24 protein-coding genes and 1 pseudogene are annotated in these 54702 nt (G+C 47.1%); 7 read left to right on the forward strand and 18 right to left on the reverse strand.

What is annotated here, in order from left to right; translation table 11 throughout:
* From Q0K92_RS06415 to Q0K92_RS06425, 3 genes and pseudogenes are all read left to right on the forward strand, one after another.
* Nucleotides 1–567 (forward strand): annotated as a pseudogene (locus Q0K92_RS06415) (hypothetical protein); the annotation flags it as partial.
* 580 nt (nt 568–1147) lie between these two features.
* The gene (locus Q0K92_RS06420) at nt 1148–6901 is read left to right on the forward strand and encodes a hypothetical protein (RefSeq protein ID WP_297324982.1); all 5754 of its coding nucleotides are present in this window, start codon (nt 1148–1150) and stop codon (nt 6899–6901) included.
* A gap of 110 nt (nt 6902–7011) precedes the next feature.
* Nucleotides 7012–8064 carry a TIGR03032 family protein gene (locus Q0K92_RS06425; RefSeq protein WP_297324983.1) on the forward strand — a complete coding sequence of 351 codons (1053 nt, stop codon included), beginning with the start codon at nt 7012–7014 and terminating at the stop codon, nt 8062–8064.
* A 72-nt stretch (nt 8065–8136) separates the two neighbouring features.
* Here Q0K92_RS06425 and Q0K92_RS06430 read toward each other — a convergent pair whose 3' ends face one another.
* From Q0K92_RS06430 to Q0K92_RS06445, 4 genes are all read right to left on the reverse strand, one after another.
* Nucleotides 8137–11505 (reverse strand): EAL domain-containing protein, encoded by a 3369-nt coding sequence (locus tag Q0K92_RS06430; protein ID WP_297324984.1) that lies wholly within the window; start codon nt 11503–11505, stop codon nt 8137–8139.
* Between the two features lie 5 nt (nt 11506–11510).
* Nucleotides 11511–11933 carry a response regulator gene (locus Q0K92_RS06435; RefSeq protein WP_297324985.1) on the reverse strand — a complete coding sequence of 141 codons (423 nt, stop codon included), beginning with the start codon at nt 11931–11933 and terminating at the stop codon, nt 11511–11513.
* Nucleotides 11934–11939: 6 nt separating this feature from the next.
* Entirely contained in the window at nt 11940–14258 is a 2319-nt protein-coding gene (locus Q0K92_RS06440; protein WP_297324986.1) for a PAS domain S-box protein, read from the reverse strand.
* Nucleotides 14259–14350: 92 nt separating this feature from the next.
* Entirely contained in the window at nt 14351–15871 is a 1521-nt protein-coding gene (locus Q0K92_RS06445; protein ID WP_297324987.1) for a helicase HerA-like domain-containing protein, read from the reverse strand.
* Nucleotides 15872–16053: 182 nt separating this feature from the next.
* Between Q0K92_RS06445 and glk the strand changes: the two genes are divergently transcribed.
* The 3 genes from glk (at nt 16054) to Q0K92_RS06460 (ending at nt 22480) form a co-directional block, all read left to right on the forward strand.
* Nucleotides 16054–17046: a glucokinase gene (gene glk / locus Q0K92_RS06450; protein WP_297324988.1), complete on the forward strand. Its 993-nt coding sequence runs from the start codon at nt 16054–16056 to the stop codon at nt 17044–17046.
* 104 nt (nt 17047–17150) lie between these two features.
* Nucleotides 17151–19712, forward strand: coding sequence for an alpha-glucan family phosphorylase (gene glgP / locus Q0K92_RS06455; protein WP_297324989.1), 2562 nt, complete (start codon nt 17151–17153; stop codon nt 19710–19712).
* Between the two features lie 464 nt (nt 19713–20176).
* Nucleotides 20177–22480 carry a TIR domain-containing protein gene (locus Q0K92_RS06460; protein WP_297324990.1) on the forward strand — a complete coding sequence of 768 codons (2304 nt, stop codon included), beginning with the start codon at nt 20177–20179 and terminating at the stop codon, nt 22478–22480.
* Nucleotides 22481–22544: 64 nt separating this feature from the next.
* Here Q0K92_RS06460 and Q0K92_RS06465 read toward each other — a convergent pair whose 3' ends face one another.
* Together Q0K92_RS06465 and Q0K92_RS06470 are read right to left on the reverse strand one after the other, a co-directional pair.
* Nucleotides 22545–25862 carry a neutral/alkaline non-lysosomal ceramidase N-terminal domain-containing protein gene (locus Q0K92_RS06465; RefSeq protein ID WP_297324991.1) on the reverse strand — a complete coding sequence of 1106 codons (3318 nt, stop codon included), beginning with the start codon at nt 25860–25862 and terminating at the stop codon, nt 22545–22547.
* A gap of 135 nt (nt 25863–25997) precedes the next feature.
* Nucleotides 25998–27359 (reverse strand): TRAFs-binding domain-containing protein, encoded by a 1362-nt coding sequence (locus Q0K92_RS06470; protein ID WP_297324992.1) that lies wholly within the window; start codon nt 27357–27359, stop codon nt 25998–26000.
* A 265-nt stretch (nt 27360–27624) separates the two neighbouring features.
* Here Q0K92_RS06470 and Q0K92_RS06475 point away from each other — a divergent pair, with 265 nt between their 5' ends.
* Nucleotides 27625–30336 (forward strand): tetratricopeptide repeat-containing protein, encoded by a 2712-nt coding sequence (locus tag Q0K92_RS06475; protein ID WP_297324993.1) that lies wholly within the window; start codon nt 27625–27627, stop codon nt 30334–30336.
* A 125-nt stretch (nt 30337–30461) separates the two neighbouring features.
* On the opposite strand, the gene Q0K92_RS06480 is transcribed toward Q0K92_RS06475, so the two are convergent.
* From Q0K92_RS06480 to Q0K92_RS06535, 12 genes are all read right to left on the reverse strand, one after another.
* Nucleotides 30462–32528, reverse strand: coding sequence for a WD40 repeat domain-containing protein (locus Q0K92_RS06480; protein ID WP_297324994.1), 2067 nt, complete (start codon nt 32526–32528; stop codon nt 30462–30464).
* Nucleotides 32489–33994, reverse strand: a complete 1506-nt coding sequence (locus Q0K92_RS06485) for a TIR domain-containing protein (protein WP_297324995.1) — start codon at nt 33992–33994, stop codon at nt 32489–32491. Before Q0K92_RS06485 ends, Q0K92_RS06480 begins: the two co-directional genes overlap by 40 nt.
* A 170-nt stretch (nt 33995–34164) precedes the next feature.
* Nucleotides 34165–35592 carry a TRAFs-binding domain-containing protein gene (locus Q0K92_RS06490; protein ID WP_297324996.1) on the reverse strand — a complete coding sequence of 476 codons (1428 nt, stop codon included), beginning with the start codon at nt 35590–35592 and terminating at the stop codon, nt 34165–34167.
* Nucleotides 35593–35616: 24 nt separating this feature from the next.
* Nucleotides 35617–36612, reverse strand: a complete 996-nt coding sequence (locus tag Q0K92_RS06495; RefSeq protein ID WP_297324997.1) for a hypothetical protein — start codon at nt 36610–36612, stop codon at nt 35617–35619.
* Nucleotides 36613–36730: 118 nt separating this feature from the next.
* On the reverse strand, nt 36731–36949 hold the full coding sequence (locus Q0K92_RS06500) for a hypothetical protein (RefSeq protein ID WP_297324998.1): 219 nt from the start codon (nt 36947–36949) through the stop codon (nt 36731–36733).
* A gap of 68 nt (nt 36950–37017) precedes the next feature.
* Nucleotides 37018–38385: an H-type lectin domain-containing protein gene (locus Q0K92_RS06505; RefSeq protein WP_297324999.1), complete on the reverse strand. Its 1368-nt coding sequence runs from the start codon at nt 38383–38385 to the stop codon at nt 37018–37020.
* A 54-nt stretch (nt 38386–38439) separates the two neighbouring features.
* Nucleotides 38440–40179, reverse strand: a complete 1740-nt coding sequence (locus tag Q0K92_RS06510) for a hypothetical protein (RefSeq protein WP_297325000.1) — start codon at nt 40177–40179, stop codon at nt 38440–38442.
* 55 nt (nt 40180–40234) lie between these two features.
* A complete protein-coding gene (locus Q0K92_RS06515; protein WP_297325001.1) occupies nt 40235–44818 on the reverse strand; it encodes a hypothetical protein in 4584 nt (1527 codons plus the stop codon).
* Nucleotides 44819–44840: 22 nt separating this feature from the next.
* Nucleotides 44841–47165: a hypothetical protein gene (locus Q0K92_RS06520; RefSeq protein ID WP_297325002.1), complete on the reverse strand. Its 2325-nt coding sequence runs from the start codon at nt 47163–47165 to the stop codon at nt 44841–44843.
* Between the two features lie 381 nt (nt 47166–47546).
* Nucleotides 47547–51149 carry a DUF6603 domain-containing protein gene (locus tag Q0K92_RS06525; RefSeq protein ID WP_297325003.1) on the reverse strand — a complete coding sequence of 1201 codons (3603 nt, stop codon included), beginning with the start codon at nt 51147–51149 and terminating at the stop codon, nt 47547–47549.
* Complete coding sequence (locus Q0K92_RS06530; protein ID WP_297325004.1) at nt 51146–53527, reverse strand: HET-C-related protein; 2382 nt, start codon at nt 53525–53527, stop codon at nt 51146–51148. The genes Q0K92_RS06525 and Q0K92_RS06530 overlap by 4 nt, the downstream gene beginning before the upstream one ends.
* Before the next feature lie 125 nt (nt 53528–53652).
* Nucleotides 53653–54702, reverse strand: a 1050-nt coding sequence (locus tag Q0K92_RS06535; RefSeq protein WP_297325005.1) for a TRAFs-binding domain-containing protein, incomplete at its 5' end; no start/stop codon positions are given.

The following is a 54702-nucleotide window of genomic DNA, read 5'->3' on the forward strand; positions in this document are numbered from 1 at the left end:
TATGCCAGTCCAAACGGAAATGATTCTGGCTCCAGCTATGTAATATTCGGTGGTAACTTTACCGCTGCAGTGACTCATCCCGGAACACCCGGAAATGACGGTCTCACGGGCACCTCCGCAGCAGAACGTTTCGTAGCCGGCAACGGTAACGATACCATGACCGGTGGCGGTGGCGCGGATGTGCTCCATGGCGGTGCAGATGATGACATCATTCAGGTATCTGATCTCGATTTTCGGATGGTGGATGGTGGTACTGGTAGTGACACTTTGATGTTGACCGATAGCGGCATTAGCCTGAATCTGCTCAATATTCGCAGCAGAATCAGTGATATCGAAACCATTGATCTGACCGGTACCGGTAACAATGCACTGACGCTGACGCCATTGGATGTACTGAATCTGTCGGATAGCAGCAATACTCTGAAAGTCGATGGCAATGCGGGCGATCATGTCGTTGGACTCAGCAATGGCTGGGCGGATGGCGGCATCCAAGGCGATTTTCATACGTACACGCAGGATGCAGCAGTGCTGCTAATTGGGGTTAATGTGGCGACGGATTTTGTTTAATTGGCCGTTGAAAAACGTTTTCGAGGCAACCGATACAAGGCAAAAACAGGCGAAGAAGCGCAGTTTTTAACACCGTAGCGGCAACGCAGATAGTTTTTCAACAGTTTGCTAGCGGCTCTACCTGCTTCATCCAATCCTTCGGCGACAACTTTCTACACATAGATCAGTTTTCTCAGTCATTACTCGATTTGCTGCACAACTTCGCGATGCGCAGTGATCGGTAGACTGAAAAATAAAAAGTCTGCAAGCGCGGCGCTTATTCCTAAAACAACCAAAAACAGATAGCTGCAGGGGAATTTCTCCAGATATCCAATGCGTGACGTCTTTGCGTAAAAATTCCATTGCCTGCCCCATTTCGCCAACACCCAGCATCAGAACTTTAACGAATGTTGTCATGGATCAAATCAACCTTTTAGGGCGAGTGGATAATAATACATTGATATCTAAAATAATCGTTGCCTATATGCTTTAAGCGCAACAACAATGCAAGGGAAGACAAAATACGTTTTGCTATATCGCAAAGTGGCTTGCCAACCTGACTGCGGCTGAGTGTTAAAAATAATTTGCAGGAGGTTTGTTTATGAAGGTTATCAATTTATCCAGTCTCGATGGCAGTAATGGTTTTCGCCTGGATGGGGTGACAGAAGGTGATTTAACGGGTGCATCAGTGAGTACTGCCGGAGATGTCAATGGTGATGGTTTTGATGATGTGATTGTCGGTGCACCGAGAGCAAATCCAGCCACCATGAGCCCAAATGGCTCCACTTATCTGGTGTTTGGCAAAGCGACTGGCTTCAGTGCTGAAATTGCTTTATCCAGTCTGGATGGCGTCACTGGTTCTCGATTAGATGGCGGAAGAGCGGACGATAATGGTGTAGGATCAGGTGGGGCAATTAGCACGGCAGGAGATGTCAATGGTGATGGGCTCGATGACTTGATCATTGGCGCTCCAGGTTTTGGTACAGATCATCCTACGGGAATCAGCTACGTCGTGTTTGGTAAAACCTCAAGTTTTGGTGCCACGTTTGCTTTATCGACGCTGGATGGTGAAAGTGGTTTTTTTATAGGACCAGGGGGAGCTCACAGTGAATTCAGTTCTACCGTCAGTAATGCGGGGGATTTCAATGGTGATGGTTTTGATGAAATAATAATCGGCTCGCCAGTTTCCGGACGTGACATTTCCCCCGGCTCATTTATCGTAGCATATGGTAAGGCTTCAGGATTTAGCCCTTATGATGGCAAAGAAGGCTTTGCCGTATCCGCGGAAAAATTTAATACATTGGGAGGTACGGTTAGTGGTGCCGGAGATATCAATGGCGATGGTTTTGATGATGTGATTGTGAGTTCTAAAAATTTTTATGATTCCAGTTCCAGCTATGTGATATTTGGTGGTATGGGATTTAATGGGAATCTATTGAGCCTGGATGGTACCAATGGCTTCCGCCTCATTGGGGGAGTATCTCCGATCGATTTTTGGGGAGTTTCCGTGAGTGATGCGGGTGATATTAACGGGGACGGTTACGATGATTTGATTACCGGCAGTTATGTCGTGTTTGGCAAGGCCTCAGGATTTAGTGCACGACTGGATATATCCAATATGGATGGAAGCAGCGGTTTCCGTTTTGATAGTGGTGGATCGGTTACCAATGCTGGAGATGTGAATGGTGACGGGTTTGGAGATTTGATTATCGGTGGAAGGGATGCCAATGGCGATGGCGCTGGTTCCAGTTATGTCGTGTATGGCAAAGCATCCGGTTTTAGCGCCATATGGGATTTATCGAATCTCGATGACAACGCCGGTTTCCGCCTGGATGGGGTAGCCGCCGGCGATGGTTCGGGAGGTTCTGTCAGTAGTGCTGGCGATGTCAATGGTGATGGCTTTGATGATTTGATCATTGGTGCTGCCGGAGCCGATCCGAATGGAGAAGGATCGGGTTCCAGCTACGTGATGTTTGGGGGTGACTTTACCAATGCAGTGACTTTTCTGGGCACTTCTGGGGATGATGGTCTGATTTCCGGAACCCCAGCAGCAGAAAGCTTCGTCGCCGGCAACGGCAATGACACGATGACCGGTGGTGGCGGGGCCGATGTTTTTCATGGTGGTGAAGGTAACGACATCATCCAGGTGTCTGATTTGTCTTTTCAGTTAGTGGATGGTGGTTTGGGTAGCGATACGCTGGATATGGCTAGTAGTAGCTCGAACGTTGATCTGATCAATATACGTGGCAGGCTCAACGGTATTGAAGCGATTAATTTGACTGGCAATGGCAACAATACAGTGACGCTCACTGCAGTTGATTTACTCAATCTGTCGGATAGCAGCAATACCTTGAGGGTTGATGGCGATGATGGAGACCGAATCATTGGATTGGGAATTGGCTGGGTAGATGGCGGCATTGTCGAGAATTATCAAATGTATACACAAGGCGCAGCTATACTCCAGATTGATCCGTCAATTACTACGGATTTTCCAGTATCGGGCCTCATTGACTTATCCAATCTCAATGGTAATAACGGTTTTCGTATTGATGGCATAGCAGCGGGCGATGGATCCGGCGGATCAGTCAGTAATGCAGGGGATGTTAACAATGATGGTTTCGATGATTTGATTATCGGCGCTCGTCATGCTGACCCCAATGGAGAAAAATCTGGCACCAGTTACGTTATGTTTGGTAAAGCCGCTGGTTTTGGTGACGCATTCGATTTATCAGATATCGATGGTAGCAATGGTTTTCGCGTAGTAGGAACTGCAGAAAATGATAAATCCGGTATTAGCGTCAGTACTGCAGGCGATGTCAATGGAGATGGTATAGGTGATTTGATTGTTGGCGCCTATTACTCAGATACCAATGGCAACAATGCGGGTTCAAGCTATGTAGTGTTTGGAAAAACCTCCGGTTTTAATGCTGAAGTAGCTTTATCCAGTCTTGATGGTAATAACGGCTTTTGCATTGATGGCGTAGCTGCTGATGATCACTCGGGTTTTTCGGTTAGCAATGCCGGGGATGTCAACGGTGATGGTTTTGCTGATTTGATCATCGGTGCACGCTATGCTGATCGCACTGGCGGTAAGTCTGGTGCTAGTTATATTATGTTTGGTAAAGCTTCGGGTTTTAGTGCCACGTTTGATTTAGCCGATCTTGATGGCAATAATGGTTTTCGCTTGGATGGCGTAGCAGCGGATGATCGTTCTGGGCGATCGGTCAGCAATGCGGGGGATGTCAATGGTGACGGATTTGACGATGTGATCGTCGGAGCCAGTTTGGCAGATTCGCATGGCAGGTCTTCCGGATCCAGCTATGTGATATTTGGTAAAGCATCGGGATTCAGCGCTACGATGGCTCTATCGAGCCTTGATGGTCATACGGGTTTTCGCCTGGATGGTGTTATGGCGGGTGACCAATCCGGATTTTCCGTGAGTGCCGCGGGGGATATCAACGGCGATGGCTTTGCTGATGTGATTGTCGGTGCTCGTTCGGCAGATCTGCATGGCGACAAATCTGGCGCTAGTTATGTGGTCTTTGGTAAAGCTTCCGGTTTTGATGCCAGCATCGATTTATCCAGTCTCGATGGTGACACGGGTTTTCGTGTGGGTGGTGTGGCGGCAGATGACCAATCGGGTTGGTCAGTCAGTAGTGCGGGAGATTTTAATGGGGATGGTTTTGATGATGTGATTGTGGGTGCTCGCTGGGCCGACTCGAGTAACCAAGATGCTGGTGCCAGTTATGTGTTGTTTGGCAAGGCTTCAGGTTTTAATGCCACATTTGATTTATCCGACATTGATGGTATTAATGGTCTTCGCTTAGAGGGTACGAAAGCGAGTGATGGACTGGGTAAATCAGTCAGCAGCGCAGGAGACGTCAATGGGGATGGTTTTTCTGATTTGATTATCGGTGCCACGGGCGCTGATCCCAATGGCAGAAATTCTGGTTCCAGTTATGTATTATTTGGCGACAACTTTACTACTGCGGTGACTTACTTAGGAACAACAAAGGAAGAACTTCTGGTCGGCAGCGCTGATAGCGAACGTTTTGTGGCCGGTAACGGCAACGATACGATGATCGGTGGTGGTGGAGCGGATACTTTTCATGGCGGTGAAGGCGACGATCACATTGAAGTATTTGATTTAAATTTCCAGTTAGTGGAAGGCGGATCTGGTAGCGATACATTAGCTTTGGCAGGAAGTAATCTGAATCTAAATCTTTCAACTGTTCATAGCAAGGTCAGCAGCATCGAAGCGGTCAATTTAACGGGCAGAGGCAATAATACATTAACACTCACTGCAGTGGATTTACTCAATTTATCAGATAGCAGCAATTCATTAACAGTTGATGGCAATGCAGGGGATCGTGTTTTTGGGCTCGATAATGATTGGGCGGATGGTGGTATCAGCGGCGATTACCACCTTTATACTCAAGGTGCGGCAGAATTATTGGTTGGGATAGCTGTCACTACCGTTTTTCCAGTACCAGGCGTTATTAACTTGATTAACCTTCACAGTGGTGTCGGTTTCCGTTTGGATGGAGAAGGTAATGACTCGGGATTTTCAGTCAGCGGTGCAGGAGATGTCAATGGCGACGGATTTGATGATGTAATTATCGCTAGCCCTACTGCCAGTCCAAATGATATCGGCAATGCCGGTTCCAGCTATGTGGTATTTGGCAAAGCATCAGGTTTTAGTGACACACTGGCTCTTTCGAGCCTCGACGGCAAGACAGGATTTCAATTGAATGGCGGAAAAGTGCTTGATCAAACTGGCTATTCCGTCAGTGGCGCAGGCGATGTTAGCGGCGATGGCTTTGACGATCTGATTGTTGGATGCAAACGCACAAGTGTTAGTTACGTAGTATTTGGCAAAGCTTCAGGATTTGATGCCACACTTAATCTCGCGGATCTTAATGGCAGCGATGGTTTTCGCTTAGAAGGGGTAATAGGTGAATTAACAGGTCTTTCGGTGAGTAATGCTGGGGATGTTAATGGCGATAGTTTTGATGATGTGATTGTTGGTGCTCCCGATGCAAGTCCCAACGGTACCTTCTCTGGCTCTAGTTACGTAATATTTGGTAAAGCTTCAGGATTTGATTCTACGCTTAATCTCTTGGATCTTAATGGCAACAACGGTTTTCGCCTCGATGGAGCAATTGCAAGCGGTTTTTCTGGAAGAACAGTCAGTAGCGCAGGAGATATTAATGATGATGGTTTTGACGATGTGATTATCAGTACGCCTGGATTTGGTCCAAACTGGACTAATTATGTAGTTTTTGGCAAGGCTTCAGGATTTGGCGCTTCGCTGGTTTTGTCCAATCTTGACGGGAGCAATGGTTTCCGTTTGGAAGGTGATACAGGAGGTTCAGTTAGTGACGCGGGTGATATGAATGGTGATGGTTTCGATGACCTCATTACTGGAAATTACGTTGTATTTGGTAAAGCTTCGGGATTTGGTGCTCGACTGGATGTGTCTAGCCTGGATGGAAGTACAGGTTTCCGTTTTGATGGTGGCGGAGTAGGTAGCAGCGCAGGGGATGTTAATGGTGACGGATTTGATGACTTGATAATCGGTGATAGTTCGGCCAATCCAAATGGACAAAGTTCTGCTGGTACTTGCTATGTGCTATTTGGTAAAGCCTCTGGCTTTAGCGCGATAATGGATTTATCCAGTCTTGACGGTAACAACGGTTTTCGCTTGGATGGAGCGGCGGAGTATGATCGATCTGGCTTTTCAATCAGCAGTGCAGGGGATGTCAATGGCGATGGCTTTGACGATTTGATTATCGGTACTCCCGGTGCGGACTCCAGTTACGTTATCTTTGGCCGCAGCGATTTTGGAATTGGGTTGCCTGAAATCATGGGTACATCGGGAGATGGCTTGTTGAAGGATACCTCGGCAGAGGAGGATTTCAAGGCTGGTGCAGGCGATGACCATATCATCGGCCACGGCGGAGCGGATGTCTTTGAAGGTGGAGCGGGCGACGACAAGATTCGCGTGGCTGATCTCGATTTCACATTGATCGATGGCGGCGCTGGCAACGATGTGCTACATCTTGTCGGTAACGGCCTGAATCTAAACCTGGCGGATTCTGGCGACAATATCAGCAGCATCGAAACCATCTGCTTGTACGGCCAGGGCGACAATACGCTGACGCTCACTGCAGCCGATTTACTCAACCTGTCGGATACCACCAATACCTTAACAGTCAACGGCAATGCCGGAGACCGCATCACTGTGCAAAATAGCGGTTGGACTGACGGCGGCAGCCACGATGGTTACCATACGTATATCCACGATAATGCGGTGCTGCTGGTTGGGGTTAATGTGACGATCGATTTTGCTTAGTGAAATAGCAGTGCATTCATGGTTCCAAGTTTACTGTGAGCATAATCAATTTTGGGTTGTTTGTGCTAAGCTTGGCGAAGGTTTGGATTTAACCAGAATCAGGATTTTCAATGGATACCCATGAGACACCCGCCGCACCAGTGCTTGAAATCAGCACCTCCCGCCAGATGCTGTCATGGCTGGCTGAGCAGAAACTTGCTATTGCGCTGACGACCTACCAGATCGGCAAGTTGTATTTTATCGGCCTGAAGCCCGATAACACGCTGTCGGTATTCGAGCGTAGCTTCAACCGCTGCATGGGCTTGTGTTCGACATCGAATGGTTTGTACATGAGCAGCCTGTATCAGGTGTGGCGGTTTGAGAATGTACTCGAACCGGGGCAGCAGCAGGATGGTTTCGACCGGTTGTATGTGCCGCAAGTGGGGTATACCACCGGTGATCTGGATATTCATGACATGGCGGTGGATCGTGATGGCCGCTTGGTATTCGTCAATACGCTGTTTGGTTGTTTGGCGACATTGAGCGAAACGCATAGCTTCAAGCCACTGTGGCGCCCCGCTTTTATCAGCAAACTGGCAGCGGAAGACCGTTGTCATTTGAACGGCCTGGCGATGCAGGATGGCCAGCCAGCTTATGTGACCGCAGTGAGCCAATCCGATGTCGCTGATGGTTGGCGCGAGCATCGTGCCGATGGCGGGATTGTCATTGACGTGAACCGCAATGAAATTGTTTGCACCGGCCTATCCATGCCGCATTCGCCGCGTTGGTACAACGGCAGGCTGTGGCTGCTCAATTCCGGCACGGGAGATTTCGGTTATGTTGATCTTGCGACGGGACGTTTTGAACCGCTGTGTTTTTGTCCTGGATACATGCGCGGCTTGAGCTTTCATGGTGATTTCGCCCTGGTGGGTTTGTCCAGGCCGCGCCACAATAAAACCTTCAGCGGTTTGGCATTGGATGCAAATTTGAAATCGCGCAATGCGGAAGCGCGCTGCGGGGTGCAGGTAATCGATCTGCGCACCGGCGATGTGGTGCATTGGTTGCGCATGGAAGGTGTGGTTGAAGAGCTCTATGATGTGATTGCTTTGCCGAATGTGCGCCGCCCGATGGCGCTGGGATTCAAAACCGATGAGATTCGTCGGGTATTGAGTGTTGAAGCCTAGGAGCCCGACAGGCTCCTAGAGTTTCATAGTCCTCATAATGATATCCACAACCGCTTCGGCTAATAAAGAACGTCATTCGAACATTGATTTTTCACGTAGCCATGCTTCAAATTCCAAAGCCGGCACCGGTCTGTGAAACAGGAATCCTTGATAATAATCGCAGCCATGCTGACGCAAGAAGGCCAATTGCTGTTCAGACTCTACCCCTTCAGCAAGCACAGCCAACTTAAGGCTGCGCGCCATGGCAATAATGGTAGCGGCGATTTCACGATCATTGGGATCATCGGCCAGGCCATGCACGAAACTCTGGTCGATCTTCAGCTTGTCGATGGGAAAGCGCTTCAAATATGTCAGCGAGGAATAGCCCGTACCAAAATCATCGATCGCCAGGCGTACACCCAGGCCTTTCAAGGTTCTCAACGTATCGATGGATTGTTCTGCATGTTCCATGAACATGCTTTCGGTTAATTCCAGTTCCAGGAAAGTTGCCGGAAATTTCGTTTCTGCCAATACGCGCTGCGTCAATTCGATCAGATTGGCAGATTGAAACTGCCGCACCGACAAATTGACTGCCATCACGAGTGGCGGCAGACCAGCATCCATCCAGGCACGGCCCTGAGCGCACGCGGTGCGTAATACCCACTCACCGAGCAGCACGATAAGTCCGGTTTCTTCGGCAATAGGGATAAATTTTCCCGGCGGCACCATGGCTTTATCGGGCGGTTGCCAGCGCACTAAGGCTTCAACCCCCACCACTCGGCCACTACCGGCATGAATCAGGGGCTGGTAGTGGAGAATGAATTCTCCGGCAGTGAGCGCATAGCGCAGGCGGGTTTCCAGTATCAGACGCTCATTGGCGGCAATGCTTAGGGCTTCTGTATGGTAACGATACGTATTGCGGCCTTCTTGTTTCGCCAAATACATGGCCATATCAGCGTGCTGGATCAGCTCGGTAACGCTGTTCGCATCATCCGGAAAAAGGCTGATACCCACACTGGCATTAATAAAGATCTCGTGACCACTCGGCAAAATGAACGGTGTAGTGAGCAGATTAATCAAAGTTTGTGCTACGGTGGCAGGCTCACTGGGATCTCTGATATTTTCAAGTACCAACAGAAATTCATCACCGCCCAATCGCGCCAGTGTATCTTCCTCACGCAGTCGTTTCTTCAAGCGGGAGGCCAGCATAATCAAAAGCTCATCCCCGATGGGATGACCCAGGCTGTCATTGACATTCTTGAAGCGATCCAGATCGAGATAAAGCGTTGCAATCCGGTAGTTATGCCGTTGTGCCCGTTCAATGGCATGATGTAAACGTGATTGCACCAACAAACGGTTTGGCAAGTCGGTCAATGGATCATAGTGGGCAAGATGCATGAGACGCGCTTCAGATTGCTTCGTCTGAGTAATGTCAGTAAATACGCCGACATAATTGCAGGGCTCATTTCTGTCATTACATACTGTGCTTATTGTCAGCCATTGCGGATAAATCTCCCCATTGCTGCGGCGGCTCCAGATTTCTCCGCACCAATAACCTGTCTGGCTGAGACTGCTCCACATTGCCTGGTAAAACGCTTTATCGTGCCGTCCCGACTTGATGATCTTTGGGTTCTTGCCGAGCACCTGTGCTTCGCTGTAACCGGTAATTTCAGTGTAGGCACGATTGATAGCGACGATACGTGGTTCCAGATCGGTAATGACCACACCTTCCCGGGTGGATTCAAATACGGCTGCAGCCTGCTTTAATGTCTCCGCTGCATATACCTTTTGTACCGCCAGTGCAGTGATGGAAACGAATTCATTGATCAATGCCAGGTCGGCAGGTAAAGGTTCCCGAGGGGTATGGTAATAGATGGAAAAGGTGCCTAATACTCTTCCGGCTTCATCCTTGAACGGCACTGACCAGCAGGCATGGAGGTTGGCTTTACGTGTTAATTCCAGATAAGGTTGCCAATAAGGATGCTGATCAATATCAGAAACGATCACCGGTTCACCACGCCACGCTGATGTCCCGCAGGAACCGATGCCATCACCGATTCTCAGCTGATCGACGACTGCGTTGTAATCATCCGGCAGGCTTGGTGCCACACCATGCCTAAGGCGGCCTGTATGCTTATCCAGCAGCAGGATAGAGACCAGCATGTCGGGATTGATGGTCTCCAGGCGCTGAGCAATGTCATTGAGAATCACTGCAAGCGGTTGATTGGTAACGATCAGATCCAATACGGACTGATGCGCGCCGCGTATCAACTCAGCGCGTTTTTGCTCACTGATATCGAGCCAAGCACCGACAATTTCGAGAGGCTCGCCATCCATACTTCGTACCAGCCGAAGTTCATCCAGAATCCAGACGATTCGTCCGCTGCGATGAAAAAACCGGTAGTCATGGGTCAGCTGACCTTCTGTAAATAAAATGGATTGGCGCGCCAATACCGCTTCACGATCATCCGGATGCACATGTGAGTACCACCAGTCCGGAACCAGTGCTTCTTCCGGCGTGTAACCAAGCAGTCGTTCGATGTTCTCGCTGACCCAGATGGATTGAAGCGTTTTCCCTGCAAAATGAAGGTTGTATAGAATGGTCGGGCTGGCAGCCAGCAAATGGGAAAGACGCAGGCTGGTTTTTTTCAAACTGATTCGCTCGCGTGTCAATTCTGCTTGGTGCTGTACTTTTTCCAGTGTGGCGGCGATCTCATAGAGATAGCCTTCATGCTTGGATAGATAATCGTCCACCCCCAAACGCAATGCACGAGCAGTCACCATCTCACTGCCCTGCCCTGTAATTAACACGATGGGGATATCCAGCTTACGATCGTTACGTAGTCGCTTAATGAACTCCAATCCGTCCATACCCGGCATACGGTAATCAATCAGGAGTACATCAAATGCAGCAGTCTGTGCAACCGGGTCAGCAGGTAAAAGTGCCAGAGCATCTTGGCTACTTGTCATCGCGGTCAGGTGAACATGCGGCGCATGCGAGGCCAAATGGCGGCGCATCAGATCGATATCAGAAATATTATGCTCAATATATAGAACACGCAGCAGGGGTTGATTGCGATCAACGCTGCAACGGAAACGATCCAATGCATTACGCAAGGTACGAGGCAGGCGTTCCAGATAATCGTCCCGTTTGATCAGGTAATCATCCGCACTGGCCTTTAGTGCGGCAATGGCTGAATCTTGGTCACCTGAACCGGTGAGAACCACAACTGCCGTTGACAGCCGTTGCTCCCGTACGCTGGCCAATGCCTCTAAACCGGAGCCGTCCGGTAAGGAAAGATCGACCAGCAGTAAATCGTAACAGCCTGGTTCAGCCAGTTGTTTGAGTCCTGCAGTTAGCGTCACCGCCACTTCCAGTTCGATTTCAGGCGCGGTCCGCGCCAGAGTACGCCGGGCCAGATCAGCATCACTGGCGGAATCTTCAATATAGAGAACGCGCATCGTGCTTATTTGGGCAGTTCGTTGAAAACGCACCAATAAAGCTCTATCTGCTGTGCCACATCCATAAAGTTATCGAAGTCTACCGGCTTGATAATGTACGAGTTGACCCCTAGATCGTAGGCAGTGTGGATGTCACGATCTTCTTTGGAGGTGGTCAACACGACGACTGGAATGCGGCGTAGCACTGCATGTGCTTTCAGTGTTCGCAGCACAGTGAGGCCATCAATTCGCGGCAACTTCAGGTCTAGCAAGATGACGGTCGGCTGGGTTTCCCCTGACTCCCAGCGGGGTATCCATGCTAACGCCTCCTCACCATCCCGTGCTACCAGTACCGGATTGGCAAGTTTTCGGCGCCGGAAAGCACGCAAAGTTAAATCGACGTCAAGCGGATTATCTTCGACAAGAAGAATCGGCGGATATGCATTCATTATGATTTACTCCATAGCTCTTTCGGGTTCCTGCACGGCAGGCAGTTCCAAATAGAAGGTTGCGCCTTCACCCGGCACGCCCTGCGCCCAGACACGACCTCCCATGCGTTGCATGGCTTTCTTGACCAGCGCCAAACCGATACCCGTACCAGGATAATCCTCCAGCCGATGGAGGCGCTCGAAAATCTCAAAAATGCGCTGATTATACTTCATGTCAAAACCAATACCATTGTCACGAATCCACAGAGTAATGTGATGATTATCCTGAGAAGCACCGAATTCAATCCGTGGATGCGCGGAATGTTTGCTGAATTTGATCGCATTTTCCAGCAAATTACGTAACACCAGCGCCAAACCTTCACGGTCACCGCGAGCCATGAGTGGAGGCAAATGCGCAGCGATTTCAATCTGATGTGAAGCAATGTCTTCATCGCGCTCCTCTAACACCTGATGAACTACGATGGTCAGATCCAATCCATTGGATTCCAGCTTGCGCCGTTCTATGCGCGAATAAGCCAACAAATCATTGATTAACTCATTCATGCGCGTGACGCCGGTGCGAATGTTGCTGATAAACAAGCGCCCTTCATCATCCAGTCGATCGGCGTAATCTTCTTCCAGAAGCCGGCTGTACCCTTCAACACCGCGTAACGGCGCTTTCAGATCGTGGGAAACGGAATACACAAAGCTTTCCAATGACTGATTGAGCGCTTTTAATTCCGCGGTACGCTCCGTAATCCGTTTTTCCAGATCGACATTGAGCTGAAGCGCCTCCTCAGCCTGTTTCTGCTGCGTGATATCCTCGGAGAAAATAACCATACCGCCGATCGCGCCACTGCCCAGATACCAGGGCCGTACCTCCCAGCGCAACCATTGTACCCGGCCATCGGCCCGCTCGAAACGATCCTCGTCAGCGCGAATGACTTCTCCGGCCAAGCATCTGCGATGGATAGCTTTCCATTCCTCGCCGATCTCCGGAAAAACGTCGTAATGGCATAATCCCAGCAAATTACCATCACCCAGAGAGTAATCGCTGCGCCAGCGTTGACTAAATGCGAGATAGCACATCTGCTGATCAAGCATGGCTAACGAAGCCGGCGCGTATTCAATGAATAATTTGAGCTGCTCTTTGCTTTCTTGCAGTGCCACCTCAGCCAATTTGCGCTCAGTGATATCCTGCATCGTGCCGTGTAATGCTGTGATTCTACCACCAGCATCGTGTGTCGCTTCTCCTCGAGCGATAACCCAGTGATGACTACCATCTGCGCGCACCACTTCCGCATCACATTCATAGGGAAGCCCTTTCGCTACACATTCTTCCACAGCAGCAACAAGACTAACCCAGCTCTGCGCGGTGAAATACTGCGAGGTTTCCTGATAACTGAGCGGCGGCAAATCTAAATCACGACCGTAAATGCGATAGATCTCCTCCGACCAAGTATATTTGTTTGTGCTGACATCCCATTTCCAGTGACCCAGATTAGCGATGCGTTTTGCTTCTTTTAGGTTTGCTTCAATTTCTTTACGGGCTTGAATATCTTCAACAATGGTAATGAAATAATCCGGCGTATTATCCAGTTTCCGGACTAAAGACGCGGTAAGATTGATCCAGATAACGCTGCTGTTTTTGCGGATGTAGCGTTTTTCCATAGAAAAAGTGGTGATTTCACCGGCAAGCACCCTCTGTACATAATTCAGGTCTGTATCCAGATCATCCGGATGGGTGATATCTTGAAAAGCAAGTCCCATCAGTTCATCGCGACGATAGCCGACGATCTGACATAGTTTGTGATTAACCCGTAACCAACGCCCTTCGGGTGAAACAATCGCAATACCGGTTGCTGCCCGTTCAAATATGATCTGAAAGCGCATTTCGCTTGCGCGAAGTTGCTCGTTTATGGCACGTTCATGACCGACAATAAATTCGGTGACATCTTCCACGTGATGGATGATGTAAGTAACATTCCCCCCAGTATCAAATACAGGGGTATTGATCGGGCTCCAGTATTTGAGCTCGAAGTTTCCGCTACCATCGCGTAGCGGGATATCGTACTTTTGCACGCTCATAATATCCTGGCGCTTTGCTTTGAGAACATGGTTTAGTGAGGTGCGCAAATCATTAACACTATCGGAAGCGTAATCATTCGGATTATTAGGAAAGACATCAAACAAACTATCACCAACAATCGCTTCTCGCTGCGTGCCAGTGACTTCTAGGTACTTATTATTCACCGCCACAATGGTAAAGCCGTCATCCGCTCGCAGAATCAAGTATGGGTGAGGACTTGCCTCAAATAGTTGCTGGTAGAACGAAATATCATTCATGCACGAACATCTCCCTGTATCTAAGGGACAATCAGCAATTACTGGAACAAAATAAATCTATGATAGGGATAATTTTTTTTGTGATGAAATGACTAACGCCGTTTTTGACCCAGCAGCGACCCAAGCAAGCCGCGGGTAATTTCACGTGCGATGGATGAACCCACCGAGCGTGCCGCGCTTTTTGCAAATACATCAATAACACCCTCATGTCGGCCACCGCGTTTGCCGGACGTACCCAATAACAAGTCGCCCAGTCCTGCCAAAATTCCCTCTTCCGCCGGTGTCTTCAAATCCCCGGAACCCGCCGATCCGGATGAGCTGCCGGGCAAGCTTCCAGCACCAACCCGTGCTTGCAACAACTCAAAAGCGCTCTCCCGATCGATTGCCTGTTCATACACGCCGGCCACAATGGAAGATTGCATCAGTTGTTTTCGCTCAACCGGCGTAATCGGCCCGATCTGGCTAACTGGCGGCAATATAAAAGCGCGCTCGGTGATCGTGGGAGATCCGTCACGGTCGAGCAAAGAAATCAACGCTTCGCCGACTGAAAGTTCCAGAATGGCCTGTTTGACATTCAATTTTGGATTGGGACGCATGGTTTCAGCGATGGTCGTCACCGCTTTCTGATCGCGCGGCGTAAACGCCCGCAACGCATGTTGAATACGATTACCCAGTTGCGTCAGCACTTTTTCCGGAATATCGAACGGATTTTGCGTGACAAAGTAAACACCGACGCCTTTGGAACGAATCAGTCTGACGACTTGTTCGATCTTCTCCAGCAAGGCGGGAGATGCCATGCTGAATAACAGATGTGCTTCATCAAAAAAGAACACCAGTTTGGGTTTGTCGCGATCACCGGTTTCCGGCAGATTTTCGTACAACTCAGACAGCATCCACAGCAAATAGGTACTATACAGCCGCGGTGAATTGAGCAGCTTGTCAGCCGCAAGAATATTGATAACGCCTTTGCCGTCGATGGTTTGCATCAAATCCTCGATGTTCAGCATCGGCTCGCCAAAGAATTTTTCTCCCCCCTGCTCTTCTATTTGCAGCAAGCCCCGCTGGATTGCACCAATCGAAGCCGATGAAACGCTACCATATTGGGTTTTGAACTGGTTCGCATTGTCGCCGACAAATTGCAGTAATGCGCGCAAGTCCTTCAGATCCAGCAACAACAACCCATGATCATCAGCCACTTTAAAAACCAGCGTTAGTACACCTTCTTGCGTTTCATTCAGATTCAGCAGACGCGCCAGCAACAGCGGTCCCATGTCGGAAATCGTAGCGCGCAGCGGATGGCCGTTTTCCTGCAGCACATCCCACAAAGTCACCGGAAAACCTTGCCAGTACGGATGATTCATGTTTAGTTGATTCAGTCGCTCCGTCATTTTATTTGTCAGCGACCCGGGTTTACAAATACCCGTTAAATCACCTTTGACATCCGCCATAAACACCGGCACCCCCATACTGGAAAAACCTTCCGCCAGCTTTTGCAACGTCACTGTCTTGCCGGTACCGGTCGCACCGGTAATACACCCATGTCGCGTTGCCATCGCCGGCAGGAGCGCCAGTTCAGCATTATTCGTTTTAGCGATAATCAATGGATCAGCCATAGCGTCAACAAAATACCTAAAAAATTTTGATCAAGGATACTAAAAAATCAACTGCTGCCAATATCGGGAAAAATGTACTGAATGTGTCAGTGTATGTCAAATGACAGCGATGGCGGTGAAAATAAGTCAGCCGATGTATACTTACACTACAGCCTATTAGCATTTCCTGGATTGATACTTACTTGAACCAACAACTTATCTACGGCGATATCGGTGGCACCAAAACCATTCTGCAACTGGCCGAAATAAACGCTGGAGAAATCCAGCAGCCATTCACGCAGTACTATGAGAGTCAAGACTTCGCAACTTTTTCCGACGTCTTAAGCGATTTCCTGAATCGAGCCGATCCGGCATGTCCTCCGCTTGTAGCATGCTTTGCAGTAGCAGGACCCATCGTTGCACAACAAGTAAAATTAACCAATCTACCCTGGCACATCAATAGTGCTGATATTGCGCACGAATTCTCAATTCCCAAGGTCAAGCTCATCAATGATTTTGAAGCGGCTGCATTGGCTGTTGAAATACTCTCGCCTGACGATCTGATGACACTGCAAACAGGACAATCCCACGCGCAAGCAATGCGTGTCATCCTGGGTGCCGGTACAGGCATGGGCGTGGCGTGGCTTGCCTGTCCGGAAGATCGTTATTTCGCATTATCGACCGAGGCGGGTCACATCGATTTCGCGCCGTCCAACCCATTACAAATCGCTCTGCTTGAATCGCTGCAGCGTCGATTCGACCATGTGTCGGTAGAGCGTTTACTATCCGGTTCGGGATTAACGCACATTTTTAATTTTCTGCAAATCCATCAAAAAACACCGTCGGGCTTGGCAGCGCCAACGCTTAAAGAAGACAGCGGCGCTATCGTCACGGCACTGGCGCAGACCCATCAACATCCGATGGCCATCAAATCGCTCAATGTATTCGCTGAAATTTATGGCGCTTATGCAGGCAATCTGGCACTGGCCGGATTATGCCGTGGCGGTGTCTACATTGCCGGCGGCATTGCACCCAAAATAATCAACACCCTCAAGTCAGGCGGCTTCATGCGTGCCTTTTGCGATAAAGGGAGGTTTTCCGCATTGATGCATGAAATTCCGGTGCATATCATCACAAACCCTGAAATTAGCTTGCTCGGTGCGCAACGGGCAGTACATAATCTACTCAATAAGTAGTTAGAATTGAGAATTTGGCAGCTGCCAGTTTGAATGCCCGATATTTCATTCAATGGATTAACCGCCCATCGTAATAAAAATAATTTCCATCCAGGAGAATCACCATGTTTTCACGCACTGCTTTCACCATCACTGTTAATCCTAAAATACCACCACGCCTTAGGCGTCTGGAAGAATTGGCCAACAATCTCTGGTATAGCTGGGATCGTGCCACGCGCACGCTGTTTTCGCGGTTGGATCCGCATTTATGGGAAGCGGTGGGCCATAACCCCAAGGCATTTCTCAAACGCGTGGATGAGTCAGCGCTGCTGAAAGCAACGGAAGACCGGGTGTTTCTCGCTACCTACAACAGCATTCTGTCGACTTATGATTCGTACCACGACGCACCATCCGCACAAAGTAATACCGATACCGGCAATTTATGCGCGCAAGATCAAGTTGCTTATTTTTGTTTTGAATTTGGTTTTCATGAAAGCTTGCCCATTTATTCCGGCGGTCTGGGCATTCTCGCCGGCGATCACTGCAAAGCGGCCAGCGACTTGCATCTTCCGTTCGTAGCCATTGGTTTGCTGTATCGCCAGGGATATTTCTCTCAAACCATCGATAGTCAGGGTAATCAGCAAGTTACCTACACCATGTCGGACTTTGAAGATCTTCCGGTCACACCGGTGCTGCAAGCAGATGGCTCGAGCCTGCATATTGAAGTTGCACTACCGCACCGCAATGTGGTGGTAAAAATCTGGCAGGCGAAAATCGGCCATGTCACGCTGTATCTGCTCGACACCGACTTGCCGGAAAATTCTCCGCAAGATCGCTATATCACGCACAATTTATATGGCGGCGACAAAATCATGCGCATCGAGCAGGAAATTATTCTGGGCATGGGCGGTGTGCGTGCGCTCCAGGCACTGGGCATACAACCCACCATCTGGCATATCAATGAAGGCCACGCCGCTTTCATGATTCTTGAGCGCATCCACAATCGGGTTCTGCAAGGACTCGATTTTGCCAGCGCGCTGGAAAGCGTGGCGGTCAATACGATTTTCACGACACATACAGCCGTTCCCGCCGGGCATGATCATTTCAGCGCAGACATCATGCATACCTACTTTGACAACTTCTATCGCAGTCTCAACATTACCCGCGAAGCATTCATGGCGCTCGGCCATGTGCCCGGCAGCCCTGATTTTAATATGACTGCCTTAGCGATTCATGGCTCGCGCACACACAATGGCGTCAGCAAAATACACGGTGGCGTATCCGCCAGTATCTGCCGGGATCTGTGGCCACAAATCGAGCCGGAAGAAAATCCCATCGCCTACGTTACCAATGGCGTTCATGTACCGACCTTTCTGGCACAGGAATGGTCCGATCTGTTTGATCGCTATCTGGGTCATGAATGGCGCAGCAAAATGTGCGACAACGAGTACTGGTCACGCATTGATGCCATACCCGATCATTTGTTCTGGAGCGTGCGGCAATCGTTAAAATCGCAAATGTTCCATGGCATCCGCTCTCGCATCACCGAGCAAAACACTCGAAATCGCGGCTCGGAAGCGCATCTCGACCGGCTCCTGAAGTTCGTGGATCCGATTAATCCGAATATCCTGACGTTAGGCTTTGCGCGCCGCTTCGCCACCTATAAACGCGCCGTACTGTTATTCGACAATCTCGACTGGCTGCGCAAAATCATCCTGGATCAGGAACGCCCTGTATTGCTGATTTTTGCCGGCAAAGCGCACCCTGCCGATGTACCGGGGCAAGACCTCATCCGGCGCATCAGTCAAATTGCGCATTTTCCCGAATTTGAAGGACGGTTGTTGTTAGTCGAAGGCTACGATTTGCGGCTTGCCCGGCGCCTGGTTGCCGGCGTGGATGTCTGGCTTAACAACCCGATCTATCCGCTGGAAGCCAGCGGCACATCCGGCATGAAAGCGGGAATTAACGGCGCAATCAATCTAAGCGTGCTGGACGGCTGGTGGGGGGAAGGCTATGACGGCAAAAACGGCTGGGCGATCAAACCGGGTCCGGAAGATATGGAAGGCGTGCTGCGTGACCAGGAAGAAAGCCGGGCGCTGTATGAAATCCTGCAAGACCAGGTCGTGCCGCTATATTACAACTATGGCAAACTCGGCTATTCGCCGGAATGGGTAAAAATGGCCAAACATTCCATGATGTCGCTGCTGCCACGGTACAACGCAACCCGCATGGTCGATGAATATGTGACTAACTTTTATTATCCGGCCAGTAAAAAAGGCGCACTGTACGCCGCCAATGACTACGCTGAAGCAAAAAATATTGCCGCATGGAAAACCAAAATAAGAAGCGCGTGGCATGGCATCACACTACGCCGCCTGGACCCTCTGCGTGAACGTGTGCCGTTTAACGAAACATTGAACTTCAAGGTAGCCGCCAGACTCAACAACCTGTCGCATGAAGATGTCGTCATTGAACTGCTGATATGCCGCCAATTCAAAACCACCCGCTTATCCAACTTCCAGCATTTCAAGTTTGAATTTACCGGCACTCAGGATGCGGATGAACACCTGTTCGAACTCAAGCTGACACCGGAATTATGCGGCAAACAGGAATATTTCATCCGTATTTATCCTTATCATCCCCTACTGACCCATCCATTGGAAATGGGCTTGATGGTGTGGTTGTAAGGTAAGGATAATTCCTTCAGGCTGACCATTCAACCGCAAGCAACTGAATAGTCGGCCTAATTGACTTTCAGTCAAACCGAATTCTTATTATTATCGACTTGATTCATGAGCAATCTCTCGGGATTTCTTTTGTTAGAGCCGGTAACAATAGCCACAATGCAATAAACAGGCACATACTTTGTAAGACCGATATAGGATTCAATTGCTGCGTAATCATTTTCCTTGACCGTTTTTCGCTAGAAACAGTAAAACGCATCTCAATCTTTGGTTATTTGCGCTGATCGAACCGAAATTAAGTGATTTCTTGATCATTTGATGGTACGTTGAAGGCATATTTGATTACCAATCCGACTTTCAGCGCATTCATTTTCTATGAAGAAAAACGTTTATCTTTCCTATATCTACAAGAATGGTTCGTTACTGATAGTTATTAGAGCTCGCGATGGTTGCGAAGCTGTAGTCTCATGACATACGTGTTCTTGTCATACGCACGAGCCGACGGTCGCTGCTGGGCTGAGCGCATCGATGCTGATCTTCAGCAAGCAGGTATCGGCACGTTCCGCGACACACGGAACATCGATCCAGATCAGGATTTCACTGGTAAAATCGAAGAAGGAATCCGTGCCGCTTCTCACGTTATCGTTTGTCTTACGAAGGACGTAGAGCGTGGGGAAAGTTTTGTACGTCGCGAAATCCAATATGCATTGAATCAGGATCAACGGCGGCGCGAGCAGAATCCACCAGGGAAATTGTGGCTTGTGCCGGTGGTGTTTCCAGGTGGTGATTTGCCCGTACACATCTGCACCCGGAATGTACTGTCTCTTTCGATTGAAAGTGAGTACGATCAGTTGCTGAGCACCATTCTTGATCGGCTTAAGAATCCCGCCACGGATGATGAGCTGCCAGTCTATGGAGACACGCCAGAGATCGTGCGCTACCTACAAAACCTTCACGAATGGTGCAGTCAGCGTCTGGCGGAGACTGTTATGCATCTATTGAACCTTGAAACGAAGGATGTCCACGATGCGACTATGCCTGCGCCTGCCAACACCAATACGTTCCGGATTGGCTTCTCGGTGTCTCCCGCTGTCGACAATCGGAATTCCGCAACACAAGCCACAAGCAAACCAGAGAAAGTCTTTGCATCATTTAAGGATGCTTTTCGCGCGCATCACAAACGGATTCTGTTGCTCGGTGCTCCCGGGGCTGGCAAAACGACTGCGCTTCTTGCATTCACTCGCGACGCAGCAGTTTCACGCTTGCATAATCCATCCGAACACTTACCGGTGCTGGCAAGCATCGCCAGCTGGGACTTGCACTTACCAATCCTAGACTGGGTAGAGCGCGTCTCGCCGTGGCCAAAGCTCCGAAACGAACAACCGCTTCTTCTGCTTGATGGCCTGGATGAGCTAGGCAGTCCACGTACTATTTATCCCGACGACACAAAAATATATGATCCACGGGCTCTCTTCCTCGACGCACTCGCCCGTGACTTACCTACCGGACCGGTAGTGATCACCAGCCGTGAGACAGACTACAGAGAAATCAGCCACATTGCTCCACTAGACGCCACCCTCACACTTCAGCCGCTCTCTGATGCTCAGATACAGGACTACTTGACGGCACGAAACCAGACCTTCTTATGGGATCGAGTCAGCCGTGATCCGGAGTTCGCGCTACTTGTTCGCACGCCACTCTTGCTTGGCATGCTCTCACTTGCAATCGGGCAGGATTTGGCGCTAGGGCAATCGGACGCACCATTCGACGAAGCCTTCGTATTTGATCGTTACATCTCCCGTCGCTTCGTGCACGAGGCATCAAAGGCTGGCACTTTACCATTCAAAGAACAGGATGCTCGTACATTCCTCGCGTCGATCGCCGCAACAATGTGGCTCGAAGAACCCGGCGGCTTTGTAAGCTCATTCCGTTGGATGCGACCCACGCAGCGCACTTCGCTTGCCGCGGGCGAGGCACGTTACCAAATCTCAATGGCACATGCCTGGATATTAAACACGCAGCACACTTCACTTGCCGCGGACGAGATGCATGGATTGTCGGGGGTCGAGGTAGAGCGTTTCCTAGAATTTGGCGCCTTAATGCACCTACTAAGAAAAGATAAGGATGGAGAAATTGCATTCCGGCATCTAAAGCTCCGAGACTTCTGTGCTCTGCCAGCTCTGTTCGAATTCGCACATCGGCCAAAGGACAGTGAGATGAATTCAAGACAGAACGAACTGGGATTTGGCTTTGTTGCGATGTCTTCAGAGCAATCTAAGTGGATCGCCAGAACAGCGACGGAAGCGCTTCGTCTGATCAGTCGCGGCGGGATTGACCTCGTTACGGCCGCTCGGCGACTCAAAGATGCTTCGCAGTTAGCTATGATCTCGGAGCGACGACTCCGCTTCTCATCGTCACCTGAGCTTTTCATCCCCGATAATACTCGGACGTGGACGCGCGATACGATCGACGTGCCAGACACTGGATTCTTGGTGGACATCTCCATCAACCTGAAATTGGATCACACTTATGTGGGGGATCTTGTCATTCGCTTGCACGCCCCAGGTAGCCCACCGATAGTTCTCGAAAACCGACAAGGCAGCTCGGGGAAAAGCGCGCGGACTCCGTTTACATCAGTACTAGATCCCGGACTAGCAGCACTTCGTGGCATGAATTGCCAAGGAAAATGGATACTAGAAGTCATTGATAAAGCCGAAGCAGACAACGGTGTACTGCATAGTTGGGCCCTCGACTTTCACCTGCATGCATAGTCATCAATCCATTCTTTAGCGCGCAAAGCGCAGCATACCCACGCCTATCCTTTTAGAATTATCCCTATGGTTTCTTATACACCGCTGGCACATCAAACGGTGCTTCAACCAGAATTCTGGTTCCTGTCTTGATAGCATGCGCCAACTTACCAATTTCCTGCAAATAAGCATCCAGCGTGTAGGGGCCATATAGCGTTGATGCTCCCTCATATTCCTGGATAGCATACTCTTCTGCGGTGGTAACATATCCTGAATAGGCATTGCTGTAATTTGAAATTACGATGCGAGCATTTTCTTGTCCTAGTATCTCGCGCAGTTTTGCCTTGAGACGGCGCCCAGCAGTGGTTGTAAACTCAGCGGGAACACCGACAATCGAAACCTGACCGATCTGCATCATCTGAATAGGAACAATGTGTGGTACTAAGGGACAAACCCAATCCGTTGATGCTTGACTCCGGTCTGCTGGGGTGCATCTCAGCTTCCACAGACCTACAGGAAACATGATCGGCTTCATACCATGTCCAATTATGTAGGAAGGTGTGTAATTAGTATTTGGAGCAAGTTGGTCAGGAATAATCCAGGACCATTGACCCTCCGGACTGGATTGGGGATCATGTATTTTACTTGAAAAAAAGAGCTGTCCAAGTGTACTGAAGAAATAGGAGCTGGACGAAGAAACAGGCCAAGCTGCAATTATCTGAAGAGCAGTTTTAAGAATAGGTACAAGTGAAGGTAGAGCTGCTTTTATGCCAACAGGCCCCAACGCCAGGGAACCTAAAAATCCCGTCATAAGCCCCGCAAGCACGGGACCACCAGTGAGCCAAAATTCGGCCGCTCCTTTGTTAAATTCTGTCTGATCCATACCTTCGCGAATTTTTGCAATGATCTTTTGCCCTTTTAAATCTGGAATATAGACTGCCGGCTGACTATCCTCTGAGCTTCCGGCGCCAAAGGATACGCCAATTGCTGCCGGCCAAGTTCTTGCACCGGGTATATTTTCAATCGATACCTGCGACATATCTACATGGGTATAGCTGACATCAATCGGCCCCGTAATTTCTTCAGCAACTGTAGAGTCAAATAATTCGATGGCTTTGTCACACTGAAGTTGACCCATTTTTTCCATCCGGGCAACATCGTTATTCCACGCAACTTCATTGTTTTCTTTACTGCCCATGGGAATTCCGGTGCCAACATTACCGGAAATATCACCGGCACAACTATTTCCAAATGCAGCAATGACAATTTCCGGCTTTCCTCTCTCTGAGAGAATTTTTTCAAACTGTGATTCAGCCCAACCCTTATTATCACCGGATACTTGCGTATTCATGTAGCCGAGATTTGTCGGATGAATCGCATACCAATTCAGCACACCGATATTGGCTGTTCCTCCTTTGTTATCCAGATCACGTACAAATTTGAGAAGGAGCATTTCGTTGTCGACTGACAAACTTAAGTCGCTGCCGACATCTCTGTTGTTCCGAAATGCATTGAGCGAGCGATTCATGCCGCAGTTAAGAAGTTCTCCGGAATTAACAAAAATTCGACCCGGAGCAAGTCGGTTATGCGCATCTATGATTGCAGAAACAATGCCGTCGACGATAATGTCGAAAACTTCCTGGTCGAAACCGCCAATTGATAAGTTATAAAGATAGTATTCGGAATATCCGCCAGGACCTGCGTGTGTGTGAGTTCCTGAGATCATAACCCGCTCAGCAGGATAACGACCTGGACCAAAACGGCCTTTCAGCTTCTCGACCACAGCATTTTTAACCGCCTGAGTACAAGTCCAGATATCAGCAACGACCATTGCGAGACACGATCTATTTTCTGCAGTGCTGTTTTCTTCAATTACAAAAGCACGCGCAAATAAACGATGCAAAACACCGTTGGTTTTCTGTGCTTCATCAGCAAAGCCAGCCATGGGAAGGCCTTTGCGTTCATCAGTGATATCGGCCTTTGCAACGCCAATGCGATATTCACCGTAGCCACTTTCAAGCGTGACAATACTTTGGAGCGGTCCCTCGGTACAACCATTTGCGTTGGTCGCGTACAACACATATTCACCAACCCATCGTTTGCGGCAGGGTATTGGGATCTGCATACTTCCAGATTGGCTTAATGGTCCGTTGATGACGGGCAGCTCATGCGGATTTTCGGAGCCAGGAACGGCTCGCGGAATAATCTCAACATGATCGGCATTGGATACGGACCAACTCAGGGTCACGTAGCCTCGCGGGTGAATTGGTCCATTTTCCTGTATACCAAAACCGTTAATGATGGGCGGCCCTGCATTCAGGTGATTGGCCTTATCCGCTTGACAGCTGACAGAAGGCCAGGGCGAATGTTTGTTAGCTTCGATAGTAATTGCAACATCCACAATTTTCTGGCCTTGCAATACTCCCACTACGCCGAACTGATCGCCTAGAATACTTTGCAGCATGCCCGCCGAACTTAACATTTCACCGCCGTTGCAACCTCCACCTCTACCTTCATTGGCAGGCGCGATAAAAAAACCCAGGCAGCCGGTTGAAACATTGCTGGGAAGCGTAAAAGTAAGAGAACCACTATCACGCCATGTTTCCGGATCAAAAAATGTGGGGACGATCTGGCGGATACTGATTCGTGCATGATCTCCCCCCGCTGCCGGGATACTGATATAGATATCGCTGAAACTACCTTGTGCAGGGGGTGCGCTACCGAAATCTTTGAAACTTACCGTTATCGTCTGCCCACCGCAAGCAGGATTGGGTGAAATTTCTGTCACAGTCCCGAATTGTCTGATGCTATTGACCCAGTCTCGTTCATCCTTTGCCATGATGCCGCATTTGGCAAACGTCTGGAGCAGTTCGGTTACTGTTCCTTCGAGCACAAGCTTGCTGATATCCGGCAGTTTAGAATCTTGCATTGGGATTGGCGGCAATTCAAATTTTGGATCAAGAAACGGTTCTCGGATAGCCGCAGATGCCTTGTCGTTACCAAAAGCAGCTTGCAGCAGCGCATCAGCCTTGAATTCCGCCCCCATTCCGCCCCCCGCAATTAGAGCCTGTGCTCCGACTGTAAGCACTTGTAAACTCGACGACATAGCCACTGCCGCTTCTTTCTCCGGCATTATTTTAAAATCGAGAAGAGGAGCATCCCGATGTTCGACAAGTTCTGCAGGAATTAGGTTAACCCATTCGACAATCTGTTGTGGTGCATTCACGTTCAGAGTTTTGTCTGGAGAAATCACGTGAATTTCCGGGATAATTGGCATTTGCGAAAACTCGGCGACGTTGATAGCCAACGCCTTACCTTCGGGTGCTTCAACAAATACCTTATGTTCCTTCATAAATTCAGAGATATTAGGTTCAAGTTCAAATGGGGGATTATTTTTTGGCATTTGTTTAGACTCCGCAGATTATTAGGGGCGTAGACTCATATTCACTGATTCGATCGCATTAGTCGTACAAATGATGCGACGTATCTCAGGTGAATAAGCATCGTTCCAGGCTATTTCCATCACAGTGCATATTTCTCATTCTTTAATAATATACTTCAAAGGAGAATCGGCGAGCATCGGCCTGAGCTTATGGAGTTGCTCCTGCGTTGAGTCTTTCATCCATTGTTCAACATCCATCTTCAATGCCACTTCAAGCAGTTGCTCACCCCGCTCCTCATCGGCTTTATCGCACATACCAATACACGCTTCCGCTTCTGTTGCTTGCACCCAGTACTTAGTGTTAAGAGGCAAACTCTCTGACTTCAGCACCGCCTGACAAATGTCTCTGACCTCACGCCGAATCCGTTGAGCCTGTATAAAATCGGCGATAGCTTCGGCCGGAGTAGTAGCGTTCGCGCACCTGACGTTGAGCAGATAGGCAAGATTAATGCCGTTGTAGTAGTCGTTACGCAGATAAAAACCCCTCTCATAACCACGCACTGATTCATCTAAGTACTTTCTATCTTCAGTTAATTCCCAGAGTCGCTTATGCACCGCACCCCAGAGTCCGAGCGTCTCAGTATCATTGGAAGTTTCTGGATCGAGCACAGTAAGCAACTCGCGCGCTTCCTGCAACGCCCCTTCCTCCGTCGGATATTTGCTCTTGTAGGTCAGGAGAGCGAGACGTTGAATGATATAAGGATCTTCTGGCTTTTCGATAGTTGGTTCACCTGGCGTGACAAGAGAGTTCATTTTTCTCATGTTGCGTACAGTAGCCAGAAGCGTTTTCGCTTCCAAAAATTTTTTGTTTTTCTGTGCTTCATCCACCTGCTGCATCAGCACGCTGTGAACTGCTTCGGGCATCGCATCACCACTCTCCCCACCATCGGATTCTTTAATGGGTTTCGCCGCGTTCTCTATCGCGGCATCCAGCGCTTTACCCAGAGCTGGCGGGTCGAGACTGCTCAAAAAAGTATAGACAGGACTATCTTTATCACGGGGATCCTTCTCCATGATTTGGACAATGGCCTTGGTAAGGATTTCACTAAATCTCTTCGCTTCACTAGCACCGATGTCTTCTCCCAGGTGGTGATATTGCCGTACGAGAATATGATTTACGTCAAAAGGAATCTTGATTCCATCCTCGGCGATAACGATCGTCGTATAAGGACGCAGCGCGTGACGCACACCCAGTTCATAGAATGCGTTTTTATTTGACGTTGAAAGATCTGCAACAACAACATCCGCACTCAGGAGCTGCTCGTACATCGGCACATCGATCATGCCGGAATGGACAATCTCATCCGCACGGATACATTTCAGCCCAGCGGCTTCGACAGCGGGTTTGATCATATTCTGATAAGACCTATCTAGATCAAGAGTACGGCCTGTTTCAAAATCTGTTTTCTTACCGAACCCCATCACGACAAAACAGGTTCCTTGGATATTTTTAGGCATTTCCGTATCTCCTTGTTGTATTAGTCTTTATCAATAATCACATCATTAATCCATCTTACAGTTATTTTACAGATAGGACTGTGTGGTTTTTCACATTCTGATTGGTCTATGATATGAGAAGATAAAATATTGGAGCTGTAGCTGATTAGCTTAAAAGCTATGCCAGTTTGCTACAGTCCCTTAAAATTTTTAACAGATCATATTTTCGTGGGTATACTGAATAACTGATGTATGCCTCTAAAACCTAATCGATAAGGAGATTTCTATGTCACTTAAATTCGATCAAGATCAGGAATTATTAGCACATATACAAAAAATTATCACAAGTCACCAGTGCCCGGATGACATCCGAACGATTAAGGAATATATCAAAATCCTGAAGAAAGAATCGGAATTCTATCCGGCAAGCAAGCTATTGAATCAGGCCCGGGATAAACAACAAAAATTGCGTCAATCACAAGGCAATACTGCTGAAGAATGGTGGCAGGCAGAAACTGCAAAAGATGAAGTCTGGATCGTCCAGCAACTGGCCTTATGCACCTACAAGAATGAAGAAATACCCGCACGAAAACGGCTGGAACAGGCACTGGCCTTGCTGGAAGAAATCGGCCTGCGTAATCCGTCGAATAAAAACACGGAAACCCTTTGCCTGGGTGGCGCGGCGCACAAAATAAAATGGCAGCAATTCGGGCAGACGGAAGATTTGTACGAATCCTTGTCGTTCTATCGCGCCGCTTTTGAACGCAATCCCCAGCAAGACATGGGGTATGGTGGTGTCAATGCGGCATTTATCATGGATATACTGGCTGACCGGGCCAGCCGCATTGCTCATCGTAGTAACACTTCATCAGAAGAGGCCCGTCGTTTAAAGGAGAAAGCCGACACTCTCCGGCAGCAAATCATAGCAACCGTCCCAGCATGGCTCGAACAAGATCAAAGTATCATTGAAGAGTATAGATTCTGGCATCTGCTCACCCTGGCAGAAGCGCACTTCGGCTTAAAAGAATACCATGAGGCGGGAGAATGGCTGAACAAAGCCGATGTCGCCAACGCGGACAATTGGAAAAGGTGGACAGTATTTATGCAACTGCGTCAGCTTGCTTATCTGCAAGATATCGTCCCGCCTAAGGAAGCCGACAACCCAGTTAATTGGGATCCAGCATGGAAAGCATTGGCGATCATTGTTGGTGAAAAAAACGCACAACGCGCGCTCACATCCGGCAGCGGTAAAGTGGGTCTGGCGCTCTCCGGCGGCGGGTTCCGCGCTTCGTTCTTCCACTTGGGTGTTCTGGCGCGGCTAGCGGAAATGGATGCGCTACGGAATGTAGAAGCGCTTTCCACTGTATCCGGCGGCAGCATTCTGGGCGCACACTACTACCTGGAAGTGCAGAATTTGTTGCAAACCAAAGCAGACAACGAAATTACCTGCGACGATTACATCGCAATCGTCCGCCGGGTGCAGGAAAAATTCCTCAAAGGCGTGCAAACCAATGTCAAGATGCAAACGTTTGCAAGCATCAAAGATAATTGGGAATTCATTTCCGGCAAGAACGATTATTCCCGCAGCCACCGCTTGGGTGAGTTCTACGAATCAAAGCTTTACCAGGAGGTCGCCGATGGGCATGCTGAAGATAAGCCGCGCAGCATGCCGGAATTATTGATAAAACCCAAAGACGCATCTGATTCAGCGCCTTTCAAACCAAAATTCTCCAACTGGATACGACGCGCCAAGGTACCAACGCTGATACTCAACAGCTCCTCGCTCAGTTCCGGTCACAACTGGCAGTTTACCGCCAATTCCATGGGTGAACCGCCCAGTCATATCAATGGCGAAATCGACATCAACAGGCGCTACCGGCGCGTGTACTACCCAGATGCCCCAACGGACGAATTAAAACATTATCGCCTCGGCTATGCCGTGGCTGCATCGGCTTGCGTACCCGGCATGTTCGAACCGCTAACCATCACCGGACTGTATGAAGACCGCACGGTGCGCCTTGTCGACGGTGGCGTGCATGATAATCAAGGCGTCGCAGGACTGCTGAGCGAAGGCTGTACGCGGATACTGTGCAGCGATGCGTGCGGGCAAATGGAAGACATTAAAAGCCCATCGGATACGCCACCCGGCGTATTGCTGCGCGTCACTTCCATCCTGCAGGATCGGGTTCGCGAAGCGGAATACCAGGATTTGCGCTGCCGCCTCGATAGCCGCGCCTTGGATGGTTTGTTTTTTGTCCATACCCGCAAAGAACTCGAAGCTCAGCCACTGGACTGGATCAACTGCCAGGATCCACAGCCGTCAAAGCCAATTTCAAGCAACCAAACCTCCTACGGCATCGACCGCGAACTACAAGAAAAAATCGCCGGCATGCGCACCGACCTGGACGCGTTTACCGAAGTTGAGGCCTATGCGCTAATCGCAAGTGGTTACCGCATTACCAAGCGCGAATTTGAACTGCTGCAGGAACAACACCTAAAGGACGGGAAACCCGACACCTGGGGTGGTTACGACATCGATGCCGCAGGCGTGGATTGGCCGTTCCGCAAACTTGAACCGCTGCTTGCGATGCAGCAAGATACCAATCAGCAAAGCAAGGATCTGCATCATCAGCTGCATGTGGCGCGCAAAGTTTTCTTCAAGGTCTGGGATCTGAGTCCGGTATACAGAGTTCTCATGTATGGTGTGGGCATCGTGGCATTGCTGCTTTTGGGCAGCTTGATCATTTCAACCTGGAGTGCGCCTGCTATCCAGACAATTACATGGGGCGCATTAATAATATTCCTGCTCTTAACGATCGCTAGTTTTTTTGTACCCATGTTCCGCTGGCTAAACCCAGGCAATGAAGCGAAAAGCATTTTACTCAAATTCGCCATTGCGACCATAGGCTACACTCTCGCCAGGTTTCACATCCACTGTGTAGATCGGTATTTTCTTGCGCGTGGCAAGCTGGAACGCTTGTTGAACTTGAAACAGTAAATCGAGATAACTTCTGCACTACGCTCCTTTGTTATGAAGGGGCGTATTTCAGTCAACTACGAAGGAATTCTGGGTTTTTTAGCGGGAATTTGTATGGCAGGCTCTTCGGATATCGGATCGATTGGCTAATTCGGAACTTCTTCTACTTTCAATTTTTCTAGTCGTAGCAGTGGATGGCCTGGAAATTCCTGCTCCACTTGCTCACGACGCCCGGCAGCAAGTTCTTGTTGGATATAGTCGGGAACTGTCAATTTGGAAAGCGGCGAAATGGTACGTGTCCAGGAATCAGATAAAAACCAGCGCACGAAGGACTCTGCAGTGGGTTCACCTAAAGGTGCATTGGCTGTTCGCTGTCGCAATTGATTCAGCCGTTCGATTTGATCATTGACGGTTTCTATCGCACCATACTCACCGAGTCTGAGTCCGGTTACCGCTTCTGCCAGTTCTGCCAGTAAGTTATCAGGGTCAGATATCACTGGTAATATATCCCACACTCGCGCGACCCCATTCCAATCATCTATAGCTATAGAATTTGCCTGGTAGCTGTCGGATTCTATGGTTATTTTGAGCGAACTGGATGCAGTTACCACACGCGACCCATCCGGGCTGAACTTAGCCGATTGAACATTATCTTCATGCATCATCGGTTCACCCAGAGTTTGTCCAGTATCAGCATCCCATAGACGTGCTGTCCTATCATAAGATGCAGTTACCACGCGTGTGCTATCCGGACTAAACATAGCTGAATTAACTTTATCTTCATGTTTCATAGACTCACCCAACGCTTGCCCGGTTTTTGCATCCCATAGACGCGCTGTTTTATCCCCGGATGCGGTCACCAGGCGTGTGCCATCTGGGCTGAATGCAGCTGAATAAATTGTATCTTCATGCCTTATTGGCGCACTCAGTACTTGACCGGTGTTTGCATCCCATAAGCGTGCGGTCTTATCACTCGATGCGATTGCCACGCGCGTACCATCTGGGCTGAATACAGCTGAAGTAATTATGCTATTTTGAACCATCAGCTCACCTAGTGTTTGACCAGTGATTGTATTCCAAAGGCGTACGGTTTCATCATTGGATGCCGTTATTGCGCGTGCACCATCTGGGCTTAGGTCAATTAAATAAACTGTGTCTTCATGCCTCATCGGTACTCCCAGAGATAGTCCGGTAATTGCATCCCAAAGGCGTACTGTCTTATCCTTGGATACAGTTACCACGCGCGTTCCGTCTGGGCTAAAAATAGCTCGATAAACTGTATCTTCATGTTTCATCGGCTCACCCAGTGCTCGGCCAGTTTTTGCATCCCAAAGGCGCGCTGTCTTATCTTCAGATGCGGTCACTACACGGGTACTATCTGGACTAAACATTGCATTATTAATGTTATCTTTATGCCTCATTGGTTCACCCAGCTTTTGTCCGGTATTTGCACTCCATAGAAGTGACACTATTTTATCCTTCGATTTGGTAATTACGCGAGTGCCATCCGGACTAAACATAGGTGAATAAACCATGTTTCCATCCCTAATCTGTCCCCTTAGTTCTTGTCCTGTTCTTGTATCCCATAGGCGCGCTGATGTTTTATATCCTAAGGTTATCACGCGAGTGCCGTCTGTGCTAAATCTAGCAGACTCAACTATATTTTCATGCTTCATCGACACACTCACCGCTTGAGCCGTCTTTACATCCCAAATCGCTGTATTATCCTCGGATGTAGTTACCACGCGCGTTCCGTCTGGACTAAAAATAGCTTGATAAACTGTATCTTCATGTTTCATCGGCTCACCCAACGCTTGGCCGGTTCTTGCATCCCAAAGACGCGCTGTTTTATCCTTGGATCTAGTTACCACACGCGTTCCGTCTGGACTAAAATTAGCTTGATAAACTTTATCTTCATGTTTCATCGGCTTACCCAACGCTTGGCCGGTTCTTGCATCCCAAAGGCGCGCTGTTTTATCCCCGGATGCAGTTACCACGCGCATTCCGTCCGGACTAAAAATAGCTCGATAAACTGCATCTTCATGTTTCATCGGCTCACCCAACGCTTGGCCGGTTCTTGCATCCCAAAGACGCGCTGTTTTATCCGTGGATGCAGTTACCACACGCGTTCCGTCCGGACTAAAAATAGCTTGATAAATCTCATTTTCATGTTTCATCGGCTCACCCAACGCTTGGCCGGTTCTTGCATCCAAAGACGCGCTGTTTTATCCGTGGATGCAGTTACCACACGCGTTCCGTCCGGACTAAAAATAGCTTGATAAATCTCATTTTCATGTTTCATCGGCTCACCCAATGCTTGGCCGGTTTTTACATCCCAAAGGCGCGCTGTTTTATCCGTGGATGCAGTTATCACGCGCGTTCCGTCTGGGCTAAAGTCTGGGCTATAAATAACTTGAACATGTTTCATCGGCTCACCCAACGCTTGGCCGGTTCTTGCATCCCAAAGGCGCGCTGTTTTATCCCCGGATGTAGTTACCACGCGCATTCCGTCCGGACTAAAAATAGCTCGATAAACTGCATCTTCATGTTTCATCGGCTCACCCAACGCTTGGCCGGTTCTTGCATCCCAAAGACGCGCTGTTTTATCCGTGGATGCAGTTACCACACGCGTTCCGTCCGGACTAAAAATAGCTTGATAAATCTCATTTTCATGTTTCATCGACTCACCCAACGCTTGGCCGGTTTTTACATTCCAAAGGCGCGCTGTATTATCCTTGGATGCAGTTACTACGGTTGTACCGTCAGAATTGAACTCAGCGGAATTAACCTTATCTTTATGTTTAAAAATAAACGGGGATGGGTTTGAGCTTTTTTGCCATAGGAGGTTGATCAGCAAAGTGCGAGCGGATAGCCATGATGAATCGAGCCGTATAGCATGCGTTAAATGAGCTAACGTTCGGGGTATATTCCCATTTTCATAATGCCGCTGCGCTTCACGGAATTCAGCGACAGCCAAAGTATGTTGCGCCTTGTTACGTTGCTCAATAGCCGTTTTTGTGGCCTGCTGCTCTGCGATGCGCGCTTGCTCTGCTTCTAACCAATTGAAGACAGCCAAGCCTAAAAACACCGAAAGGATAACCACAACCGCACTTAATCCACTTACCCACAAATTGCGAATGCGTGCTTGGCGTTTTCTCTCCCGCTGTTCGACCTCGCTGCGACCTATGTCATAAAGATTCGCCAGCAGAGAAAACCATGAGCCATCATATTTCCTTTTATTGACTTTATCTTTGTCTGAGTGAAAACTGAGATAGCTGATTGCCAAGGGCATTTGTATGATCTCAACCAAAGCTTCAGGAAAAGCCTTCTCAGCCTCCTGCTCTGATGACGCTTCATTGTTAGGTATACCGCTAAGCAGGATAGGAATAATATTGTCACTGCCATTAGCTTCAGCAAAAATACGAACTTCGTCATTTACATAGCGACTAGCCCGCGCTGCCGGGGAACAGATCAGGATGAGTTTTCTGGATTCCTGGATGTGCTTGTTGACGGCCTTGTGGTAATCTGTACCGGTGAAATCCTCTTCATCACGGAAAATATCCAGGCGTTTCTGGGAAATAACGCTGCTCTTGGGAGGTGTGTAATTTTCTAAGGCTTTCTCAATCAGAGATGCGAAAACCTTATCCTTGCGGGAATAACTGACAAATGCATCATGCAATTTTTCGGAAATTTCAAATTGCTCCTATCTAATTCCAATTCGTGATAGAAAGAGAAATAATTATTTTAGTATAGTATTTTATATACAGTTACTTATGTAGTATGTATATTAACATTTCTATCGCGAATTAGAATAAGGGTTCTGATCATCATTTCCAAATGATACTTGTTCTACCCAAACAAACCAATAAGTTTGTCCAGATCGGCAGTAGTTTCATTGCGCTCTTTTCTGAAATTGAGGATTTTGCTGAGGTTTTCTTTGGTGGTTCCAAACATCCAAGCTTCGATCTCCAGGGGTTTGGCTTTGTAGAAAAATTTTTCAGCGACAGAAAACCTGCTTTCAATCACTGCCAATTCGAGTAACGTAGCGTAATCCCAATAATCAGGTTTTTCAGGTTCTTTCCGTTTCATCTTGGCATTGACCGCGTATTCAACAGCAGGCAATAAGCGTAGCGCCTCCTCCCTTTTCCCTTGTAATTCCAGGCAAGTGACATAATTCACTCCAGGGTAGGCATCGCGCGGATCGGACTCAAATCCTTTTTGGTAATAGGTTAGAGCATTCTCCAGATAAACCATAGCTTCACCCATACTTCCGGCTTTATAGGCCCTGTCAAACTTATCCTTGTATATTCTTCCCCAGATGCCGTACGACTCGCTGCTTGCTTTCCCCTCACTTTCCAGCTTCTGCAATACATCTTCAGCTTCCTGAATCATCACGTTATCCACCGGCTTGGCTTTGCCGCCGTTGCGATTCAGCACAAACGCATACTGCTCCTGCACCATCACAGTTTCAAAAACGTAACGTGGCAACCGCTTGATAAAAGCTTGCATTTCATTAAATGCTTCAATGTTCCGGTAGGAAATCATAATGTCGATCAGTACCGCTGTTTCGATGTTCTCAAGCGGCTGATATTTCTCAACGATTTGGTTGATGGCTTGAATGCGTAGCGCCTTAATTTTGTTTGGATCATCATCCGTTCGATTGCGCGCATAAGCCAGTTCCTTTTTAATTACTTCATCGTATTGCACCTTATCCCTGAAAACATCCGTCTTTTCATGCGCCACTGAGTTCTGAAAAGCAATGCCATTGATCAAGTCATACAAAGGACTGTCGGTAGCTCTATTTTGCTTGGCATACTGAAGTTTCTTCACGAGCGCATCAATGTCATTTTGTTTATTGGATAAGTTAAAGTTTTCATCAACGTTGTAGATAAATGTTCGGTCAGAAGCAATATCAAAAGGTAGCGGAAAGTGCGATGAAGCGATGATCGGAATGGTGGTGAACGGTTTAACCGCGTAACGCATGCCCAGTTCATAATAAGCATTCGGGTTGAGATTGGTCAGGTCAGCAATGCAGAATTCACATAAGATTATTTTCTCGTACATGGTCTTATGAATAGATCCGCCGGCTCTTTCTTCGCTTTCTATCAAAGGTTCCAGCCCCGCCTGAAGGATGGCAGGCTTGACCAGATCATTGTAAATTCTATCGAAATCAATCTCTTGAACAGGGCCTGCTGTCCCCGCTTTCTGTTTCAATTTAATGTCATTCAGATTCTCTTTTTTTCCAAACGAGGTTATGACAAAGCAATAGGGATTCATGGCGGCACCTTTTAAATTTAATAATTACCCTTTATACATAATATAAGCCACAACATAGTAAGGAGGACGATTATCAAATGGCTGATTGCCACCAATATTATTTGTTGTAAACGAATGCGTATGTCTCAATGCGTCCGTATTCCAACCCGCATTATGTTCAGCAGCAGCCAATACGTGAGATCCCCCAAAACCGCCTCCTTGCGGTAGAGAAATGCCTTGGCTCGTATCATTCGTCTCCCCGGAATGACTATGCGCCGGTAATTCTGCTACAGATATCGTGTGCCTTTTTTCTCCGCCTGTTCTGCCTATGGAGTTGTAATCGGGATCATTGTTATCAAGCCCAACTATAAATCTTCCACTTAAATTGGGTGTTCCATTATTTCCATCGCACAAAACCCAGCCCGTTGGAATCGTATTACTGTGGCCCGACCACATGACAATCATACCTGCAACAAAACTACCTTTACCCGTTATTTTCCCCGACACATTGAGATCACCACTGCTAGTAATATGAACCGTTGGAAACTGCGAATTGCCTGTATGAAATGCAATGATATTGATCGAATGAAGCCGCAAGTTATGCGCAGGATTTAACGTGCCGACAGTTTCATAGGGATATGGAAATTTGGAAGTAGTACTGGATGGATTACCGCCGGCTGACACTGAGCCCAGAAGCGCGCCCCCCGAAACATGCAAATTTGCCTCCGGGATAAGTGTTCCTGGTCCTATACCCACATTACCTCCCTCGGCAATTACCAGCCTCGGAGTACACATCGCGCCATCAGCAGAATCGCCCGTACAGTTTTTACCACTGCTATCCGTTTTGTATTCCCAAATCTCCAGAGAATTTTTTCTGTATTCACTATTCATGTGCCAAAAAGCCCATCTATGTTCTCTGCCGGACTCATCGATTCTGCTCAACTGCAAGCTATAAATCCCTTTATCCGGTGCTTTTAGCGTTGCATTGCCATCGATGGAAAGATCGCCTGAAAGGTACCATTGGTTGGGATTATCATTCATCGTTATCTCCTTTCATCAGCAATTCGGTTGATTACACCTGAGATCACTTGATAGAGGCATATTGAAATTAGCCTACGACTTACCTGCATGAATGGGCTCAATGACCGCAAGCCGCTTCTCAAGACTCATTTTTGACCGATTTGACTGGAGTATTGGTATTTTCAGATTCACTGCCTTCTTTTTCCAGCAATTCGGTTAATACCTGGATTGCACCACCAATTCTTAACAACGTTTCATGCAAATGCGCCTGTTGTTGTTGCAATTCCTGGAGTTTTGCTTGGCCCTTCTCGAATTCATTTTTTAATTCATCAAGGCGTTGCTGTATGTTCTTTTGCATCGATTATTGACTCCCTTACATCAAGATCTTGATAACATATAAATTTTTCATATTTTACATGGCAACATTTAAATCCAAGCAAACCAATCCAAATGTAGATTCTGGCCCCACGTATTAACTGGCCAAGAATCAAGTCTTCTGACATTGATGCTAAATCCATTTGGATGGATTCCTTTAGTGGATACAACAAACACATCACCATGAGATTCAACGTCACGTGCTGTTGCGATTACCTTAGGAATTGAGGAGAAAGGTTGTGGAAACGAAATTGAGAAACTGACAGACCCTTTATCTACTCCGTTACTACCAAGTGAAGTGGTCCCAGTTTGGAACTTACTAAATACCGCGCCACCATTTAATTGAAATGTTCCTCCGACAGCTATGTTGCCTTCAACAGTCAAATTACCATTTCCACCCCATGCTTTACTTACGACTACGCCAGCTTTATTTAGTAAAAAAAGTAACTCATCTCCAGCGATATGCATTCTTCCACCTGGCATTTCGTTGCAAATGCTTAGCGCACTATCACCTCGGTTTCCAAATCCGATCCATGCCTTTCGCCCTGCTCCTAGTCCGCCGGGGTACCATTGGATGTAAGCGTGATCTATTCCTTCCAGACTCAATACTCCAGCATTCCCTGCCACATGAAGCTTTGATGTTAGGCTGGTTGTTCCAATTCCTACATTGCCACCTAGAAACGAAGTGGTACCACCTGCTGTATCCTTGAAGATAAATAGACGGTCACTTCCGCCGTCATACTCAAAATCTGCCGTATCCGGAAAAATTGTTAGATATCCGTGATACGGCTGCATAACGCCTGCTATGGTCAATCTGCCCGATGGAGTTGTCGTTCCAATGCCTATTTTGCCGTCTGATGTTATGCAAAGCTTATCATTTCCAGACCATAATCTAGCTTTGTTTTCAATAGAATACCAAACCCAGCGTTCTCCATTTGGTGGCGTTTCAACAAATGATGAACCTCTATTTCCAAAGGAAAAACCACCTGTTGGTCCACCACTATGAATTTCATGTCCTTCGACTTGAAGTGTGCGTTTAACGTCGACAGTTCCAATCCCAACATTACCACTTGCCGTAACCCTTAAAAGCTCCTTAGGCGCTGGCGGCGGAGCCCCATAGCCTGAAAATAGAATGCGCAGCGAATCATCATCATTATCACCAAAAGCAATTACAGCATCCTTTCGATCCAATCCTTCATCTTTCAATCCTACAAAAAGATGATCAGACCCCCAGTTTTGTAGGATGCCATAACCATTCTGCAAACCCCACATCTTTCCTGCTGCAATTTTTGTAAACTTCCCCCAAATATTGTCATGGCCGAAATGATCTTGCCACACCTCATTATCGGGATTATTACTAGTTTCACCTTCAATATGAAGTTCCCCTGAAAGGTACCATTGGTTTGGATTATCACTCATTGTTCTTCTCCTTTCCCGCTATCCTGTAGATGTCAATTAAGCTATTCACTGATATTAGGTATTGGTTTTAGGTGGTATCAGCCTATCGAATTGCAAACCACTGGATCCTTCGCCCCGGCCCACGCCTTTGCGGCACCCAATCCAAAGGTAGGTTTCACCATTAATCCAGCGGGCGTATTGCCAGGCGCGCGCAACGTAGGCGCCTTCACGCGGCACTTCTTCCTCATGAATCGGTTCCTTCTCCGCCAGTATGCGCCCTTGCGCATCACCGAATGGTTTAAACCATATTGGTGGCGAATCATCTCCGATTCTGTAAGGTTGCAACGAGATCCAATGTTGTGGAACCTCACTTTCCAAGCGGTATACCAAAGCCGGTGGATTTTCTTCTGATGCGAATCCAGACGGCGGGGACTGAGATTCACGTGAGCGGAAAAATTCTTCTGAACGATTGAATGCCTGACCCAGCGGTCCTTCCACGACTCGTTCCACAGCCCAGGCCATGTTTGCCATTTCATCGCGCAGCAATAATACTTCTTCTAGATCAGGGCCATGCAAGCTTGTACCGAGTGTCGGTGGAAGAAACAAATTAAAGTCTGCCGATGTGTTTGATGACGAATCGAACGAAAGCTGGAACATGCTCCAGGGCAGTTCTTTGTCTGGCCTGCCTTCTTTCTTTGCGTTTTCCCTATCAATGTTATACGCTGAGGACACTGACAAAAGCTCTCCAAAGGTATTCCGTACTTCCAGTGTATGCGTGTTACAGAGCGTTCCGACCGGCACCATGACAGGAACGATAAACCAATCGTCCCCGGTAATCAGGGCGAAATCGATAAGCAGTAACTTAGCCAGCTGCTGACGTCCTGCAGCCATGGCACCAAAATCAACTCGAGCATCCTCAAATTCCCAATAACGTGAAACAGGCATACCTCGGTAATTGATAGGCATTGGAATCGCACTACATGAAATTTTCTCTGCTTTGATTTCATCTGGATTAAGATCAGTTCGCTTAGCACCTAAGGACCCACCTTGCTGGATATTGAAAGAATACCAGTCCAGATGGCCACCACTATATTCAGGCGCATTTAGCACAATTTCGCCTTCTGGAGCCGGTGCAGCCACGCTGATACGATATTCCAGCCGATTCGGCAACCAAGCGGATTCATCCGCATCGGGTTCACTAAACAGTGTTTTGTACCATTCACTCCAGCTCTTAACTGTTTTGTCAATCGTGTCACGCTCTGCCGGATTATGTGATTGATACCACGCTTGCCAATCCTGCGATTTTTTCTGCACTTGGTCATAAAGCACATGACCATCCGGAACCCGATTCGCCATCACGCGCAAGAAATTGACTGTATTGTGATCATGTTCAAGTTCTTTGAGCCGCTTTTCATCAGGCGGTTGAAGTCGAAACTCTTCCACTTTCAATATGGCACTTCGAAGTTTTCCGGAATCTCCATAAACCGCTAACAATCGCAAAAAATGCAAACCGGCTTCCGCTACCAAGCGCGGCTGATCTTTCCCATCCATACGAACTTTTTCACGCTCAATTATTGTTTCCAATGGCAGAGACCCCATTTTGACGGCCTTATTGGAGGAATTTCGGGTCAATGGAGTGCAATTCATCACCATCTGGGCATGTACCGGAGAACCCACATTTTCAAAACGAAATTCTCCGATTTGCCACTGCCTTGCGAGCATCCAAAGGGGATCATGAACGGCTGCACGCAACCCCGCCTCCAGATTTGTACCGAGGCTGCTTGGTTCAAGGCGTAACCAGATATTGGTTGACATAAATACAATTACCTCCCTGATCTGGAATGGCAAAGATCAATTAAGAAACATAGTGTCATGATGGCGCTTTCTCCTTCCATTCAGGGGCGCGGGCTTGAGAAAAATAAAGTGCCGGTAGGAACTGTCCTATGTCTGTTAATGTGCCAGGTTCATTTGGTTTTGAACCATCGTGTTTGGGATGTAGCAAACGACTTAAATCCACTGCCCGGAATTTGGCCAGTTCCAGTGTCTCGAGTAGCGTATCCGCCAATATTTCCAAATTCCATTCTGAATTTTTATTAGGTGGCACTGCTAGTAAAATAGCTTGCGGTGCGCGTGATTGCGGCGCATCGAAATGAAATGCCAGTCCTGTGATTTCCTCTTTGCTTGGAACCACCTCCACCCATTCATCAATGAGCAATCCCGCTACCGGATTTGCAAGATCCAGGTCTGCCGGCGCATGAACAACAAGGGATAAACGGCTTCCTGGCAAATCCCCAGGTAAAGCTACCCAACGCTCCTTGGGATCTTTCTTCGGATCATAAGGTAGCTGCCCAACACTGAAGCCCAGTTTACTTTCTCCAATTGCTTCTGCATACATCAAAACGGCATCCAAACGCGCTGCCCCTTCCCGCACACGTGCAATACGCTGAAACCATGTGACTGATTCCAGCGGGTTATTATTTTGCAATTCGTTACTTGCCAAAAAGGTTGTACGCAAATCTGCTGCATTAATTGGGCTAAAACGCGGGAGAACACGAAATTCTTGTCCGAAAATTTCACGCATCCTGGCAACATGGTAATCGCGCATGACAGCAGACGTTTTATCTTCAGTCTTTAAATTATTGTGACTATCTGTCAAAGTTTTTATGCGATCGTAACGCTTTTCAATTACATCGAGAATAGATTGAAGCTGGGACAAGAGCGTTTTCTGTACTTTAGGCGTTTCTCCTATCGGAGCAATTGGAATCGCATCGGCTAAACTATACAGCGATAGCTGCATTAAGTTGTCGCGGATAGTTTGGCAATCAATTAATCGTTCTGAACTATCCTCAGCCAGCACACCGGCCATGTTTGATAATTGCTCGAGGCGTTTGCGGACCATGCCAAAGTCAATAACTGCTGTTTTATCTTCTTGAAAATCTATGAATAATTTTGTGTAAGCATCTGTAAAATTTTTCAACGTTAACTTTATACGTTCACTTAATGCCAACGGCGAATCTGCAGACTCTCCGGCCCGCACTGTATCTTCTTCTGCTTCGAGTGGAATGGATTGGCCAGGTTGCGCTAGATTACGAGAGCTAAGCACTTGTGATGAAGTAATTAATTTCCGTGCCACTCGCACTATTTCCAGAACTTCTGCAAAACTCAAAATAGCATTCGACGAGCCAGGGCTGGGCACAAAATTGAGTCTAATCTCAGTAGCCGATGTTTGAGTAGCAGGTAAAGACTGCTGTACCAAATAAATGATACGCTGCTCCAGCTCTGAGCGTTGCGCATCACCTTCACTCTCGGGCAGATAAAGCAAATCAATCGGTGCCAAACCGAGTTGATCTAACGTAATCGTAAGTGGATCCGAAATAATCGAATTCTCTGCATTATGATATACGACACTGCAAGCTGCTTGTGGCACACGAGGCCCAAACAGCTGGGCTGCCCAAGCATTTAGAAAAGGTTCCGCTCGCGCCCGCGCAGTTTGCGACCCCCAAACAGGTCCTTTCGGCAAGCCGGTAAAAATAACCGCAATTCGATGTGTAATGGCAATCCCAGTACGCGGTGTACGAATCACATCAAGTTCCGGGGGTGGTGCCTCACCTTCAGCAATAGCCGACAAGGTTGCACCTGCGCGGACTGGATTTCCTTGAGCGATCTGATGAACCGATTCTGCAAGAACCAGATCACCAATGGCATCCACTGCATCTTCGAGGTTCTTCAGTTCCTTGACGCAAGCATTATATTTATCCGCATTATTAATTTGATCAGGCAAACCGTATTGTCCCCATGGAATAGGCTCAAACGGATTGGGTTTAGTTGGATCGGGGTTAGGTCGCCATCTATACAAAAGCTCCAATCCATCCACCACCTGGTTAACAGGTTGTGCGTTAATGGCGTCTTCAGAATATGTTGTTATATCCAATGGCGCAATTTTGCGGAAAATGGGGATGTATTGATCAAGTATCAGACCTGGATGATTCTCATGTAACCCCCGTTCAAAACGATAACCGAGTAAAGCTCCCAGCGATTGTCCCTGGCGTACGCCATCGAGTAACCACAATGCATTGCGAATACGTTCCGAAGATAAATTAACCGCGAGCGCTTCTCGATCATTTTGATCGGTGCGAGACAAGTAGCCACTACGCAATAACGCAGCCGTTGTCGCATGAGCAAGCGAGGGGGCGTGAACGAAACCGTGATTTTCCTCTGTTGCTGCCCCCTGTTTTAAATCCTCCACCCATCCATATCCTCCCAAATAAATTCCTTTTGATTTCTTTGGTTTATTACGCATCGACTCAAGCCGTTTGGTAGCTAATGAGGTCGCCCAAGCATCGTAGCGATGTGAACAAAGATCCAATGTTTCACGAAATAATTCGTCCAGCAAAGCACTGGCTTCACTAGCCAGTTTACTCAGATAATCTAGGTTTCTGAAGAATGATGAAAATTCACCAAGTTCACTTGCGAGTTCAACTGATATTTTTGGTATTTTTGCAACATTAAAATCATGACTACTCAGTTGCTGTTTAATGTTATCCAAGTAATCTGAAACTTTAGGAGGGTCCAGACTAGAATCTGAACGGCCCAATACATTCCACAAGGCAGGAATCTCCCCTTCTTCAAACTCGGATTCCGTACGTTCTTCGGGTGGCAATTTAAGAATACGAATAGCAGCAACCAAATATTCCCGCAAGCACGCCTCGCGTAACAGCCAATGCGATAATGGATTTGACTCAGAATTTAACTTAAGTAGCAGGATTTCATCATAAGAGCTTGTGCTCAAATAATTGAAAAACTCTTTATCCTTATTACCGGTGGCACCGGGTGGAGTAATCATTCCTCCCGGCCATTGAGAATTGGAAGGATAATCGCCATATACCATCCGAATGTGGCGCGGTATCCAGGTTAACTCGGAACCCTGCATTTTGTTTTCCCATGCTTGATTACCAGAAGAATAATGTTTACTGGATTCAGAAGAATCATGTGTACTGGATTCAGAGGACGGTGAAAGCCGTGCAATACGCTGACCAGCTCGTCGATGATAAGCCACTGAAACGGGATTGAGATTGAGGATATTCTGCAATTCATCAAAAGTACCCGAGCCCCCAGGTACTTTAGGAACAGATACCAGTGCGGCTTTCCAAGTTTCACGTAATTTATACAAAAAAGCAGCCAATGGTTTATCTATGGATGTATCATCATCCATGACTTCCCAGTGCTTGAGCGATATCACAGGCAACAAGCCGTAAGGCTGTACACCAACACGAATCGCTGGTAATGGTCCCCGGGCACGTACATAACGTTCAAAATGAGCACGCGCCAAGCGCAATTCTTTGTCAGTCGGTGCATTCGACCCAGCCATCATTTGTTCCAGAAAATACCCCCAAGTGGCTTGCCAGAGCGTAGCATTCATAATCCGAGCGTTAAATTGTTCGATGCTATCCGCTTCGCGCACATGTGCAAGAACATCATCAATACCAAGTCTATCCGCTTCGCGCACATGTACAAGAACATCAATACCAAGTGCTTGAGCAGTGATCGCACGATTAGAATTTTCAATCAAGTCAGAAGCAGGCTCCCGCTCAACGCGGTAACTGTTTTCAAAACCTGGGTCGAGCGTACTGTACCCCGAAACAACGTCGTCGGTATTATTGGTAGGTGTCCCCTGCGGCAAGAAGCTGATTCCCTGTGTGTGATGGTGCGCACGAATCAATTCCTGGAGTTTCGTCTGACCTTGCTTTCCGTCAAATGCAGTATTGACACCCAGTACCATAAGCCGTTTGATAGGCTTAGCTGATGCATAAGGAATGCGCAACCCCATTCCCATTTCCTCAGCTTTGTTAAAATTGATCAGCCAACCAACTTTATCGTCATTCTCTATGGCATCAGCATTCAACCCTTTATTTTTATCGGGAGAAATTCCGACATGAAGTGGCAACTTTATAGGTTTTCCTTCATCATAAATAAGCGGTTCAGAATCTTCACTTTCATAAATCAGTGCAATCCATTTATCGGGAAGTATTTGGGTATAGGGCGCTCGAGTCCAGGCATCGGTATGTGTTTCTGGTTTTGGAAATTCTGGTTCAGCCGGTAATTTAGCTTCAGCTGAAATAGGATTGGAAGGCTGTTTTTCTGGGTTTTTGGGGGTCAGCTTCTGAGCAATCCAGGCGGCACGTGCGGCTCCAAAATGTTCTGCAAGCTGCGCCCAGGCGCTGCGTGCTTGTGCTTTATCATTTCCCGCCCGCCAAGTATGTATCCAGAAATTTCTCCCCCAAGCGATCTCAGTCTCAGTCAATTCAGGCTCAAATGAATCCACATGCACGGTATCAGGATATATGCGCACCAGCAGTTCATCATCTGCAAAATGAGTTTCCAACCGCACAGGGAACAGCGCAAGAGGCAGATCAGTTTCGAGTCCGAGCGAACTGTTTAGATTGATTGCTGGCATTTCTACTATGTTCCTTATTAGTTTATTTCACAAACCATTCACTCGACAAAATGATGTAGCGAAAGGGTTTTTGTAATGTAATATAGGCGAGATGGGCGCTATTTCTAGCCCAAAAAGCGTTCAACAAATTAGCTGAATCAAGCGTTATATATTTTTTAGCCGCATCGGATTTAGGCTCTGATTTTGTATCTGGTTTAAGGTAAATATACCCACTGTCATCATCGCGGAGTGGAACATCATCCCATATCAAATTGCACCATGTTGTCAAAAACTCTTTCTCGTTTCTAACAATATCCAGTCCAAATCTTGTTTCCGTTGGATTTTCTTCAAGAATAAAAGACCAATTATCGCCAGAGGACTTCATGTTAATGCTAAATCCCAACAGCGTAATACCAGGCACAGGACTGACTCGTAATACCGGAAACTGATATTCTGGATTTCCTTTTTCTTGCGCATAGATAATGGTATTCGGATAACGCATCAGGAGATCCCCTTTAATCAGGAGCACCCAAAGCTCTCCACGACCCGGGACCATATTTTCACCAAGACCTCTTTCCCATTCATGTATTTCAGAAATATCATGTTGAACAGGCTTATCACTGCCGCGATCATCCCAGAATTTCCGGAAGTAAGTCTTGCCCAAATGAGTGGGATATTCCCGCCACAATAGCTCACGGCTCATTTCATGATTGAGCCCTACCAGGTACGCTTCAATGAATGCCGCATTAGTTTTTAAAGTAACCAATGAGTTATTGGGAATCTGATCGACTCCAGGAATGAGCATTTCCTGGAATAAATCACGCAGCGGCTCACACATCGGCTGAGGAAAAGACAAAGAATCCTTGCTGCGCAATTCGAGTGGCTTTTGATCTTCAGCATTAGAGGGGGCCTTATCTAATTTACGTTGCCGAGAATCCTTCAACCCGCTTTGCGGCAATTCCAATCTAGCCTGTATATCCTCTCTGAAAGTCAAGTTGGGTCTGATATTTTCCAGGCGGGTTTTTTTGACTGTATCGATCAATTCTTGTTGGGGTTCAGGCAACACCGGTTGAGCCTGAACAACGAAAACTGGATAATAACTCGCTATTATCCAGGGAATTACAACGCTGACCGGCGAAGTTACTAAAACTTCCTCTCTTTTTTCAGGTGAACCGACCGCCGCTGTAATGCGAGAAATCTTAGGACTTTTTTGCTGCAGCTTTTGCTCACCCAAAGCCAGACCGCCGCCAAATAAATGTCCTTGCGATCTCAACAAACGGCGGCAACTCGCCGACACGAGCACCTTCTCTAATTGATTCTCTGCTAACTCTGTAGCCACCCGCTTAGTCTTTTGAGATGCAGCAGATTTTTTTTCACCCGAATGTAAATGGTAATCTACCGCTTTAGCAACAGGCTCGGTTATCTGCATAAAGGTCGCATCCGATAGACGTCCGAGTCGTTTAAAAATTGAATTTGACACATTCTCGGCAAGTTGTTTTTGCCTGATCAACTGATTAGCTGCCTGCCATCCGCCGGCTTGCTCCCACGCAGCTGCCATTAGCTGTTCTTGCTGACGTTGAATGACCTGTGTGCCCAACGCAGCCGCAACCCGATAGCGTGGATCGGTATTAAGTTGCTCGTACCAGAAAGGTAAGCCGGCATCATCTAGAGACGGTATACTGGGTACATCCTTTTTTACATGCCAGCTACCATAAACAGGCAGCGGAACATTGTCTGAAGGAGATTGAGAACCATCAATTCGCTTCCCAATCTTATCCCCAATATTTTCGAGAACATCTTTATCCTCTGAATCTGGTTCATTTGATGTTTCAAGTTCAAGAGCGCTGATGATATCCAGCGTTACTGCTGGATCTGGCTTTTTGTCGAATAAACTTGAGATGTCCATGCGACGAAAGAAAGTCTCCTGAACTTTTTTATCCAACTCTCCAGGCATCTTAAGTCTTTTGACAAAACTCTTGAAATCCCCTTCCATTGCTGTACTGAATTCCCAATGATAATAAACAGGTAATCTAATCATGCCACTGTCGCTTAGCTTCCAAGCTGGCGCTAACTGACCATTCTGATCTGCGCCTTCAATCACCTTAAAAGCAGGCACGACACAAGCCATGTAATGATCATTTGCTTGCAGCTTGCGCGGACAGATTAGCCGGGAAACATTTTGCAAAGGTTTGGCTGCTAATTCGCCAGGAATATGCTCCTGGCTGGCACCTGAAGCCCCAACGTACTGTGCATGCGCCCATGCCCATGATTCATTCAGGTCTGGAAGTTCTTTAATATCGCATTCTAATTCCGGCGATGACTTTGCAGGATCCGTAATAATTTTCCCATTCTCTTTGCGTAAAACCACCAAAACAATCCAGGGCAACAGACAGTCATTGGCGTCAGGCTTGCCAGGAGTAAATAGCCACGGAAAATCAGGCCGGTCAAACTCAATGAATGGAAAAAGATGAGGTAGAAAATCCGCCGTAAGATGACGTGGCTCGGTGCGGACAACTTCACGCGAATCAATTCCAACCACATCGCCAGGACCAAAGAGCGATAAATCGTTGACTTTAACAGGCTGGTCATTGAGCTTAAGATCAACGATGATCTTTGCTCGCTCAGGAAAGGATAAGCCACCATGGAACGCATTTTCACCGAGTACAGGCATATCCTTATCGTTCTTCAACAAGCCATAGCGAACCCAAGGTAAAAAATAGTAGGAAGTATCATTCATCTAAGACTCACTCTATAAAGGAACTATTTTTAATCGCGCTCGCGTTGCTGGTGATGCATTTCGATTTATCTTCAATAAATCCAACGCCTCGGTATAGCTTTCCACAACTTTCGTTTCTTGGCTTTTCACCGTACGTTTAGAACTAGAAGCCGTTGATTTTCTTCTAATTGAATTATTTCCATTTCTGGTATCGGTAGCGGCATTGCCACCCACGACTATGAAGCTACGTGGTTTCACATTAAAAACAGGTACAGCACTTTTTACCCCATCACTTTGGTATCTTGCATTTCCTGTCTTTAGCAGCAAGGATTGTCCAACTGCTCCCAAACAGGCAACTTGTTCTAAAAATTCATTGGTCAATCGATAGGGTTGGGCATCCTTTGAAGATTTCCCTGTACGCTTCTTGGAAATCGGCGCTTTCGCGGTTTTTATGCTGGATACAGTCTTTTTAGATGCGTCAGAGTATTCAGTCTCATACTCCATCTCATTTTCTATGACAGCAGCCCCGCAACTAAACCCCTCTTGCGTAAAGCGTATACCAGCATCCTTTTGCTCAAATGAATCGGCTGCAATCTTCTCGTCATCAGTCATGTCACGAAAATGCGCTGGAGCAAACCAATCCTGAACATAATCTGATTTTTGCACATCAACACCATCAACTAACAACTTAAAGTGTTGCACCCCGTCCTTTAAGGTGGCATTACCAAATTTATAGATATCTTCATTGAGTGGCGCTACGCGTTGATTCACCTGTAACATTGCCAATGGATGAACTAATATGCCGCCTCCCTTAGCTTGTTCACGAAATACAACCAACGGATGTTCACCCTGTGGAAGCTGAGTGGACCAATTGGTAGGTTCTTTCAATGCTTCGTTCATCCGTGGCAACAAATCCACGGGCGTTGGTAATTCAGGATGCAATTCCTCGCCTGATTTGACTTCGAAGGGAATCTTGACTTCAAAAAACAACAGCGTAAACCGGGCCTCTCCCCAGGCATGCCACGGCGTTGGGCCAGTCAAATTCATATCCAGCTTGATGCAAAGCAGCACTTGCTTGCCGCTCTTAATGGCGATCATGGCGCCCAGGCCGATGGCAAGTCCGAATGGATCAAATTGAATCAAAGCATCGAAGCTTAGTTGCCCTTCCAGGCTAAAAGGGCCAGCTTTGGCATAAATTTCCAACGCAGCGCCAAACTGAACCGTATTGGTTGTGATCGCCATATAAGCTGCCAGCCGCAATCGTGGATTATCACCTGTCGCAAGGCTGATCGCTACGCGCTGCAGCGCCGGGAAACCAGGAGGTGCTTTGAATGCCGGGTGGAAACCACCAACAGACAATAGAAACCCGGGTGATGCTCCGAAATTGGCACGCAAGGCCATTTCACCGGTAATCGTAAAGCCCTTGATTTCAGAATCGTATAACACCGCATCCAAAGACACATCGCCCGTTGCGAATTCAATCACACCGAGTGAATCGAGTTTCAAGCGTACCACCGGATTTTTCTCATCCGGTAATTTCAAGCTCAGGCGGCCAAGAATCAATAACCGGATCGGATCAGGTAATTCCAAAATAATGCCTAGCTCCAGTTTAATCAGTTCATTAGGCCCCCAACCCAAAATCACCATCGGGCCAAAGACAAAACGGCCCTCCGCAGGCGGGAATACCGCTTTTAGGTCACTGATAATACGCGCGATATTTTTATTTGGATCGGATGGGAATAAGATTGAGCCCAACGTGCCATTGCGTAATCCACTGCGTAAAGCATCAACTGTGACGGTACGATTAATCCCCAGAAGACCGCCCAGCCCATTCAACGTAAATCCATAACCCAACTGGATTCCGGGAGAAAATTGCACCGCAACCAACGCCAATAACGAAAAACCCGGAGAACCATCTGGCATCCGGGTTGTTATCAGTCCTACTGCTGTGACACTGATTTTTTTGACTATCTCCAGGTAAACAAACCCGGAGTACATCGCATTATCCGGGTCAAACTCAAGAAACCCAGCCCCAACCACCGCACTGGCGTCGATGACAAGCCCCGCGCCTTTAGGGGGTTTAAAACCAATCCCCAAATTTACCGGCCCAAGATTGCCACCTCTCTCCGGGAAAGAAATATCGGCTTTTAATCCCATTTGCTCAATTGCCACAGTAACAGGCCCGAGCTTAAGTGTTACCGAAGTAGCCGCTGCCAGACTAATGCCTGATTCCTTTGCCAGGATAGCCAGATAAACGGAATTGATGAGGAGTACATCAAACAGATTTTTGTTGATGGGCAAAGTAGTTTCTAAACCGGCACCACCTCGGAAATAGAGTCCTTTCTTGTTTGACCAGCCGATGATAAGGTCGAAATCGATACGTATACCATCCTTGGGGAGGATTTTTTGGAGGAAACCGTCACTTTTAGTATTGCTTAAGGAAATTTGGCCACCCTTAATTGGAAGCTCTACGAAAAACTCTGCGTCATTGTTCTTAAACTGCAGACCAAGTGCTATGCCAGCACCATCGGCTTCGATCACAGCAATATCACTCTGTCCCAACAAAAAGATTTTCTTACCTGGATCAGCCTTGTTTGTTAGAGTCGACGTTATGCGAAAATCATAATTTACTCCTACGTTAGCTCCATCATCTAGTGCTCGTATCTCTACCTGATCAAAACTGACTATAAGTCCAAAACGTCCCGTCACGTTGCCAGAAAATATAAAATCGAGCTCCCAGTTCTGTCCAACGTTTGCTTTCTGGGAAGTGTTACCAATACCATAAGGGACTATCGCTAATCCACCGCCATTGACTTGATTAGATGATAATTTCTGAATAGCGAAGCCAGCCCGTAAATCTATATCGCTTGCTTCACGAAAAAGAGGAACATGAACCTCCAGCTCCGGTCGATCGACAGCTCCATCCCAACCCAAAGCTATTCCATCAGCCTCAGTGGGATAAGCAAAGGAAGCAGGAAATCCCACACTCCGTAGAAGAAAAACCAATGGAGCGAATAGTCGATAAGGATTAAAACTCTCGTCTCCCCAACCATAGATGTCTCTAGCTGCCACTTTCGGATCACGTATAAAGACTATTATTCTTTCTAAGCGCAATCGCGCTAGTCGTTGGTTAAAATCATCAGCATCCAGATCTCCAAACTCGATTATTCCAAATTGGGCCAGAAAATTAAAAACAGCCGGATGTTGCTCTTCCAGATATTCGGTAATAAGGTATTCTAATAATATTTGACCAAGATCTTGGAGTTCAATCAGAATCCCATCAGCTTGATAAGCCTTTAGTTGTAGTTGATTAAGTTTCTGTAGATTACTGATAATGCTCTCAAGTGCTTGGATAGCAGTCGGTATATTATTTAAATCTAATGAATCAGGCTGTTCAACAAGTGATTCAACTGTTTTATAGACAGCAGAAATGCTACTTAGTAGATCCCTTATAGACTGAATGGTCTGATTTCCTAAAGTTCTTTCAAGCCTCAAGCCAACAGATTCTAGAATAATTTGAAAAAACTCTGGTAGCTCAGCCGCATCAGCCGTTGAATTTTGCTGAGCAAGCGGCTTTAAGGCCAAGACTAGTTCTTTTGCCAGGGTTCCTAATGTACTTTCTTGCTCACTTGTCATTGGCCAGATCCTTCTTTTACTTTGGGTCTATAATGGTTTTTCCATTTTTCCCGCAAGCTATCACTGTGCGATATTTGTTCGAGCGCTTCTTGGCGGTTGATATGATATTTAATCGTGTGCAAGACACCTTGAGTTTTAATTATTTCCCATCCATTTGGATCACTTTGCATTATTGGCATATACCAGCGAGGGGAGACTGCGGTTGGATCACAGACATTAACCGTGAACTTAATGTAAGGAATAATCAATCGTCGCAATCGCAGCGGGACACTGATAGGGGGTGGCAGGATTGAAGCAACTATGTTTTCAGCCAGCGGAACCCAGTTATACCTTTTTAGTTTTACTGAACAATTACCATGAAGAATACTTTTTTCGCTAAATGGTAAACCGGTCGGCTTCAAAGTCCTTGGTTGGTAGATAACTAACAGATCTTTCAAAAGTTGCTCTAAACCGCGAGCTTTTTCCTCTGAGGTAATAGTATGAATAATCTCTACTGGTACATCTTTAGGGATAGCGCAAACTACATTAGCAGCAGGATGATTAGTAAGATGCTCAATTAGTTCCAGCCAGTTAACCCATTGTTGACTTTCAGGTCGATTAGCATAGTTAGGATCAGCTCTACGCAAAATCGTTTGAACAACGTAATAATGAGCAGCTGTGGCACAGTTTTTCATCTCTTGATACAGCACTTCACTGCCATGATCTTTGGCGATCAGTGAGTGACAACCTATACGTTCAGCTCCCATTGCATTAAATTTAGCTTCAATAGAATAGTGCATCTCATATTGCAGCAATAATTTAGCTAGCTTTTCTGGTAATTGCTTAATTATCCAAATCTCAGGAGCTGCTAATAGCTCTACAATTTCCTTTACTGACTTATAGATGCTAATCCCCGTCCTGCCACCTCTAACAGTATTAGTTACTCCTCGTATGAAATCAAAAAAGTATTTGAAAAGTAGAGCTGCATATTCTGGGCGGATATATTTAGGGCTAATTTGCTGGATTTCTTGAAAAAGTGGCATTCGCTCGAATAGTTTGGAAAAGTCATCAACATTCACTGATGGACTTTTAACTTTCTCGATGAATTTGTCGACACTATTTAGAGTATCCAGCGGAGTGTTCTCAATGAACCACAAAATGGCTTCTACAACACTGTTTTCTTTGTTATCGCGATTTAGCTTTCCAGAATCATCAATTATTTCCAGGAAATCACTAACTAGCTTATCAAACTTATCTAGAATTGCTGCATCACTACCTTCTATGTCAACGATATAATCATGCGCGCTACGGATATCTCGAGTTACATCGCGCGGAAGCAAAGGCAAACCCTCAATCAACAAATGCCCTAATGAAATCTTAGTATCTTTGAAATCAAAGTAACCAGTAACAACGTAATCTTCTTCAGCATTTACCGTCCAATCGTCAGGAATCTGCTGAAAATTGTATCGCTTCAGTCGTTTTAAAAAGCGTGATTCGTCGAATTGATAGCTTTTAGGAAGATACTTATCCCCCATCACTAAAGCAGCATGTTCTATAAAGTTCGAGTGAGCGAAGAAGTCTTCCAATCCATGCAAAGCTTGCCCCAATTCAGCCAAACCTAAGTTCCAACCTATATCGCTGTCAGAAATACCTGATGTAGCAAGATAGCGACTTGCCCAATCTATATCCAATTTGGTTAATCTCCCTGCAATGATCTCAAGAAAGTCACGCAAATAAATATACAGATCGGGTGATTGCGATTGATTGCCCGTTCTCGGACCAGTTGCGCGTCTATCGTCATACTGAGTAGCTCCACCGCCAGGAACCCCTTCGAGCGGTTCTGGATGAGTAGGGCGGTCTAGATGTTCATGAGGATAATACTGTTGATATAAAGTTTCGAGAATTTTTAAATAGGCCTCCAGATCCATTCTAAGTGGCTGGCCATCAGATTTAGGATGAACAAACTTAAAATAGCCTTTAAGCAAGATGCCTGGCTGAACAGCTTTATACCATGGTGAAGTTCCATTAACTGGATCAGGTTGAATAATAAAGTTAAAAAATTCATTAACCGCAGTTAATAGTTTTTCCCTCTGTTTACGAATTATCGAGTCATAAAGAAAAAGTTCATCTAATGGAATTAATCTATTATTTAAAATGACAATACCATTTGAAGCCCAAATACCATTTATAGCCCAATCAGTGATATCTTCAATATAATTTTTTATTGTATCAGCAGCAGTAGTAGCAGCGACTGGATCAATTAATTGACTTAAATCAGCAATCCAGTTACCCAGGTAAAAAGCATTCAATCGCGGATTCTCCATTGTTTGACTAAACGCAGCTTTCAGCAATGGTAATCCCGCAGCTTCGGCGACACTTTCATGACCGTGCGTGTTCATCTCATTTCACTCCTTGTATGAACATCTGCAAATAAAACAGGAAATATTAGTCATCGCGAATCTTTGTATTCAAAGATAGAACCTTCATCAGTTATTCTTTTCAGAAAAATAAAACTAATTGATATTTAGTCATATAAAAACCTTAAAGGCGAAGCACTCAAAAGTTTTTTAAGCTTCGTAATTTGTTCTTGTGTAGTTGCAAGCATCCAATTAGCAACTGTCATCGCAGCGGCTTGTTCCGACCACTGTTTTTCCGCAACAGCGTCTTCAATACCAACCGCCGCTTCCCATAGTGTTGCAATAATCCAGTAACGGTCTTCCTCAGTTTTGGTGCCGTTAGCGAGCTCAAGCAGATTTTTACAATACTTCATTACTTCCCGCCGGATGCGTTGCGCTTGAACAAAATCTGCAATGGCTTCGGCGCGCATTCCAGTTTGTTCTTCAACTGCTGCTCGCTCATTCAAGAGAAAAGCGACGTTGATTCCGTTGTAATAATCTTGCTTGAGATAGAAACCGCGCTCGTATGCTGAGATCGCTTCATCGAGAAATTTACGATCATGCTCGAGCTCCCAGAGCTTTTTGTGTATGGCTCCCCATAACCCCAATGTCTCCGGATCGTTTGTAGTTTCCGGCTTAAGTGTTTGTAAAATCTTGTGAGCTGCCAAGAGTGCAGTTTTGGGATCAGGCAGTTTATGTTTATAAGTTGCCAAAGCAAGCTGCTGGATGACGTATTCGTCATTCGGGCGCATTTGCAGAATCGCTTCAAACAATGGTTTGGCGGTACCAAAATTATCCTGCATCATGGCTTGCCGGGCCAAGTCTAAAAGCTGTTTTGCATTCTGATCCGTTGAAGCATTTGAGAGACTTGTATTTGCTGTATTTGTTACATCTGTTGATGAATTAACAGCTGAGAATACACTGGGCGGCTCTAAATCAGGCAAGAAGGTGTAAACAGAGCTATCGGTTTTCTGTTGGGTAATAATCTCAGTTATCGCCGCTTTAAGTTCATTGATAAAGCGATTGGCTTCTTGCCAACTCAACCCTTCTTTGCCAAGGTGTTTGTATGTACGAAAAACGATATGATTGAAATCAAAAGGATAATTAAATTCGGTTTCTGCGATTACAATAGTTGCATAAGGCCGTAAGGCATAGCGCACGCCGAGTTCATAGGCTGC

It is taken from the genome of Nitrosomonas sp., assembly GCF_024282095.1.
In the GTDB taxonomy this organism is placed as follows: domain Bacteria; phylum Pseudomonadota; class Gammaproteobacteria; order Burkholderiales; family Nitrosomonadaceae; genus Nitrosomonas.

Excerpts from the sequence above, each read along its gene's own strand:
- glgP (WP_297324989.1), top strand. The coding sequence starts at position 17,151 with ATGTTTTCACGCACTGCTTTCACCATCACTGTTAATCCTAAAATACCA.
- Q0K92_RS06435 (WP_297324985.1), bottom strand. The coding sequence starts at position 11,933 with ATGAATGCATATCCGCCGATTCTTCTTGTCGAAGATAATCCGCTTGAC.
- Q0K92_RS06515 (WP_297325001.1), bottom strand. The coding sequence starts at position 44,818 with ATGCCAGCAATCAATCTAAACAGTTCGCTCGGACTCGAAACTGATCTG.
- Q0K92_RS06505 (WP_297324999.1), bottom strand. The coding sequence starts at position 38,385 with ATGAGTGATAATCCAAACCAATGGTACCTTTCAGGGGAACTTCATATT.
- Q0K92_RS06460 (WP_297324990.1), top strand. The coding sequence starts at position 20,177 with ATGACATACGTGTTCTTGTCATACGCACGAGCCGACGGTCGCTGCTGG.
- Q0K92_RS06510 (WP_297325000.1), bottom strand. The coding sequence starts at position 40,179 with ATGTCAACCAATATCTGGTTACGCCTTGAACCAAGCAGCCTCGGTACA.
- Q0K92_RS06465 (WP_297324991.1), bottom strand. The coding sequence starts at position 25,862 with ATGCCAAAAAATAATCCCCCATTTGAACTTGAACCTAATATCTCTGAA.
- Q0K92_RS06500 (WP_297324998.1), bottom strand. The coding sequence starts at position 36,949 with ATGCAAAAGAACATACAGCAACGCCTTGATGAATTAAAAAATGAATTC.
- Q0K92_RS06495 (WP_297324997.1), bottom strand. The coding sequence starts at position 36,612 with ATGAATGATAATCCCAACCAATGGTACCTTTCAGGCGATCTTTCCATC.
- Q0K92_RS06475 (WP_297324993.1), top strand. The coding sequence starts at position 27,625 with ATGTCACTTAAATTCGATCAAGATCAGGAATTATTAGCACATATACAA.
- Q0K92_RS06445 (WP_297324987.1), bottom strand. The coding sequence starts at position 15,871 with ATGGCTGATCCATTGATTATCGCTAAAACGAATAATGCTGAACTGGCG.
- Q0K92_RS06440 (WP_297324986.1), bottom strand. The coding sequence starts at position 14,258 with ATGAATGATATTTCGTTCTACCAGCAACTATTTGAGGCAAGTCCTCAC.
- Q0K92_RS06525 (WP_297325003.1), bottom strand. The coding sequence starts at position 51,149 with ATGACAAGTGAGCAAGAAAGTACATTAGGAACCCTGGCAAAAGAACTA.
- Q0K92_RS06425 (WP_297324983.1), top strand. The coding sequence starts at position 7,012 with ATGGATACCCATGAGACACCCGCCGCACCAGTGCTTGAAATCAGCACC.
- Q0K92_RS06420 (WP_297324982.1), top strand. The coding sequence starts at position 1,148 with ATGAAGGTTATCAATTTATCCAGTCTCGATGGCAGTAATGGTTTTCGC.
- Q0K92_RS06470 (WP_297324992.1), bottom strand. The coding sequence starts at position 27,359 with ATGCCTAAAAATATCCAAGGAACCTGTTTTGTCGTGATGGGGTTCGGT.
- Q0K92_RS06530 (WP_297325004.1), bottom strand. The coding sequence starts at position 53,527 with ATGAACACGCACGGTCATGAAAGTGTCGCCGAAGCTGCGGGATTACCA.
- Q0K92_RS06430 (WP_297324984.1), bottom strand. The coding sequence starts at position 11,505 with ATGCGCGTTCTCTATATTGAAGATTCCGCCAGTGATGCTGATCTGGCC.
- Q0K92_RS06490 (WP_297324996.1), bottom strand. The coding sequence starts at position 35,592 with ATGAATCCCTATTGCTTTGTCATAACCTCGTTTGGAAAAAAAGAGAAT.